Below are 56170 nucleotides of genomic sequence, written 5' to 3'. Positions count from 1 at the left end.
CATCGGCGCTGCGACCGTGACGTTCGCCCGGTGGGGCGGCTTCGCGGCGGTGCTGCTCACCGACTTCGACCAGGCCGGCGGCCCCGTCGGCGGCCACTACGTTCTCATGCCGGCCTGCTACGGCCCGTTGCCGGCCCGGGGCCCGCTGCTGGCGGCGGTGACCGTGCCGTACGGCCGCCGCTGTCAGCGGGTCACTTCGACGGCCCGGACTCCTCGGGACCGGGGCCGTCCTCGCGCCGCTTGAGCTCCTCCTCGCGGCGGCGCAGGTCCGCTTCCCAGTCCTTCATCATCGACTCGTCCTCGGCGCTCTCGTCCTTGAGGGACTTCAGGAAGTCGGGGTTGTCGTCGGGGGCGACCCAGGTGTTCCTGGGGCCGCGGTGCCCTGCGGAGGGCGTGCCGCCGGAGCCGTCGCGGGCTCCCTTGCGGACCTTGCCGACCGCGAGCCAGGCGACGGGGCCGATCAGCACCTCGCCGAAGAGCAGCACGATGATCACCCAGACCACCTTGGGAAGGTGGCGGACCTCTTCCTCGGGGGTGTTCAGGCAGTCGATGAAGGCATAGATCCACAGCGCCAGAACGATGAGGAACGGCAGGTACCTGAGCATGAGGGCAAGCTCCCAGAGCGCGGACCGCGGGGCGCGGTGGATGGCCCCGGTGACGGGCCAAGCGTAGTGCGTACCGGATACTGGACCGCATGGCTTACGACGATCTTCGCTCCCTGCTCCGGGCGCTGGAGCGCGAGGGCGACCTCAAGCGCATCAAGGCCGAAGTCGATCCGTACCTGGAGGTCGGGGAGATCGTCGACCGGGTGAACAAGGCGGGTGGTCCGGCGCTCCTCTTCGAGAACGTCAAGGGCTCGTCGATGCCCCTGGCGATGAACGTCTTCGGGACCGACCGCCGGCTGCTCAAGGCGCTCGGCCTGAAGTCGTACGACGACATCCGGGACAAGATCGGCGGGTTGCTGAAGCCCGAGCTCCCGCAGGGTTTCGTGGGGGTGCGGGAGGCGTTCGGCAAGCTCGGTTCGATGGCGCACGTGCCGCCGAAGAAGGTCAAGTCCGATGCGGCGCCGGTGCAGGAGGTCGTGCTGACGGGCGACGACGTCGATCTGGACGCGCTGCCCGCCCTGTTCACCTGGCCCGAGGACGGCGGGTCCTTCTTCAATCTGGGGCTCACGCACACCAAGGACCCGGAGTCGGGCATCAGGAACCTGGGGCTGTACCGGCTCCAGCGCCATGACAAGCGCACGATCGGGATGCACTGGCAGATCCACAAGGACAGCCGGAACCACTACCAGGTGGCGGCCCGGCGCGGTGAGCGGCTGCCGGTCGCGATCGCCTTCGGTGCGCCGCCGGCCGTGACGTACGCCTCGACGGCTCCGCTGCCGGGCGACATCGACGAGTACCTCTTCGCGGGCTTCCTGTCGGGGAAGCGGGTGGAGATGGTCGACTGCAAGACGGTTCCGCTCCAGGTCCCGGCCCAGGCCGAGGTCGTGCTGGAGGGGTGGCTGGAGCCCGGGAAGATGCTGCCGGAGGGGCCCTTCGGCGATCACACCGGGTTCTACACGCCGCAGGAGGACTTCCCGGCGCTGACGATCGACACGATCACGATGCGGCGGCGTCCGCTGCTCCAGTCGATCGTGGTGGGGCGGCCGCCCACGGAGGACGGGCCGCTGGGGCGGGCCACGGAGAGCTTCTTCCTGCCGCTGCTCAAGATCATCGTTCCGGACATCGTGGACTACCACCTGCCGGAGGCGGGCGGTTTCCACAACTGCGTCATCGTGGCCATCGACAAGAAGTACCCGAAGCACGCGCAGAAGGTCATGCACGCCATCTGGGGCGCGCACATGCTCTCGCTGGAGAAGCTGATCATCGTGGTCGACAAGGACTGCGACGTGCACAACTACCACGAGGTGGCCTGGCGGGCGCTGGGGAACGTCGACTACTCCCGCGACCTCACGGTGGTCGAGGGCCCGGTGGACCATCTGGATCACGCGTCGTACCAGCAGTTCTGGGGCGGCAAGGCGGGCATCGACGCGACGAAGAAGCTGCCCGAGGAGGGCTACACCCGGGACGGGGGCTGGCCGAACATGGTCGAGTCCGACCCCGGGACCTCCGAACGGGTGTCGAGGCGCTGGAAGGAGTACGGACTGTGAGCAGCGCGGCGGCCGCGGTTCCGCAGGTCGGCAGGGTCAGGGCGTTCCTGCGGCTCGTGATGATCGAGCACTCGGTCTTCGCGCTGCCCTTCGCCTACATCGCCGCGCTCACCGCGATGTTCCAGCTGGACCGGAACATCCACTGGGGCAAGCTGCTGCTCGTCACCCTTGCCATGGTCGGGCTGCGCACGTTCGCGATGGCGTGCAACCGGATCATCGACCGGGAGCTGGACGCCCGTAACCCGCGCACCGCGGGCCGCGAGCTGGTGACGGGCGCGGTCTCGGTCAGGTCCGCCTGGACCGGCGCGCTCGTCGCTGTCGCGGTCTTTCTCGGCGCCGCGGCCGCGCTGAACCCGCTGTGCCTGGCGCTGGCGCCGATCGCGGTCGTCCCGATGGTGGTCTATCCGTACGGGAAGCGCTTCACGGACTTCCCGCACGCCATCCTGGGCCTCGCCCAGGCCATGGGCCCCGTCGGAGCCTGGCTGGCGATCACGGGGGAGTGGTCCTGGGACGCGGTGGTCCTGGGCCTCGCGGTCGGCATCTGGATCGGCGGCTTCGACCTGATCTTCGCCACCCAGGACGTCCAGGCGGACCGCGCGCACGGAGTGAAGTCCGTGCCGGCCCGTTTCGGTGTCCCGGCCGCGCTGTACGGGGCGCGGGCCTGCCACGCGGTGACGACCGTCCTGCTGGTCTGGTACGCGCTGGCCACCGACGCGGGGGCGTTCTTCTGGGCCGGCCTGGCGACAGTGACCGTGGCCTTCCTCTACGAGCACACGATCGTCAAGCCGCACGACCTGTCCCGCCTCGACCGGGCGTTCTTCTCGACGAACGGCTTCATCGGGATCGCCCTGTTCGGGTGCGCGCTGCTCGATCTGCTGGTGCGCGGCCTCACGGTGTGAGGCGCGCGGGGCCCGTGGGGGACGTCCGCCGCCGGAACAGGAACGCGGCGAGCACGCCGCCGGCCAGGCCGAAGAGGTGGCCCTGCCAGCTGACGTCGGCCTGGGCCGGGAGGACACCCCACAGGATCGAGCCGTAGACCGCGGCCACCACCAGGCCGGTCACGACGTCCAGCGCGCTGCGGTCGACGAAGCCGCGGACCAGCAGGTAGCCGAAGAGGCCGAAGACGACGCCCGACGCGCCCGCCGTGTTGGAGTGGTCGGGGGCGGTGAGCCAGACCCCCAGGCCGCTGACGAGCACGACGACCAGGACGACGCCCACGAAGCGGCGTATGCCGCTCAGGGCGGCGAGGAAGCCGAGGACCAGCAGCGGGACGGTGTTCGAGGCGACATGGTCGAAGCCGTGGTGCAGGAACGACATCGGGAGTACGTCGCGCAGCTCGCCGACGTCGCGCGGGCTCAGCCCGTACGGGTTCAGCGCGCCCGTCGCGGCGTCCAGCGCCTCCAGGACCCACAGCAGCGCGACCCAGCCGAGCATCAGCGCGGCGGCGGCCTTCACCCGGTGCCCCCGGCTCCGGTTCCGGCTCTGTTCGGCGGTGGTCGGTGGCATGGCGTCCCCCTGCGGTACGTGTGGCCCTGTCGGTGGAACGTCCCGGGCACCTGACTCGGTTCCGTCCGGGGGAGCCCGGATAAGGTCGGGCACGTGGAGTCAGGACATACACGCAGTCAGCAGCCGCGCCGGCCATGGGTCGTAGGGGTGTCCGGGGCGTCGGGCACGCCGTACGCCGCCGCCGTGCTGCGCGGCCTGCTGGACGCGGGCGAGAGCGTGGACCTGGTGGTCAGCCGGGCCTCGCGCCTGACACTGCTCGACGAGACGGGCATCGCGTTCCGGGACGCCCACTGGCAGGAGGACCTGCGGACGTGGCTGGCGCGCGGCGCGGACGGCAGGCCGGACACGTTCGCCGCCGATGTGGGCGACGTGCGGTACTGGGCGGCCGGGGACCTCGCCGCCGGACCCTCGTCGGGTTCGTACCCGGCCAAGGGGATGCTCGTGGTGCCGGCCTCGACGGCGAGCGTGGCCGGGGTGGCGCTGGGGCTGTCGAAGGACCTGCTGCAACGGGTGGCGAGCGTGACGCTCAAGGAGCGGCGCAGGCTCGTGGTCGCGGTGCGGGAGACGCCGCTGAGCGGCCAGACCCTCAAGCACATGGTGGCGCTGGACGAGGCGGGAGCCGTGGTGATGCCCGCCTCCCCGGCGTTCTACGCGGGAGCGACGCACATCCAGGATCTGGTGGACTTCGTCGCGGGGCGGGTGCTGGACGCGGCCGGGGTGCCGCACGGGTTGTACCGCCGCTGGGAGGGGGAGCTCGGGGGCTCCCGGAAAGATGATGGGCGTTGAGCACTGCACGCCTTAGATTGCATACATAAACTCGCGGTATTGCTGAACAATGGAAGGCTTCAGGCATATGGACGCCGTGGACAGGCAGCTCATCCAGGCTCTCAGAGAGAACGGCAGGGCCTCGTACGCCGAACTCGGCCGGCTCGTCGGGCTCTCGGGGCCCAGCGTCACCGACCGCATCAACCGTCTGGAGGCGGCCGGTGTCATCACCGGCTACCGCGCGACGGTCGACGCGAAGTCGCTCGGCCTCGGCGTCACCGCGCTGATCGGCATCTCGCTCTCGGACGCGGCGGACCACGAGGACGTGGCGCGCAGGCTGCGCGATCTCGAGGAGATCGAGGACTGCTGGTTCATCGCGGGCGACGACTCGTACATGCTCAAGATCCGGGCGGGGGACGTGGACGGCCTGGAGAAGACGATCCGGCGGCTGTCCGGCACGCGGGGCGTCTCGCGCACCCGTACGACGATCGTGCTCTCCACGAAGTGGGAGAACCGGGTCGGGGAGCTGCCGGAGGAAGCCTGACGCGGAGCGTCCATGGGGGTCGCCCCGCCCGAAGGGCGGGGGAGTACCGTGTTCTGAGCCTGATTCGTACACACATGGGAGGCGGCCGGAAATGGACGCGGGACTCAAGCGCGAGCTGGAGCAGAAGGTCCGGGCGGGTGAGCGGCTGACCCGCGAGGACGGCATCGCTCTCTACGAGTCCGACGACCTGGCCTGGCTGGGCGGCCTCGCCCACGAGGTGCGCACGCGCAAGAACGGCGACGTCGTCCACTTCAACGTCAACCGTCACCTCAACATGACGAACGTGTGCACCGCGTCGTGCGCGTACTGCTCGTTCCAGCGCAAGCCGGGCGAGAAGGACGCGTACACGATGCGCATCGAGGAAGCCGTCAAGCTCGCCAAGGCGATGGAGAACGAGAACCTCACCGAGCTGCACATCGTCAACGGCCTCCACCCCAGCCTCCCGTGGCGCTACTACCCGCGCTCCCTGAGCGAGCTGAAGAAGGCCCTGCCGAACGTCTCGCTGAAGGCCTTCACGGCGACCGAGATCCACCACTTCGAGACCGTGTCGGGCATGACGGCCTCGGAGATCCTGGACGAGCTCATCGAGGCCGGCCTGGAGTCGCTGACCGGCGGCGGGGCCGAGATCTTCGACTGGGAGGTCCGCCAGCACATCGTCGACCACCGCACCCACTGGGAGGACTGGTCGCGCATCCACCGCCTCGCGCACGAGAAGGGGCTCAAGACCCCGGCGACGATGCTGTACGGGCACATCGAGGAGCCGCGCCACCGCGTGGACCACGTGCTGCGGCTGCGCGAGCTCCAGGACGAGACCGGCGGTTTCCAGGTCTTCATCCCGCTGCGCTACCAGCACGACTTCGAGGACATGAAGGACGGCAAGATCCGCAACCGTCTTCAGGCCCGTACGACGATGGCGAGCGGCGCCGACGTACTGAAGACCTTCGCGGTCTCGCGGCTGCTCTTCGACAACGTCCCGCACGTCAAGGTCTTCTGGGTCATGCACGGCGTGCAGACCTCGCAGCTCGCGCTCCAGCACGGCGCGGACGACATGGACGGCTCGGTCGTCGAGTACAAGATCACGCACGACGCGGACAACTACGGCACGCCGAACAAGCTCGGCCGCGAGGACCTGCTGGAGCTGATCCGGGACGCGGGCTTCCGCCCGGTGGAGCGGAACACGCGGTACGAGATCATCCGCGAGTACCCGGGACCGGACGCGGACCGCCGCGAGTCGCCGCAGGCGATGCGGGTCTGAAACACCGCGCGAGGGGCCGGTGTCCGGCTCGCGGACGGCCCGTCCGGGCGCCGGGCCTGGCCGTTTATCGTCGAGGGCATGCCGCTGACCTTCGAACTCGATCCGCGGATCGGCCCCCGCCTGCGCGACGGTGTCCTGTCCCTGTGGACGGACGTCTCCAACGCGGGCGGCGCCGTCGGATTCGTACCGCCCGTCACCGTCGACGACATCCGGCCCGAGTGGGTCAAGCACCTCGCCGCCGTGAGCGAGGGCCGTACCCGGCTGCTCGTCGGGTACGACGAGGAGGGCGCCGTCGCCGCCACTGCGTTCCTCACGTACAACACGCACCGGCTGATGACCCACTGGATCTGGCTCTACACGGTGATGGTCCACCCGCGCCACCAGGGCAAGGGGTACGGCCGCGAGCTGATGGCGGCGGCCGCCGGGGCGGCGCGGTCCTTCGAGGGGATCGAGGCGATACGGCTGACCTGCCGCGGCGGCACCGGAGCCGACCGGTTCTACGCCTCCTGCGGCTACAAGGAGGTCGGGCGGGTGCCCGGCGCGATCCGGGTCGCACCGGGCGACGACCGCGACGACATCGTCATGCTGCTGCCGCTGGAATGACAGGAATGCCGGAGGAACGCCGGGAAGGGCAGGGGCCCGGCAGGAGCCTCGGACCTCTGTGCTTGACTGGTGGGGACCCTTTAGGTTGCCGCTGAGAAGAAGGTCCCCGTGAACACCAGGCACGCAACGATTCGCTACACCGCGATGCGCCTTGGCGTCTTCGTGGGCTGCTTCTTCGTCATCTGGGGCCTGGTCCACTTCGGCGTGCTCCCGGCCGGCCTGGGCGACTCCAACCTGCTGTGGGTGCTCATGCTCGCCATCGTCGTCTCCGCGCCGCTCAGCTTCGTGCTGCTGCGCAAGCAGCGCGACGCGATGTCCGAGCGGATCGTCGAGCGGGTGGACAGCGTGAAGGCCAAGCTGGAGTCGAACCGCAGCCAGGAGGACGGCCTGACCCGGTAAGGGCCGCGTAAGGTACGTCACACTTCCCGCCACCCCGGCCCCGGACATCTGTCCGGGGCCGGGGTGGCGGCGTTTTCCGGGCCGGGTCCGGGGCGCGCGTGCCCAAAGAACAGCTTTGATGTTCTCAAAGTACAAGTGTTAACGTGTTCGGCATGAAGACATCAGCCGCGCACTCCCCTGCCACGGGCGTTCCGCTCGTGCTGGTGGCGCGTCTGCATGTCGATCTCTGCCGCTGCATGTCCGCGGCCTGTCGCCGCCACGTCTGACATCAGAAGCGACTTCACGCAGCGGCGACGCCCACAGCTCCGGTTCCACGTACAGCTCACGGCCGCCGCACCACCGTCCCCGTATCCCCATACGTAAGCAACGGAGTGTGTCCGTGTCCGCGAACTCCGCGATCAAGCCCGAGGGCCGGAAGCCCCGCTTCCGAATATCCGACAAGTTCCCCTTCTGGGCCCAGATCATCACCGGTCTGGTCCTCGGTGTCCTGCTCGGCTGGCTCGCGCGCAGCCAGGACATCGGCTGGCTCAAGACGACGCTGGAGCAGGTCGGCGGCATCTTCATCCAGCTGCTGAAGCTGGCCGTCGCGCCGCTGGTCTTCTTCGCGATCCTGGTGTCGATCACCAACCTGCGCAAGGTCAACAACGCCGCCAGGCTGGCCTCGCGCACGCTGCTCTGGTTCATGATCACGTCACTGATCGCGGTCGCCATCGGCCTCGCGATCGGCCTGCTCACCAACCCGGGCGCCGGTACGGGCCTGACGCCGAAGGACGGCAAGAAGCCCGAGGGCTCCGGCTCCTGGATCGACTTCCTGACCGGCATCGTGCCGACCGACGTCATCACGCCGTTCACCGAGCTGAACGTGCTCCAGATCGTCTTCATGGCCGCCGTCGCCGGTATCGCGGCCCTCCAGCTCGGCGAGAAGGCCGAGCCGATCCTCAAGCTCAGCGCTTCGGTCCTGGAACTGCTCCAGAAGGCCCTGTGGTGGGTCATCCGCCTCGCGCCCCTCGGCACCGTCGGCCTCATCGGCTTCGCCATCGCCGACTACGGCTGGGACCTGATCAGCAAGTACGCGACCTTCACCGCCGACGTCTACATCGGCTGCGCCCTCGTGCTGTTCGGCGTCTACCCGCTGCTCCTCGTCACGGTCGCCAAGGTCAACCCGCTCCAGTTCTTCAAGGGCGCCTGGCCGGCCATCCAGCTGGCCTTCGTCTCCCGCTCCTCGGTCGGCACCATGCCGGTCACCCAGCGGGTCACCGAGCGCCTCGGCGTTCCGAAGGAGTACGCGTCCTTCGCCGTGCCGTTCGGCGCGACGACCAAGATGGACGGCTGCGCCGCGATCTACCCGGCGCTGGCCGCGATCTTCATCGCGCAGATCTTCGACGTACAGCTCGGCATCCAGGACTACCTGCTGATCGCCTTCGTCTCGGTCATCGGCTCGGCGGCCACCGCCGGTCTGACGGGCGCGACGGTCATGCTGACCCTCACCCTGTCGACGCTGGGCCTCCCGCTGGAGGGCGTGGGCCTGCTGATGGCGATCGACCCGATCCTGGACATGATGCGGACCGCGACGAACGTCGCGGGCCAGGCCCTGGTGCCGGTCGTCGTCGCGGCCCGGGAGAAGATCCTCGACCACGACGCGTACAACTCGGCCTCGTCCTCGCCGGTCGACGAGTACGACGTGCGCGAGACCGAGCAGAAGGCCGCCGTGCCGGTCACCGCGTAACCGCGCTGCCGGAACCTGACCGCCGAAGTGCCCCCGACGCGCCCCGCGCCGGGGGCACTTCGGCGTGGGGCGGGGTGCGCCGTGTGCTCGCCCGGGAGCCGTTGAATCCGGCCGGGCGGGGCATACGGAAACCAGAGCGATCTTGAAGAGGTCGTACGGAGGACGGAGCCGACGCAGATGCCGATACCCACCCGCCGGAGCCGCACCGCACGGCGCGGTCCCGCTTTCCGGCTCCGCGAGATCGCGTTCGGCCTCGGTCTGGTCGTCATCGTCGTGTGTGGTGTCGGACTCACCTTCAAGGCGGCGCTGGGGGAGGGCGACAACCTGCCGGCGGCCGTCCTGGCGACGGTGGCTCTCGGCGTCGTGGCCGCGGCGGTGGTCCGGGGCGGCCGTCGCCGCCGACGGGGCCCCGGCCCCGCCGCCGTCGCGGGCGTCGACGCCGTGGAGGCGGCCCGGGGCAGGGCCGAAGTCCAGTACGCCGAAGTCCAGTACACCGAAGCGCAACCCGTCGAAACCGAACCCGCCGAACCCGCGCCCGCCGAAGCCGCGTCCGTGGACTACGCGGCCATGGACCCGGACACCTTCGAGCGGTCGATCGCCGAACTGTGCGAGCGGGACGGCTGCGTGGAGGTCCAGGTCGTCGGCGGCGCCGGGGACCTCGGCGCCGACGTCATCGCGACGACTCCGGACGGGCGGTGCGTCGTCATCCAGTGCAAGCGCTACGGACCGGCGAACAAGGTCGGCTCGCAGGACGTCCAACGTTTCGGCGGCACGTGCTACGCCGTCCACGGCGCCCAGGTCGCCGCTGTCGTGACCACGGGAGAGTTCACCGAACCGGCGGCGGAGTACGCGGACCAGTGCGGGATACTCTGCGTCGACCACCAGGCACTCACCGCGTGGGCCGACGGAACCGGCCCGGCGCCCTGGGACCACGTACCGGCCGTGTAGCCGGCCTCGCGCTCCCAGCGGGCGTCGCGAGATCAGACCTGGGACTCCATGCGGTCGACCGCGTTCTTGGCCGTCAGCAGGTCGCTGCCCGTGGTTTCGCGGTAGAGCTTGATCGCCTGGATCTTCTTCCCCTCCCGCACGAGCGCGGCGACCCGATCCATCGCCGGGTCGGGTTCGTGGATGCCCAACTGCTCCATGACGAGGTCGATCTTCTGCTCCAGCCGGGCAACCCTGTGGTGGGTGCGCCTGAGTTCGTGCTCGTTGACCGAGACCAGCAGCGCGACGAGAGCGACGACGAGGAGGGCCATCACGATATCGATATCCATGATCCACGACCCTATGCCCGTAGCGGCGAGTGAGCCGCACGCAGGCAGGAGCCCCGTTCCTCGCGGAACGGGGCTCCTTGGGTACTGCTCCTTCGACCGCGATCCGGTCGGCCCGGGCAACTAGACCGGGGTGACGTTCTCCGCCTGCGGGCCCTTCGGGCCCTGCGTGACGTCGAAGTTCACGACCTGGTTCTCCTCGAGGGAACGGAAACCAGACGCGTTGATCGCGGAGTAGTGGACAAAGACATCCGGGCCGCCGCCGTCCTGGGCGATGAAGCCGAAGCCCTTTTCAGCGTTGAACCACTTGACGGTTCCGGTAGCCATGAGCCCTCCTATGGGCCAAAGGGTTGCCCTGCTCCAGAACCTGCAAAGAAGTCTGAAAACTACAAAAGCCTGCGGGTTACATGCTCCGCAGGCTCTGTACTGCAAGGGAAACCAAACTGCAACTTGCGGCGAGCGTAGCATGCACCCCGAGGCGAGTGGAAGAGGGAAAGATCACGCCCTCCGGAAGTTTGGACGAGCCGGTCGGGGCCCGTTCGGTGGCGCCTTTCCGGGGCCCGGCCGGAGACCTTCCGCGGCTTCTCCCGGAATTCCCCGGAGCCCCCCCAGGATCTTCCGGAGCCCTTCCGAAGGGGCCCGGACCCCGGCGTCGGCCGGTGCGGCAGACAGGTCTAGCCTCGCGATGTGGACAATTCAACTGCTGCCGACCACCGTCGCAGCCGGCCACGTGTCGGCCACATCCAGTTCCTGAACTGCCTGCCCCTGTACTGGGGGCTGGCCCGTACCGGAGCGCTTCTCGACTTCCAGCTGTCGAAGGACACCCCTGAGCGGCTCAGCGAGCAACTGGTGCGCGGCGATCTCGACATCGCGCCCGTCACCCTGGTGGAGTTCCTCCGCAACGCCGACGATCTCGTCGCCTTCCCCGACCTCGCGGTCGGCTGCGACGGCCCCGTCATGTCGTGCGTGATCGTTTCCCAGGTGCCGCTGGCCCGGCTCGACAAGGCCCGGGTCGCGCTCGGTTCGACCTCGCGCACGTCGGTGCGCCTGGCGCAGCTGCTGCTGGCCGAGCAGTACGGCGTACAGCCCGACTACTACACGTGTCCGCCCGACCTCGGCGTCATGATGCAGGAGGCGGACGCGGCCGTGCTGATCGGCGACGCGGCGCTGCGCGCCTCGCTGCACGATGCGCCCCGGCTCGGGCTCCAGGTCCACGACCTGGGCCAGATGTGGAAGGAGTGGACGGGGCTGCCGTTCGTCTTCGCGGTGTGGGCGGCGCGCAAGGACTACCTCGCGCGTGAGCCGGACGTCGTGAAGAAGGTCCACGAGGCGTTCCTGACCTCCCGCGACCTGTCCCTGGACGAGGTGAGCGAGGTCGCCGAGCAGGCCGCCCGCTGGGAGGTCTTCGACGCGGAACTGCTGGAGCGCTACTTCACGACGCTGGACTTCCGCTTCGGTCCCGACCAGCTGGCGGGCGTACGGGAGTTCGCGCGCCGGACCGGACCGGACACCGGGTACCCGGCCGACGTCACGGTCGAACTGCTCGGCTGACCGCCGCCGCCCCCGGGCCGCCGGCGCGGCACGCAGCCGGCCGTGCGGTACGGGGGGAGGGGCCGCCCGACGCGGGCGCCCGCTGCGCGTCCGTACGGCTGGCGTAGGCTGGGCCGGTCCGTCCACACCCTGCCGAAAGGGACACTCCGGTGACTGAGAAGGCCGACCTCACAGCCGTCCTCGACCGCGCTGCCGAGGGTGGGCGGATCACCCCGGAAGAGGCCCTCGACCTCTACCGCTCCGCGCCGCTGCACGCCCTGGGCCAGGCCGCGGACGCCGTGCGCCGCCGTCGCTACGCCGGTACGGAGCACATCGCGACGTACATCATCGAGCGCAACATCAACTACACGAACTCGTGCGTCACCGCGTGCAAGTTCTGTGCCTTCTACGCCGCCCCCAAGAGCGACAAGGTGTGGACCCGCGACCTCGACGACATCCTGCGGCGCTGCGCGGAGACCGTCGAGCTCGGCGGTACGCAGATCATGTTCCAGGGCGGTCACCACCCGGACTACGGCGTCGAGTACTACGAGGAGCACTTCGCCGCGATCAAGGCGGCGTTCCCGCAGCTCGTCATCCACTCCCTCGGCGCCTCCGAGGTCGAGCACATGGCCCGCATCTCGGGCGTGAGCGCCGAGGAGGCCGTCCGCCGCATCCACGCCGCCGGACTCGACTCCTTCGCCGGCGCCGGCGCCGAGCTGCTGCCCGAGCGGCCGCGCAAGGCCATCGCGCCGCTCAAGGAGTCCGGCGAGCGCTGGCTGGAGATCATGGAGCTCGCGCACCGCCTCGGCGTCGAGTCGACGTCGACGATGCTCATGGGCACGGGCGAGACCAACGCCGAGCGCATCGAGCACCTGAGCATGATCCGTGACGTACAGGACCGGACGGGCGGCTTCCGCGCCTTCATCCCGTACACCTACCAGCCGCAGAACAACGCGCTGAAGGGCCGTACGCAGGCCACGCTCTTCGAGTACCTGCGCCTGATCGCCGTCGCCCGCCTCTTCCTCGACAACGTCGCGCACATCCAGGGCTCCTGGCTGACGGTCGGCAAGGAGGTCGGCCAGCTGTCGCTGCACTACGGCGCGGACGACCTCGGTTCGATCATGCTGGAGGAGAACGTCGTCTCGTCCGCCGGGGCCAGGCACCGGTCCAACCGGATGGAGATCATCGACCTCATCCGCAGGTCCGGCCGCGTGCCCGCGCAGCGCACGACGACGTACGAGCACATCGTGGTGCACGACGCCCCGGCGAACGACCCGGTCGACGACCACGTCGTCTCGCACCTCTCGTCGACGGCCATCGAGGGCGGCACCGCGCACCCCGAGCTGAAGATCCTCAGCGCGAGCTGACGGGGTCGAGTTGCTGACGATCCACGCCGCCGACCTGGTCGTCCCGGTCGGCGCGGAGCCGATCGCCCGGGGCGCGGTCGCCGTCGACGGTACGACGGTCGTCGCACTCGGCCCGTACGAGGACGTGGCCGCCGCCCGGCCGGCGGCCCGGGTCCGCCGCTGGCCCGGAGTCCTCACTCCGGGGCTGCGCAACGACCGCGGCGGCTTCCTGCTGGAGCACGCCTATTTCCCCGAAGACCCGGGCGAGTCCGACGCGCTCGGCCCGGGCCCCCTCACCGGTGACGCCCTCGCCGCGCTGCGCATGACCGAGGCCCGCCGGGGCAACAGCGCCCGCCGCTGCACCCAGAAACTCCTGGCCCACGGGGTGGTCGCCGTCACCGGTCCGCTCGGGATCGCGGCCGTCCGCCAGGCGGTGCGGCGGGCCGGCCTCGCGGTCGGGGGCGGGGTGGCGGACGACGCCCCGGCGACGGCCTCCGGTGCGGGGCTGGACCCGCTGGCCGGGGGCGCACCGCTGGCTTCCGTGGTCGCGCACCCGCTCGCCGTCGGCTCCCGCGCCGACCTCGCCGTCTTCGACGTGCCGGACGAGGCGGCGCTGCGCGCGCGGGGGACCGGGACGTGCGTCGCGACGGTCCTGGGCGGACGGCTGGTGCACCGGCGGCGGTGAGGACCGCACCCGTGCCGGCGATGACCACACCCGTGCCACCGGTGACCGCATCCGCCGCCGAGGAACACGCCCGCGCCGCCGATGACCGGGCCCGCTCCGCCCGCGCCGGGCGGGCCCGGCACAATGGGCGGCGTGACCCGCGCATCCCTGAACAAGAAGCCCGCCGAAGTCGCCTCGATGTTCGACGAAGTGGCGGAACGCTACGACCTCACCAATGACGTCCTGTCCCTCGGACAGGACCGGATCTGGCGCAAGGAGGTCGCCAGGGCGGTGGACGCCCGTCCGGCCCAGAAGATCCTGGACCTGGCCGCCGGAACCGCCACCTCCTCGCAGCCCTTCGCGCGGGCCGGTGCGTACGTCGTGCCCTGCGACTTCTCGATCGGCATGCTGCGGGTCGGCAAGCGGCGTCACCCGTGGATGCCCTTCACCGCGGGCGACGGGACGGAACTGCCGTTCCGGGACGACACCTTCGACACGGTCACCATCTCCTTCGGCCTGCGCAACATCCAGGACACCGACGCCGCGCTGCGCGAGCTGTACCGCGTGACCAAGCCCGGCGGGCAGGTCGTGATCTGCGAGTTCTCGCACCCGGCCTGGGCGCCCTTCCGGACCGTGTACATGGAGTACCTGATGCGGGCGCTGCCGCCGGTCGCGACCGCCGTCTCGTCGAACCCCGACGCGTACGTCTACCTCGCCGAGTCCATCCGCGAGTGGCCCGACCAGCCGGCGCTGGCGTCCCGGCTCCAGCGGGCGGGCTGGTCGAAGGTCGCGTGGCGCAACCTGACGGGCGGAGTCGTCGCCCTGCACCGCGGTACGAAGCCCCGGTAGACCTCCCGTGGACTACCAGGCGGTCCTGGAGCGGATCGCGGAGGACATCGCACCGCAGGTCGGCGGCGGCAGGACCGCCGAGTACATCCCGGCGCTCGCCGCCGTCGACCCGCGCCGCTTCGGCATGGCCGTCGCGGACGTCGACGGGAAGGTGTACGGGGTCGGGGACTGGCAGCGCCCCTTCTCCACCCAGTCGATCACCAAGGTCTTCACGCTCGCGCTGGTCCTGGCCACGGGCGGCGACGACCTGTGGGAGCACGTCGGCCGCGAGCCGTCCGGCAACCCCTTCAACTCCCTGGTCCAGCTGGAGTACGAGAACGGCATCCCGCGCAACCCGTTCATCAACGCCGGCGCGCTCGTCGTCACCGACCGCCTCCAGACCCTGACCGGCGACGCGAGCAGCGAACTCCTGGAGTTCCTGCGCGAGGAGAGCGGAAACCCCGGCCTGGCCTTCGACCCGGAGGTCGCCGGGTCGGAGTCCGCGCACGGCGACCGCAATGCGGCCCTGGCCCACTTCATGGCCTCGTACGGCAACATCACCAACCCCGTCCCCACCCTCCTCGACCACTACTTCTGGCAGTGCGCGATCGAGATGAGCTGCGCCGACCTGGCGCTGGCGGCCCGCTTCCTGGCCCGCCACGGGCTGCGCGCCGACGGCTCGCGCCTGCTGACGCGCAGCGAGGCCAAGCAGATCAACGCCGTGATGCTCACCTGCGGTACGTACGACGCGGCCGGCGAGTTCGCCCACCGGGTCGGGCTGCCGGGCAAGAGCGGGGTGGGCGGCGGGATCGTCGCGGTCGTTCCGGGGCGGTGCACGCTGTGCGTCTGGAGCCCGGGTCTGGACGAGCGCGGCAACTCGGTGGCGGGCGTCGCGGCGCTGGACCGGTTCACGACACTGACGGGACTGTCGGTCTTCTAGAACACGGTCCCGGGGGCGACCGGCTCGGGCGACCGGCCCTTGCCGGGAACCCCCTTGCCGGGAACCGCCCGGCGGGGAAGATGAGTCAGTTCACACGGGAACCGCTCTTCCTCCGTTCCTCCCCGCTTCCCGCTCACCCCGCCCTCCCCGCATCCGGAGTCCCCATGCCGCTGCACTGCCCGAACTGCGGAACCCCGGGCCCCGACGAAGCCCGCTACTGCATGAGCTGCGGGCACGAACGCCCGCCCGTCGGAGGCGAGTCGCCCCCGCCCCCGCCCCCGCCGCCCGCGTACGCACCGGGTCCCGCGACGCCCTCGCCCCTCGGGCAGTTCCTCGGCCGCGCCTTCCGGGGCGACTGGGCGTCCGCGGCGAAGGCCGCCGCCTGGCCGCTCGGGCTGCTGCTCGCCCTGGCGGTCGCGCTGGCCGTCCCGTCGTACGGACAGGACGACAGCGGCGGCGGTGACAGCGGCGGCAGTGGCAGTGGCGGAGACGTCGCGGTCGGCTGGAGCGACCGGTTGCGCATCGCGCTCGCCCTGCTGCTCCAGGCGTTCGGCGGCGGCTTCGAGGTGCGCAGCGCCGGACCCTCGCAGTTCGGTGCCGGGGGCGGGGACTTCGGCTCTCCGGACTCCCCGTTCGCCCCGGCGGGCGGCGCGGAGATCTCCCTCGTACCGCTGACCGTCACCGCCCTGTGGATCGGCGCGCACCTCATCGGCGCACGGAAGCTGCGCGCAGGCGTGGCAGCGCACGAGCAGGGGCGTACGGCAGGTCTCGAAGCGGCCGTCCGCACCACCCTCCTCGCCACCGCCGGTGTGCTGGTCCTCGGCCTGTTCGCCCGGCCGTCGATCGCGGGCGTCGAGGTCGCGTCGTCGCCGCTGCTCGCCGCCCTCGGTGCGCTGGTGCTCTCGCTCGCCGTCACCGCCGGTGTGTTCCGGCGCGACGGCCTCGCGCGGTGGCCGGCGCGGTGGCCCGCTGCGGAGGCGGCCGTACGCGCGCTCGGGACGGCACTGCGGGCGCTCGGCTCCGCGCTCGTGCTCTGCACGGTCGTCGGCTTCGTCGTGTACGCGAGTACCGAGGGCGTCGACGGCGAGGCGTTGCTGTTCGCACTGCCGGTACTGCCGAACATGGGACTGCTGGTGCTCGGGGCGAGCTGGGGCGTACCGGTGGAGTACGACCTCCAGGGCCAGGTCGGTTACTTCGGCGGCGGCCTCCAGCACGGCAGTTTCGGCCTGTCCGAGCTGGGCGAGGCGCACAACGGCTGGGCGGTGACGGGCGCGCTGGCACTGGGGCTGGTGTGCGCGCTCGTACTGGCGCTGTGGACGGCCCGCCGCTCGGCCGAGCGGCGCGAACACGTGCTGGCCGGGGCCTTCTTCCTCGGCCTGTACCTGCTGTGCACCGGATTCACCGGGGTGTCCGCCGACATCGCGGGCGGGATCGGCGGCCTCGGCGGTGCGCGGGGCGCGGTGGAGGTCGCGCCGAACCTGGCGTACGCGCTGCTCTTCGGGCTGCTGTGGGTGGGCGGGGCGGTGCTGGCCGCGCCGTACCTGCCACGGGTGCGGGGCGGACGGACGGACACGGCGCCGGGGGTCCCGCCCGTCCCGCCGGTCTCACCGGCCCAGCCGGTTCAGCAGGCCGCACCGGCCCCGCCGGCCCCGCCCGGATACGTTCCGCCCGAGGCCCTGGCCGCGATGACGACGGCGACGGCGGCCACCGCCCCGAAGCCGCACCCGGTGTACCCCCCTCCCCCTCCCGCGCCCACCCCCGCCTCCACTCCCACCCTCGTCCCCGCACCCGCGCCCGCCCCGAAGCCCCGGAGCCGCGCGCTCCTCTGGGCCGGAACGCTCACCGCCGCCTTCGTCGTCGGCGGCGGTGCCACCGCCGGTGTGCTGCTGTTCAACGACGGCGGCAGGAACACCACCGAGCGGCAGTCGCAGGACGACAAGTCCGTGGTGGTGGCGAGCGACGGCCCCACCGGACCGGCGACCGGAACCCCCAGCGCCCCCACGTCCCCCACCGCGTCCCCGTCCCCCTCGGCGCCGGAGGCCGCAACCACGCCGAGCCCGTCCGCGACCTCCGCCCCGCCGGCCCCCTCCGGAGTGCCCGCCGGTTACCGGAGGGTGGCGGACCCGGCCGGTTTCTCCCTCGCCGTACCGGAGGTCTGGTCCCGCCAGAGCGCCGACCGCGGCCAGATCACCTACGCCGGCTCCACCGGAATGGAGCACCTGCTCATCGGCGTCGTCTCCGACCCCCCGTACGCCTCCTCGTACCAGAACTTCCTGACCATCGAGGAGAAGGCCAAGGCGAACCAGAAGGACTTCCGGCGCCTGCGCCTGGAGCGGAACACCTTCCAGGGCCGGCCGGGCGCGATCTGGGAGTACACGTTCACGGACCAGCAGACGGGCGAGACCCTGCACGCGATCGACCAGGGCTACATCGCGGAGAACGGCACCGACTACTCGATCTACACCAAGGCACGGGACCGCGACTGGCGGTACGCCCGCGAGACCTTCGACACCGCGCTGGCCACCTGGACCCTCGACTGACCCGCCGACCCTTCGGAAGGGCGCTCGGTACGCCCCAATAGACTGCCTTCGACCTGTGCCCCCGGGCACGCGACGTCGAGTCTTACGGGAGATCCCGCCGTGACCGAGCCCCTCTCCGAGCACACCGCAGATGTGATCGTCGTCGGGGCCGGACCCGCCGGCTCCACGACCGCCTACTACCTGGCGAAGGCCGGACTCGACGTCCTGCTCCTCGAGAAGACCGCGTTCCCGCGCGAGAAGGTCTGCGGCGACGGCCTGACCCCGCGCGCCACCAAGCAGCTGGTCTCGATGGGCATCGACATCTCCGAAGAGGCGGGCTGGCTGCGCAACAAGGGCCTGCGCATCATCGGCGGCGGCGTACGCCTCCAGCTCGACTGGCCGGACCTGGCCTCGTACCCGGACTACGGACTCGTCCGCAAGCGCGACGACTTCGACGAGCAGCTCGCCCGCCAGGCCCAGAAGGCGGGCGCCCGCCTGCACGAGCGCTGCAACGTCGGCGAGCCGGTCCTCGACCCCCGCACGGGCCGGATCACCGGCGTCAACGCCAAGCTCGGCGAGGAGAAGACCCCGGTCACCTTCCACGCCCCGCTGGTCGTCGCCGCCGACGGCAATTCCACCCGCCTGTCCCTCGCCATGGGCCTGCACCGCCGCGAGGACCGCCCGATGGGCGTGGCGGTCCGTACGTACTTCACCTCCCCGCGCCACGACGACGACTACCTGGAGTCCTGGCTGGAGCTGTGGGACCGCCGGGGCCCGCAGGACCGCCTGCTGCCCGGCTACGGCTGGATCTTCGGCATGGGCGACGGCACGTCCAACGTCGGTCTCGGCATCCTCAACTCCTCCAAGGCGTTCAAGGAGCTGGACTGGCGCGAGGTCCTCAAGGCGTGGTGCGCGTCGATGCCGGAGGAGTGGGGCTACACCCCGGACAACATGACGATGCCGATCCGCGGCGCCGCGCTCCCGATGGCGTTCAACCGGCAGCCGCACTACACCAAGGGCCTGCTCCTCGTCGGTGACGCGGGCGGCATGGTCAACCCGTTCAACGGCGAGGGCATCGCGTACGCCATGGAGTCGGGCCAGATCGCCGCCGACGTCATCGTCCAGGCCCACGCCCGCGCGACCCCCGCCCAGCGCGAACTCGCCCTCCACGCCTACCCGAAGATCCTCAAGGAGACGTACGGCGGCTACTACACGATGGGCCGCGCCTTCGTGAAGCTCATCGGCAACCCGAAGATCATGAAGCTCGCGACCCAGCGCGGTCTGACGCACCCGGTGCTGATGAAGTTCACGCTGAAGATGCTGGCCAACCTGACCGACCCGACGGGCGGCGACGCGATGGACCGCATCATCAACGGCCTGGCCAAGGTCGCGCCGAACTCGTGACCCCAGCTCCGGTGGCGCGGGGCAGCCGGTCGTCCTTCACGGCGGAGACGAAGGACGACCAGGCGGTCACGTCGAAGAGGAGCGCGGGGCCGCTGGGGGTCTTGCTGTCCCGTACGGGCATGACGCCGGGGTAGCCGTCGGCCACTTCGACGCAGCTACCGCCTTCGGCATTGCTGTAGGACGACTTGCGCCACGTGGCGACGCTCAGGTCATGCGCAGTGCTCATGGTGCGAAGTCCTCCGCCGCCGATTCGATCAGGGCCAGGGACGCCTCCGGCGACAGCGCGGCGGCCCGGATCGGATCGTAAGACCGCTGGTACTTGGCTACCAGCGTTGGGGTGTCCAGCAGTTGGCCCGAGTGTTGCCCTTCCGAGTAAGCGACGGGCGGCGCGTCGTCGAACGTCATGACTGCGAACATGCCGCTGCTTGCGGCATGGGCCCCGGCGGCGAAGGGCAGCACCTGGACGAGGATGCGCCCGCGCCGAACCAATTCGGCGATGTGCGCGAGCTCGCGAGCCATCACCTCTGGGCCGCCCACTGGAATGCGCAACACGGTCTCATGGAGGACCACCCACAACACGGGCCTTGTTGGGCCATCGAGCAGGGCGGCCCGCGCCGCACGGGCTCGGGCCCACATGTCCATGTCGTGGTCGAGGACGAGCGCGGCAGCCGGTGCCATCAACGCCCGTACGTACTCCTCGGTCTGGAGCAGCCCTGGAACCAGCATCGGCGCGTACTCGCTGATGGTGAGGGCTTCCGACTCCAGGGCGGCAGCGTCGGCGAAGTAGGCGGGGTGCGGGCTGCTGTCGATCAGCTCCTTGCACATGCGTGCAAAGAGCCCGTCCGTCCCCAGCTCGCTGTCGATGCGCTGCGCGAGGTCGAGCTGGGGCTTGCGGATGGCGGCCTCGATCTGGCCGATGTACGTCCCCGAGACGTAGACCCGTTCCCCGAGCTGCTGCTGGGTGAGCCCTGCCGCTTCTCGCTGCCGCTTGAGTTCGGAGCCGAAGAACGGCCACCCGACCTTGCCCTGAGTGAAGCCCAGGCCCTTGTTCGGCTTGCTCCCCACTGAACTCCCCTGCGTTTCAACACCGTTGTTGTCCGCTGCCCCCTGTCCATCGTATGCACGCAGCGCAACGATCGGACACGGAAAGCGACGTATCGAGCGAGGCAAGGGGCGGAACAGGGATGAACGCACCACGGAGGAGCGAGGCGCGGGCGCAGCTCGCGGAGCTGATGTCGGACTACGGAACGGACGGCGTACTCCGGCTCGACGCGGCCGGGGAACCGGCGGAGGGGGCGGAGCTGCCGCCCGGGTCGATGGAGTACCCGCCGTGCCGGTGCCCCCGATGCCGACCGGACGGCTCCGGCGGCGCTTGAGCTTCGGGAGGCGAGGTGCGAGCGCCTTTTGCCGGGAATGGTGGGTGGGGATTCCTCCCACCCACCCTCCCTGTAGTGCGCCAACCGTCCGGCGCGCCAGGGTGGATGGCTTTTTGTGATCAGGTCGCCACGCAGAGCTGTTGCCGTGTGGCGTGCGCCACAGCAAACGACCCCCGTGCGGTGGTGGAACACCGCACAGGGGGCTGACCAACAAGATCGTGGAACCGATCTCATGGCTGTTCAGCAGCTTAGTCGCGTCGCCCTGCACGCGCCCGCCCATCCGATGGCCAAGCCCGGATTCGGGAAGCGGTCCGCACCCGACCAGGAGCCGCGTCGCGGGCGCGACTTCGCACACCTGCCCAAGCGTGAAGCGGCGATCGCCGGGTGCATCGCGCCTGCCGCAGTCCGTCCCACCCGAGGGCGGCGTACCCCCGACACCCCGTCGACGTACGCCGCCCCACTCATGCACCGCACACCCTGACCAGGACGCGGTGACGGTGCCGACACCGACACCGACACCGGCGCAGGCTTCGGTGCCGGGCTCAGGCTTCGGTGGCCGCCGCCAGCGTGGCCGGATCCACTCCGGTCAGTTCCACGATGCGGTGCTGCGGGACCCCGGCCGCCAGGGCCTTGCCGAGCAACGCGTCCCGTCCGTCGGCGCAGTCGCGGAAAGCCAGGAGCTCAGCTTCGAGGTGAGCCCTCGATTCCGGAAGACCGGCCTGCCGGACGCGCTCGAGCTCCTCCTCGCTGAGCGGGACCGGCAGCCGTTCGGCTCCCTCGGGAATGAAGCCGTTCTCCTCGGGCGGCAGTACCCGTACGTCCTCCTGGTGCGCCGTGACGCCCTGGGCGTCGAACCACGCCTGCACGGCGGAGGTCTCCAGGCATTCGAGATCGCCGACGGCGGACAACGCGACCCCCAGGTGCCTGGCCGAGGCGTCCGCGAGAAACAAGTAGGCGTCGTCCGTCATCTTCGATTCCTTCGTGAGGGTGCTGGATCGGTCGGTTCCGTTCCTTTACCCCGGCACACGCAAGTCACCGCTCGGCCGCACGGCACAGGACCCGGCCGGGGGTCTGTCAGCGCAGCTGTTCGGGGGTGACCAGGGACCGGAGCGGGGGCAGGGAGCCGGGCGCCGACTGGCGGAGGGACGTCGAGGGCTTGCCCGGCACGCCGCTGAGCGCTCCGTCGACGTACGAGAACAGCGCCGCCCCTATCGGGTCCGGCTTCGGCTTGTTCTGCTCGTCGAACCGCTCGTACTTCATGAGGTTGTAACCGACGGCGACCTGCCTGCGGCCGTTCCCGGTGGAGAGCGCCCAGGTCCCGGCCCCGAAGACGGCGCCGTCGTGGCCCCAGTACCAGCCGCCGCTGGGCATGCGCAGGGTGTAGATGCCCAGCCCGTAGCGCAGCGCGGCCTCCTCGCCCGGCTCGGGCTCGTAGACCGGGACGGTGGTCTTCATGGCGCGCAGTTCGTCGGGACCGAGCAGCTTGCCGCCCAGCAGCCGGCGGTAGAAGTCGTTGAGGTCCCGCATCGTCGAGACCATCGCCCCGGCCGTGCCCGCCCAGGACATGTCGTAGACGCTGTAGTCGCGGGCCGGTTCGATGTAGCCGTACATCGATTCGTACATCTTGGCGTGCGGCCCGGATATGCGGGGCGAGCGCGGGAAGTAGGTGTGCCGCAGCCCGGCCTTACGGACGACGTTGCGGGTGATGTACGTTTCCGGGTCCTCGCCCGTGACCTTCCGCAGCAGCAGCCCGGCGATGACGTAGTTGGTGTTCGCGTAGGAGTACGTGCCGCGCTCGACGACCGGCGGCGCCGCGAGTCCGAGGCGGACGAGCTGCTCCGGGCGCAGACGGCGGAAGCGGTTCTCGTCGAGCTCCTTGCCCGGGTCCACGGCCAGGCCGGGGAAGGCGGGAAGCACGTAATCGGGGATGCCGCTGGTGTGGTTGAGCAGCATGCGCACCGTCACCTCGCGTCCCCGCTCGCCGGGTATCAGCTCGGGCAGGTAGCGCCCGGCCGGCGCGTCGAGTTCGATGCGGCCCTGGTGGACCTGCTGAAGGACGGCCACCGCGGTGAAGGTCTTGGTGATGCTGCCGATCCGGTGCTCGAAGTCGGGCCGCATCCGTCGCTCGGTGTCCACGTCGGCCAGCCCGGCGGCTCCCCGCCACTGCTCGGACCCGTCGCGAACCGCGGAATAGGCCCCGTACATACCGGCTTCGTGGAAAGCCGCGAGCGAACTCCGGAGGGCTGCCCGGTCAAGTCCGCGCTCGGACCCGGCGAACGGCGCGGCGGACGAACCGGACCCGGTGGCGGCGGGGGCGGTCGCCGCGGGCGCGGCTGCCTGCGCCGGCACGGCCGCGAGCGACAGGACGGCGGCCGTGGCCACCGCGGCCAGGCGAAGTCTCCGACGCTCCGGGCGAGGGGTGTTGGCGCGGGCGAGGGGCATGGTCACTCCTGTTTCGTCACGCGTGCACGATGGGTGTTCGATTTCCCCATCCTCATCGCGCCGCTGCGGCTCGCCCTCCGCCCGCAGCACGATTTTCTGCACAGGAACACATGACAAACGTCAGGCTTCAGCTGTGCTTCGGGTACGACGGCGCCCACTGGGCCGGCCTGACCACCGACAGCCGCACCGTCGGCGCGGCCGACATCACACCGGTCGACAGCCTCAGGCCCCACGCGTAGTCCGCCCCGCGTGGTCCCGCGGTCCGGCGAAACCGCGCCGGCAGTCGCTGGGAGGGACCCCGGCCTGGAGCGCGAAGTGCCGGCGCGGACCGGCCGCCGTGCCGAGGCCGCTCTCCGCACCGATGCGGGCGATCGAGAGGCCGGTCGATTCCAGGAGCGGCTGGGCTCGGGCCAGGCGGCGGGCCGGCCGGCCCGCGACCCGGGCACCGAAGTCGCGCTCTACGACCTGGCGCTGCTCGACCCGATGCGGGCGACGCCGAGCGGCTGGCTGCACGCCACGGCCCTGGCGGGCGCCGACGGCGTGGCCGCGACGGCGTTCACCCCGGTCGCGATCCGCCGGCCGAGCGCGGTGACGGGCTTCACGGGGACGTACACCGGGCAGGTGGACGCCGGTCACTACCCGGGCGACGACGCCACTCCCGACGTACAGCGCGTGGCGATCGGGCACCTGGTCCACATGGGGAGGGACCGGGGCATCGACGGGCGGCTGCCCGAGCTGTCGCAGGCGCTGATCGAGCGGGCCGTCGAGGAGGGGAACGGCGGGGACGGTTACGCGCGCCTTGCCGAGGTGTTCCGCAGGGGCCGAGAGGCATCGGGCGAGTGGTGGTGGCGGGTGCACGTACGACGGAGGGCCGTCGTTCCCGGGCCGGGGAACGACGGCCCTCCGTCGCAGGAAGAAGAGATCGGTCAGAGCACGCGGACCGCGCCGGTCGGCATGTCGTACGCCAGGGGACGCTCGACCACGCCGGTACCGGAGTTCTGCGCGCCGACGAAGTTGCCGCCGCCGACGTAGATGCCCACGTGGTACGCGCTGCCCGCGCCGCCCCAGTAGAGGATGTCGCCCGGCTGGAGGTTGTCCAGGCCGACCTGGGTGCCCGCGGTCGACTGGGCCTGCGAGACGCGCGGCAGGTCGACGCCGATCGAGCGGAACGCGGCCTGGGTGAGGCCGGAGCAGTCCCACGAGTTGGGGCCGGTGCCGCCGGAGACGTACGCGTCACCGACCTGGGCGCGCGCGAAGGCGACCACGGCCGCCGCACTGCCCGTGGCGGTGGAGGACGAGGAGGAGGACGAGGCCGACGACGAGGACGACGACGAGCTGGAGGAACCGACGGAGACACCGGAGCCACTGGCGGAGGCGCTGAGCGTCGTGCGCTCCGCGGCGCGCGAGGCCCGCTCCTGCTCGGCCTTCTCGGCGGCCGCTTCCTTGGCGGCTGCCTCCTCGGCGGCCTTCTTCTTGGCCGCCTCTTCGGCCTTCCGCTCGGCCTCGGCCTTGCGTTCGGCGTCCGCCTTGGCCTTCTTGGCGGTCTTCGCGGCCTTCTCTGCGGCGGCGTCCTGCTGGGCCTGGAGGTCGTAGGCGTGCGCGACCTGCTGGGTGGCCTCGGCGGAGGCGGCGACGGTGGTCGCCAGGTCCGCGGTGATCGTGGGCATCTCGAGGGTCGCGGTCACCGGCTCGGCATTCGCCGGCCCGGCAGCACCGGCCACCGCGATGGTGCTGAGGACGCCACCGGCAACTCCGGCACGGAGCGCGACCTTGGAGGCGCTGCGGCGGGGTTTCCGGTGGCTGGGTATGTGAGCGGTGAGGGACATGGGACAACCGCTATCAGGGGTTCGCGGTTCCCTTCAAGAAAGGTGGGCTGCGCCACAGTTGCGCCGCGACGGCCCGAATCGGGCGCCGCTCGGGCTTTATTGACGCCGTAACGGGCAATACGGGCATGCGCGATCAAGCCTGTGATCATGGGCTTTCCGCAATACGTCCCAATTGCCGGGCGCTTACCATCCGTTCACACTGTTGGCCAAGCCCGCTTGTGTGGAGGCCGGTCAGGCGTGACACAGGTCACAGATCGAGCGCCCTTCGGGGCTCGTCGGCGCTCGTGAACGCGTGCACGCGTCCACATTCGTACGCGAAGCTCCCCCGCCGGGGTGAGCACGTCCTCTATCACCCGATGCGTGTCCATCGCGAATTTGCCTGCACGGATCTCCCTTGATAGCGCAATACGCCTCCGACCAGCGGTAACACCCTCACTTGTCACGTCTCGTGACCACTCGTGTGCTTCGTGTATAAAGATCACCGCTCATCCGACTTCATGATCCTTCGTCGGGTGTTGGAGATCACAAAGACGTTGTCGTACCCCGTGTCGCAGATCACAGACCGGCAGGCATAGGATGCGAAGCAGCCGGGTTTGTGAACTGCCTCACATGTACGTGATCTTCGCGTGGCGAAGATCGCGGAGGCGGCGGAAAACGCAAGCTCCGGTGCGGTCCAACGGTCAAGGACGACTGGAAGGAGCGAGGAGCGTGAATGCCTACGCGCCCATCCTCGTGCTCGGCGCCCTCGGGGCAGGGTTTGCGATCTTTTCCGTGGTCATGGCCACGCTTATCGGCCCAAAGCGCTACAACCGGGCAAAGCTTGAAGCGTACGAGTGCGGCATCGAGCCGACACCCACACCCGCCGGAGGCGGCCGCTTCCCGATCAAGTACTACCTGACGGCGATGCTCTTCATCGTCTTCGACATCGAGATCGTCTTCCTCTACCCCTGGGCCGTCTCCTTCGACGCCCTGGGGCTTTTCGGGCTCGTCGAGATGCTGCTCTTCGTGCTCACCGTCTTCGTTGCCTACGCGTACGTATGGCGGCGCGGCGGCCTGGAATGGGACTGAGGGGCTGAGGGGTCACCAATGGGACTCGAAGAGAAGCTGCCCAGCGGCTTTCTGCTGACCACCGTCGAACAGGCCGCGGGCTGGGTGCGGAAATCCTCCGTCTTCCCCGCGACCTTCGGCCTCGCCTGCTGCGCCATCGAGATGATGACGACGGGCGCGGGCCGTTACGACCTGGCCCGCTTCGGCATGGAGGTGTTCCGCGGTTCGCCGCGCCAGGCCGACCTGATGATCGTGGCGGGCCGGGTCAGCCAGAAGATGGCGCCGGTGCTGCGGCAGGTCTACGACCAGATGCCGAACCCCAAGTGGGTTATTTCCATGGGGGTTTGCGCCTCTTCGGGCGGGATGTTCAATAACTACGCAATTGTGCAGGGTGTTGATCATATTGTTCCTGTCGACATCTATCTGCCCGGTTGCCCGCCCCGCCCCGAGATGCTGATCGACTCGATTCTGAAGCTGCACCAGAAGATTCAGAACTCCAAGCTCGGGGTGAACCAGGAAGAAGCGGCCCGCGAGGCGGAGGAAGCGGCTCTCAAGGCGCTCCCCACCATGGAGATGAAGGGGCTGCTGCGGTGAGCGGGCAGAACAACGGCGTCCCCGGAGACAACGGGGTCCCCCCGAGCGACAGCCTCCCCGCCCAGCGCGAGGACACCGCCGAGGTGATCGGCGTACGCAAGGGCATGTTCGGCGCCAAGAACGGCGGCGACACGAGCGGCTACGGCGGCCTCGTGCGCGTCGTCACACTGCCCGGCGCCACCCCGCGGCCGTACGGCGGGTGGTTCGACCAGGTCGCGGACGAGCTCGAAGGCGCCCTGGAGGAGCAGGGTCTCCTCCCGGACAACGCCATCGAGAAGACCGTCGTCGACCGCGGCGAGCTCACCTTCCACATCGCCCGCGAACACCTGGTCCAGGTGGCGCAGACGCTGCGCGACGACCCGGCCCTGCGCTTCGAGCTCTGCACGGGCGTCAGCGGCGTCCACTACCTGGAGGACAAGGGCCGCGAGCTGCACGCCGTCTACCACCTGCGCTCGCTCACCCACGGCCGGCTGATCCGCCTCGAAGTGAGCGCGCCGGACAGCGACCCGCACGTCCCCTCGCTGGTCCCGGTCTACCCGACCAACGACTGGCACGAGCGCGAGACGTACGACTTCTTCGGCCTCGTCTTCGACGGGCACCCCGCCCTCACCCGGATCATGATGCCGGACGACTGGCAGGGCTTCCCGCAGCGCAAGGACTACTCGCTCGGCGGCATCCCCGTCGAGTACAAGGGCGCCCAGATCCCGGCTCCGGACCAGCGGAGGTCGTACTCGTGACTACCCCACCCGCATCAGCGCGCGAGACCACCGAAGGTCCCGTCTACACGGTCACCGGCGGTGACTGGGACGAGGTCGTCCAGGCCGCCACCAAGGCCGACGACGAGCGCATCGTCGTCAACATGGGCCCGCAGCACCCGTCGACGCACGGCGTGCTCCGGCTCATCCTCGAAATCGACGGCGAGACGGTCACCGAGGCCCGCTGCGGCATCGGCTACCTGCACACCGGCATCGAGAAGAGCGCCGAGTACCGCAACTGGACGCAGGGCACGACCCTCGTCACGCGCATGGACTACCTGACGCCGTTCTTCAACGAGGCGGCGTACTGCCTGGGCGTCGAGAAGCTGCTCGGCATCGAGGAGCAGATCCCGGACCGGGCGAGCGTCATCCGCGTGATGCTGATGGAGCTCAACCGGCTCTCCTCGCACCTGGTGTGCATCGCCACCGGCGGCATGGAGCTGGGCGCGACCACGATCATGATCTACGGATTCCGTGATCGTGAACTGATTCTCGATGCCTTCGAGCTGATCACCGGCCTGCGCATGAACCACGCGTTCATCCGCCCCGGCGGCCTCGCCCAGGACCTGCCCCCGGGCGCGATGGACCAGCTGCGCGAGCTCGTGAAGACCATGAAGAAGAACCTGCCGGAGTACGACAAGCTCGCCACCGGCAACCCGATCTTCAAGGCCCGCATGCAGGACGTCGGGTACCTCGACCTCACCGGCTGCATGGCGCTCGGCGTGACCGGACCGGTCCTGCGCTCGGCCGGCCTGCCGCACGACGTGCGCAAGACCGACCCCTACTGCGGTTACGAGACGTACGAGTTCGAGGTGCCGACCGCCGACACCTGCGACTCCTACGGCCGCTTCCTGATCCGGCTCGAAGAGATGCGGCAGTCGCTGCGGATCGTCGAGCAGTGCCTGGACCGGCTCCGGGAGCCGGGCGACGTGATGGTCACCGACAAGAAGATCGCCTGGCCCGCACAGCTCGCGCTCGGGCCGGACGGCCTCGGCAACTCGCTCGACCACATCAAGAAGATCATGGGCACCTCCATGGAGGCCCTGATCCACCACTTCAAGCTGGTGACCGAGGGCTTCCGGGTCCCGCCCGGGCAGGCGTACGTCACCGTCGAGTCGCCCAGGGGCGAGCTGGGCGTCCACGTCGTCTCCGACGGCGGCACCCGCCCCTACCGGGTCCACTTCCGCGACCCGTCCTTCACCAACCTCCAGGCCATGGCGGCGATGTGCGAGGGCGGCCAGGTCGCCGACGTCATCGTCGCCGTCGCGTCCATCGACCCCGTGATGGGAGGCGTCGACCGGTGACCGCCACACCAGCCAATCAAGAGGTGAGCCTGGGGATGCCGCAGCTCCCCGCTCCCGACTACCCGGCCGACGTACGCGCCCGGCTCGACGCGGACGCCAGGGAGGTGATCGCCCGCTACCCCGACAGCCGGTCCGCCCTGCTGCCGCTGCTGCACCTCGTGCAGTCCCAGGAGGGCCACGTCACCCGCACCGGCGTCCGCTTCTGCGCCGAGACACTGGGCCTGACCACCGCCGAGGTCACCGCCGTCTCCACCTTCTACTCGATGTACCGGCGCAAGCCGGGCGGCGACTACCAGGTGGGCGTCTGCACCAACACGCTGTGCGCGGTGATGGGCGGCGACGCCATCTTCGACGAGCTCAAGCAGCACCTCGGCGTCGGCAACAACGAGACGACCGAGGACGGCAAGGTCACCCTCGAACACATCGAGTGCAACGCGGCCTGCGACTTCGCGCCCGTGGTGATGGTCAACTGGGAGTTCTTCGACGACCAGACGCCCGAATCCGCCAAGCGCCTCGTCGACGACCTGCGGGCCGGGCGGCCCGTCCGGCCCACCCGCGGCGCGCCCCTGTGCACGTACAAGGAGACCGCCCGCATCCTGGCCGGCTTCCCCGACGGGCGCCCCGGCGCCGTCGAGGCCACGGGCGGCGCCGGGCCCGCCTCGCTCATCGGCCTCAGGCTCGCCAAGGGCGAGGCGCCGCAGCACCGCGTGGTCCACCCGCGCGGGGAGGCCCAGCAGCAGGACGGGCCGCCGCACGATCCTTCGCCGTCCGAGCACCTCAGCTCGCACGACGCTCCGCAGCAGACCTCGGCGTCCGACCCCGCTCACCCGGCCGGACCGGAAGCCGAGGAGGGGGAGTGATGACCTTGTCCACCCAATACGGCGACACCTCCCGGCCGGAGGCCGGGGGAGAGACCAGCCCGGAGAAGCTGCTCTCGCCCGTCCTGTCGGCGTTCTGGGACGAGCCCGAGTCCTGGACCCTGGACACCTACCGGCGGCACGAGGGGTACGAGGGCCTGCGCAAGGCCCTCGCCATGTCGCCGGACGACCTCATCGCGTACGTCAAGGACTCCGGCCTGCGCGGCCGAGGCGGCGCCGGCTTCCCCACCGGCATGAAGTGGCAGTTCATCCCGCAGGGCGACGGCAAGCCGCACTACCTCGTCGTCAACGCCGACGAGTCGGAGCCGGGGACCTGCAAGGACATCCCGCTCCTCTTCGCGAACCCGCACTCCCTCATCGAGGGCATCGTGATCGCCTGTTACGCGATCCGGTCGAACCACGCGTTCGTCTACCTGCGCGGTGAGGTCGTCCCCGTACTGCGCAGGCTGCACGAGGCCGTACGCGAGGCATACGCGGCGGGCTACCTCGGCGAGAACATCCTCGGCAGCGGTCTCGACCTCGAACTCACCGTGCACGCGGGTGCGGGCGCGTACATCTGCGGTGAGGAGACCGCACTGCTCGACTCGCTCGAAGGCCGGCGCGGCCAGCCCCGGCTCCGTCCCCCCTTCCCTGCCGTCGCGGGTCTTTACGCGTGTCCGACTGTGGTGAACAACGTCGAGTCCATCGCGTCCGTTCCCGCGATCCTCAACAAGGGCAAGGAATGGTTCCGTTCGATGGGCAGCGAGAAGTCCCCGGGCTTCACGCTGTACTCGCTGAGCGGCCACGTCACCAGCCCCGGCCAGTACGAGGCCCCGCTCGGCATCACGCTGCGCCAGTTGCTCGACATGAGCGGCGGCATCCGCGCCGGCCACCGGCTGAAGTTCTGGACGCCCGGCGGCTCCTCGACCCCGATGTTCACCGACGAGCACCTCGACGTACCGCTCGACTACGAGGGCGTCGGCGCGGCGGGCTCGATGCTCGGCACCAAGGCGCTCCAGTGCTTCGACGAGACGACCTGCGTCGTGCGGGCCGTGACCCGCTGGACCGAGTTCTACGCCCACGAGTCCTGCGGCAAGTGCACGCCCTGCCGCGAGGGGACGTACTGGCTGGTGCAGCTGCTGCGCGACATCGAGGCCGGCAAGGGCCGCATGAGCGACCTCGACAAGCTGAACGACATCGCCGACAACATCAACGGCAAGTCCTTCTGCGCCCTCGGTGACGGCGCCGCGTCCCCGATCTTCTCCTCGCTCAAGTACTTCCGCGAGGAGTACGAGCAGCACATCACCGGCGAGGGCTGCCCCTTCGACCCCGCCAAGTCGACCGTCTGGGCCGACAAGCCCGCCCACCCCACGGAGGTGAACGCATGACCGTCACGACAAGTGCTCCCTCCGGAGGCGGCGAGGCGGCGGGGCCGCCCCAAGCCCCCGAGAACACAGTCTCGCTGACCATCGACGGCATCCCGATCTCCGTCCCCAAGGGGACGCTGGTCATCCGCGCCGCCGAGCTGCTCGGCATCGAGATCCCGCGCTTCTGCGACCACCCGGCGCTCGACCCGGCCGGCGCCTGCCGCCAGTGCATCGTCGAGGTCGAGGGCCAGCGCAAGCCCATGGCGTCGTGCACGATCACCTGCACCGACGGCATGGTCGTCAGGTCCCAGCTCACCTCGCCGGTCGCCGACAAGGCGCAGCGCGGTGTGATGGAACTGCTGCTGATCAACCACCCGCTGGACTGCCCGGTCTGCGACAAGGGCGGCGAGTGCCCGCTCCAGAACCAGGCCATGTCCCACGGCGACCCGGACTCCCGCTTCGACAAGAAGAAGCGGACGTACGAGAAGCCGATCCCGCTCTCCCCCCAGGTGCTGCTCGACCGCGAGCGGTGCGTGCTGTGCGCGCGCTGCACCCGCTTCTCCAACCAGATCGCGGGCGACCCGATGATCGAGCTGATCGAGCGCGGCGCGCTCCAGCAGGTCGGCATCGGAAAGGGCGACCCCTTCGAGTCGTACTTCTCCGGGAACACCATCCAGATCTGCCCGGTGGGCGCGCTGACCTCGGCGGCGTACCGCTTCCGCTCGCGCCCCTTCGACCTCGTGTCGTCGCCGTCCGTCTGCGAGCACTGCGCGGGCGGCTGCGCGACCCGCACCGACCACCGGCGCGGCAAGGTCATGCGGCGCCTGGCGGCCGACGACCCCGAGGTCAACGAGGAGTGGCTCTGCGACAAGGGGCGCTTCGGCTTCCGTTACGCCCAGCGCCCCGACCGGCTCACCACTCCGCTCGTACGGAGCGAGGCGGGCGTACTGGAGCCGGCGAGCTGGCCCGAGGCGCTCGAAGCGGCGGCCCGGGGGCTCTCGGCGGCGCGCGGTCGGGCCGGTGTCCTGACCGGCGGCCGGCTGACCGTCGAGGACGCGTACGCGTACGCCAAGTTCGCCCGTATCGCCCTCGACACCAACGACATCGACTTCCGCGCGCGCGTGCACAGCAGCGAGGAGGCCGACTTCCTGGCGTCCCGGGTCGCCGGGCGCGGACGTGATCTCGACAGTACGGGGACGACGTACACCGCGCTGGAGAAGGCGCCCGCCGTCCTGCTCGTCGGCATCGAGTCCGAGGAGGAGGCGCCCGGCGTCTTCCTGCGGCTGCGCAAGGCCCACCGCAAGCACGGCCAGCGCACCTTCGCCGTCGCCACACACGCCACGCGCGGCCTGACGAAGGCGGGCGGCACGCTGCTCCCCGCCGCCCCCGGCACCGAACCCGAGTGGCTCGACGCGATCACCGACCGCACCGAACTCGGCACCGACGGGAACGCCGCCGCCGAAGCGCTGCGCGGCGAAGGCACCGTGATCGTCGTCGGCGAGCGGCTGGCCGCCGTGCCCGGCGCGTACACCGCCGCCGTACGGGCCGCCACCGCGACCGGCGCGTCCCTGGTGTGGATCCCGCGCCGGGCGGGCGAGCGCGGCGCCGTCGAGGCGGGCGCGCTGCCTTCGCTGCTGCCCGGCGGCCGCCCGGCCACCGACCCGCGCGCCCGGGACGAGGTGGCGTCCCTCTGGGGCGTGGCCGAACTGCCGAGCCGTTACGGGCGCGACACCGGCCAGATCATCGAGGCCGTGGCCACCGGTGAACTGGCCGCCCTGCTCGTCGGCGGCGTCGAGGTCGCGGACCTCCCCGACCCGGTACGCGCGCGTGAAGCGCTCGACCAGGCCGGTTTCATCGTCTCCCTGGAGCTGCGGCCCAGCGAGGTGACGGACCGGGCGGACGTCGTCCTTCCGGTGGCCGCCGTGGCCGAGAAGCCCGGCACCTTCCTCAACTGGGAGGGCAGGGCCCGGATGTTCGAGGCCGCGCTCAAGCCCGACCAGATGACGCGCACGCTCGCCCCCGCCGACGCCCGCGTCCTGCACATGCTGGCCGACGCGCTCGACGTACACCTGGCGCTGCCGGACGTACGTGCCGTACGCGGCGAGCTGCACCGCCTCGGCGCCTGGGACGGAGCCCACGCCGCCGACCCGGCCGAGCCCGCCGCCCCGCTGCCGTACCCCGGCGCCGGCGAGGCCGTGCTCGCGGGCCACCGGCTGCTGCTCGACCAGGGCCGTCTCCAGGACGGCGACGAAGCCCTCGCGGGCACCCGTCACGCGGCCGTCGCCCGGCTCTCCGCGGCGACCGCGGCCGGCACGGGCGTCGAGGACGGCGACCTGCTCGCCGTCACGGGCCCTGCCGGAACGGTCCGCCTGCCGCTCCAGGTCACGCCGATGCCGGACCGCGTGGTGTGGCTGCCGCTGAACTCGGTGGGTGGAGGAGTCGCCTCCGACACCGGCGCGGTGCCCGGGCAGGTCGTCCGCATCGGCCCGGCCGCCGTCACCGCCGCCACCGACGCACCGGAGGTGATCGCGTGAATCCGATGTTCCTCGCGGCCGAGGACCTGTCCATGTTCGGCCGCGACCCGTGGTGGCTCGTCGCCGTCAAGGCGGTCTTCTGCTTCGCCTTCCTGATGATCACCGTGCTCTTCTCCATCGTGTGGGAGCGCAAGGTCGTCGCCTGGATGCAGCTGCGCATCGGCCCCAACCGGCACGGCCCCTGGGGCCTCCTCCAGTCCCTGGCGGACGGCGTCAAGCTGATGCTCAAGGAGGACGTGGTCGTCAAGCGCGCGGACAAGGTGGTCTACGTCCTCGCTCCGGTCGTCGCGGCGATCCCGGCCTTCATGGCCATCGCGGTCATCCCGTTCGGCCCGGCCGGCAACGAGGTCTCGATCTTCGGGCAGCGCACCACGATGCAGCTGACCGACCTGCCGATCGCGATGCTCTACATCCTCGCGGTCGCCTCCGTCGGCATCTACGGCATCGTGCTCGCGGGCTGGTCGTCCGGATCGACGTACCCGCTCCTCGGCGGCCTGCGCTCCTGCGCGCAGATGATCTCGTACGAGATCGCGATGGGCGCGGCCTTCGCCTCGGTGTTCCTCTACTCGGGGTCGATGTCGACCTCGGCGATCGTCGAGGCGCAGCAGGACCGCTGGTTCGTCATCCTGCTGCCGGTGTCCTTCATCATCTACGTCGTCACGATGGTGGGCGAGACGAACCGTGCCCCCTTCGACATGCCGGAGTCCGAGGGCGACCTGGTCGGCGGCTTCAACACCGAGTACTCGTCGATCAAGTTCGCGCTGTTCATGCTGGCCGAGTACGTCAACATGGTCACCGTCTCGGCGGTCTCGGTCACCCTCTTCCTGGGCGGCTGGCGGGCCCCGTACCCCGTCTCCACCTTCTGGGAGGGCGCGAACCACGGCTGGTGGCCGATGCTCTGGTTCGTCGTCAAGGTCCAGCTGCTGCTGTTCTTCTTCATCTGGCTGCGCGGCACGCTCCCACGCGTGCGCTACGACCAGCTGATGAAGCTGGGCTGGAAGGTCCTGATCCCGGTCTCGGTGGTCTGGCTGATGCTGGTCGCCACGGTGCGCGCGATGCGCAACGAGAACATGGAATTCCAGAACATCGTGCTCTATGTCGCCGGAGCGATCGTCGCGGTCCTGCTCCTCTCCTTCGTCGCCGACATCTTCCGCGACAAGAAGGAGAAGGAGAAGGCGGCGCAGGACGCGGCACAGCCGGCCGCCTTCGACCCGATGGCGGGCGGCTTCCCGGTGCCTCCGCTGCCGGGACAGGAGCTGCCGCCGGTGCCCCGCAGGCGGCCGCGCCACGAGCGCGAGCTGATTGTCAGTGGTGGGCCGGACACTACAAGTGACGGAAAGGAGGCCGACGGTGTCTGACTTCCAGAATCCTGTGGCCGGCTTCGGCGTGACCTTCAAGGCCATGTTCAAGAAGCGGCTGACCGAGCAGTACCCGGAGCAGCAGAAGACGACAGCGCCGCGCTTCCACGGACGGCACCAGCTCAACCGCCATCCGGACGGCCTGGAGAAGTGCGTCGGGTGCGAGCTGTGCGCCTGGGCCTGCCCGGCCGACGCGATCTATGTCGAGGGCGCGGACAACACGGACGAGGAGCGCTACTCCCCGGGCGAGCGTTACGGCCGCGTCTACCAGATCAACTACGCCCGCTGCATCCTGTGCGGCCTGTGCATCGAGGCGTGCCCCACCCGCGCGCTGACGATGACCAACGAGTTCGAGCTGGCCGACAGCAGCCGCGAGTCGCTGATCTACACCAAGGAGCAGCTGCTCGCCGGCCTGGACGAGGGCATGGTCGAGGCGCCGCACTCGGTCTTCCCCGGCATGGACGAGCAGGACTACTACCGGGGCCTGGTCACCGAGGCCGCGCCGGGCACGGAGCGGCAGGTGGCCCTGAGCAAGGGCGAGCGGCCGCAGGAGGCCGCGTCCACCTTCGGTGAGGACGAGCCGATGTCGAAGAAGGTGATCGGAGGATGAACGCTCTTGCCGCCTCGGTCACTTCGACCGGCGAGGCCGTGCAGTTCTGGGTGCTGGGCACGGTCGCCGTCATCGGGGCCCTGTGCACCATCCTGATGAGGAAGGCGGTGCACAGCGCGCTGTGCCTGGCCGGGACCATGATCGTCCTGGCGGTCTTCTACCTCGCCAACGGCGCGTACTTCCTCGGCGTCGTCCAGATCGTCGTCTACACCGGCGCGATCATGATGCTGTTCCTCTTCGTGGTCATGCTGGTCGGCGTCACCGCCGCGGACTCCCTGAAGGAGACGATCAAGGGCCAGCGCTGGCTGGCCGCGGGGTGCGGCCTGGGCTTCGGCGTCCTGCTGATCGCCGGCATCGGGCAGGCCTCGCTCTCCACCTTCAACGGGCTCGGCAGGGCCAACGCCGCCGCCGGCGGCAACGTCGAGGGCCTCGCGGAGCTCATCTTCACCAAGTACGTCTTCGCCTTCGAGCTCACCGGCGCCCTGCTCATCACGGCGACCGTCGGCGCGATGGTGCTCACGCACCGCGAGCGCACCGAGCGCGCGAAGACGCAGCGGGAGATGTCCGAGGAGCGCGTACGCGGCAAGCACCTGCCGCCGCTGCCCGCCCCCGGGGTGTACGCCCGGCACAACGCGGTCGACATCGCCGGTCTGCTGCCGGACGGCACGCCGTCCGAGCTCACGGTCAACAAGACGCTGCGCGGGCGCGGCCAGATCCGCGACGTGTCGAGTGAGGCGATGGCCGACCTGAAGGCGCTGGAGCAGCGCTCCGCGGAGCGGCTCGGCCGTGGGTCCGGGCACGAGTCCGGCCAGGGGACCGGGCGTGACCAGGACGAATCGGAGGTCGCGAAGTGAACCCGGTCAACTATCTCTACCTCGCGGCGCTGTTGTTCACCATCGGCGCGGCGGGTGTGCTGATCCGGCGGAACGCGATCGTCGTCTTCATGTGCATCGAGCTGATGCTCAACGCCTGCAACCTCGCGTTCGTCGCCTTCTCCCGGATGCACGGCAATCTCGACGGCCAGATCGTCGCGTTCTTCACGATGGTCGTCGCCGCCGCCGAGGTCGTGGTGGGTCTCGCGATCATCGTGTCGCTGTTCCGGTCCCGCCACTCGGCCTCGGTCGACGACGCCGGCCTGATGAAGCTGTAAGGGGTCGCAAGAATCGTGGAGAACTTGATTGCGCTGCTCGTCGCAGCGCCTTTGCTCGGAGCGGCGGTCCTGCTGTGCGGCGGCCGGCGGCTCGACCGCGCGGGCCACTGGATCGGCACGCTGCTCGCGGCGGCCTCGTTCGTGGTCGGCGTGGTGCTGTTCGGCGCGATGCTGGGGCACGACGCCGAGGCGCGGACGATGCGCCAGCACCTGTTCAGCTGGATTCCCGTCGAGGGCTTCCAGGCTGACGTCGCCTTCCAGCTCGACCAGCTGTCGATGACGTTCGTACTGCTGATCACCGGTGTGGGCACGCTGATCCACATCTACTCGATCGGCTACATGGAGCACGACGAGCGGCGGCGCCGCTTCTTCGGCTACCTGAACCTCTTCCTCGCGGCGATGCTCCTGCTGGTCGTCGCCGACAACTACCTGCTGCTGTACGTCGGGTGGGAGGGCGTCGGTCTGGCGTCGTTCCTGCTCATCGGCTTCTGGCAGCACAAGCCCAGCGCGGCGACGGCGGCCAAGAAGGCGTTCATCGTCAACCGCGTCGGCGACATGGGCCTGTCCATCGCGATCATGCTGATGTTCACCACCTTCGGGACCTTCACCTTCGGGCCGGTCCTGGAGGCGTCCGCGAACGGGGACACCGGCGAGGGCAAGCTCACGGCCATCGGGCTCATGCTGCTGCTGGCCGCGTGCGGCAAGTCGGCGCAGGTGCCCCTCCAGTCGTGGCTCGGTGACGCGATGGAGGGCCCGACCCCGGTCTCGGCCCTCATCCACGCCGCCACCATGGTGACCGCCGGCGTCTACCTCATCACCCGCTCCGGCGCGATCTTCAACGCCGCCCCCGACGCGCAGCTGGCCGTCGTGACGGTCGGCGCGGTCACGCTCCTCTTCGGTGCGGTCGTCGGTTGCGCGAAGGACGACATCAAGAAGGCACTGGCCGGTTCGACGATGTCGCAGATCGGCTACATGATCCTGGCGGCGGGCCTCGGTCCGATCGGTTACGCCTTCGCGATCATGCACCTGGTGACGCACGGCTTCTTCAAGGCGGGCCTCTTCCTCGGCGCCGGATCGGTCATGCACGGCATGAACGACGAGGTCGACATGAGGAAGTACGGCGGCCTGCGGAAGTACATGCCGGTGACGTTCGTGACGTTCGGCCTCGGCTACCTCGCGATCATCGGTTTCCCGGGGCTGTCCGGCTTCTTCTCCAAGGACAAGATCATCGAGGCGGCGTTCGCCTCCGGCGGCGCGCAGGGCTGGATCCTCGGCACCGTGACCCTGCTGGGCGCGGGCATCACGGCGTACTACATGACGCGCGTGATGCTGATGACGTTCTTCGGCGAGGAGCGGTGGCGCGACACGGCGACCGCCTCCCCGGCGGAGCCGGACGTCGAGCCCGCCGCCGAGACGCACGGCGCCCACGGAGAGCCGCACCCGCACGAGTCGCCCCGGTCGATGACGGTCCCGATGATCGTGCTCGCCTTCGGGTCGGTGTTCGCGGGCGGGTTCTTCAGCATCGGCGACCGGTTCGCGAACTGGCTGGAGCCGGTGACACAGTTCGAGCACCCGCACCCGCCGATCAGCGTCCCGCTGATCACCGCGATGACGGTCGCCGTCCTGCTGATCGGTGTCGCGGCCGCGTACGCCCAGTACGGCCGGAAGCCCGTCCCGGTCGTCGCCCCGCGCGGCTCGCTGCTGACCCGCGCCGCCCGGCGCGATCTCCTCCAGGACGACTTCAACCACGTCGTCCTGGTCCGCGGCGGCGAGCACCTCACCCGCTCCCTGGTCTACGTCGACCACACCCTGGTCGACGGGGTCGTCAACGGGACGGCGGCCTCGGTCGGCGGGCTCTCCGGCCGGCTGCGCAAGCTGCAGAACGGCTACGCCCGCTCGTACGCGGTCTCGATGTTCGGCGGTACGGCGATCCTCATCGCCGCGACCCTGCTGATGAGGGCGGTCTGATCACGATGTCTTTTCCCCTTCTGACGGTCACGGCGGCGCTCCCGGCGGTCGGTGCGGTCCTGACCGCCGCCGTGCCGGCCGCCCGCCGTACCGCCGCCAAGTGGCTGGCGCTGCTCTTCTCGCTCGCGACGCTCGTCCTGGCGGCCCTGGTGGTCGTCCGCTTCGAGCCCGCCGGCGACCGCTACCAGCTCACCGAGTCCCACGCCTGGATCCCGGACTTCGGGGTCAGGTACGAGCTGGGCGTGGACGGCATCGGTGTCGCGCTGATCGCGCTGACCGCCCTGCTGATCCCGTTCGTGATCCTGGCCGGCTGGAACGACGCCGATCCCCTGGAGACGAAGTCCTCGCGGTGGCGTCCGACCCAGGGCTTCTTCGCCCTGATCCTGCTGGTCGAGGCGATGGTGATCATCTCCTTCGAGGCCACCGACGTCTTCCTCTTCTACATCTTCTTCGAAGCCATGCTCATCCCGATGTACTTCCTCATCGGCGGCTTCGGGGACCGGGCGCACGCGGGCACCGACGGGGCGGCGGCGGCCCAGCGCTCGTACGCCGCCGTCAAGTTCCTCCTCTACAACCTGGCCGGCGGGCTCATCATGCTGGCCGCCGTCATCGGGCTGTACGTGGTCGCCGGGTCCTTCTCGCTCGCGGAGATCGCCGAGGCGCGCGCGAGCGGCGAGCTGGAGATGGCGGCCACCACGGAGCGGCTGCTCTTCCTCGGTTTCTTCTTCGCGTTCGCGGTGAAGGCACCGCTGTGGCCGCTGCACACCTGGCTGCCCAACGCCATGGGAGAGGCGACCGCCCCGGTCGCCGTGCTGATCACCGCGGTCGTCGACAAGGTCGGCACCTTCGCGATGCTGCGCTTCTGCCTCCAGCTCTTCCCCAACGCCAGCGAGTGGGCGACGCCCGCCATCATCGTGCTGGCACTGATCAGCATCGTCTACGGCGCGCTGGTCGCCGTCGGCCAGCGCGACATCAAGCGCCTGATCGCGTACGCGTCGATCTCGCACTTCGGCTTCATCATCCTGGGCATCTTCGTGATGACGTCCCAGGGCCAGTCGGGCGCGACGCTCTACATGGTCAACCACGGAATCTCGACCGCCGCGCTGATGCTGGTGGCCGGGTTCCTGATCTCGCGGCGCGGCTCGCGGCTCATCGCCGACTACGGCGGGGTGCAGAAGGTGGCCCCGGTGCTCGCGGGCACCTTCCTGATCGGCGGTCTCGCGACGCTGTCCATGCCGGGGCTCGCCCCCTTCGTCAGCGAATTCCTGGTGCTGGTCGGCGCGTTCGCGGCGTACCCGGTGGCCGGTGTCATCGCGACCCTGGGCATCGTCCTCGCCGCTCTCTACACCCTCGTCCTCTACCAGCGGACGATGACGGGCCCGGTCAGGGCCGAGGTGCGGGCCATGCCCGACCTCAAGGCCCGTGAGCTCGTGGTCGTCGCCCCGCTGATCGCGCTGCTGCTGCTCCTCGGCGTCTTTCCCAAGCCGCTGACGGACATCGTCAACCCGGCCGTGCAGCACACCATGAACGACGTCCGTAAGACGGACCCCACCCCCGAGATTGAAGCGGAGGCGGCCAAGTGAGCGCATCAGCTGTCCACGGTCTGTGGACGACGGTCGCGGCGCCCGCCGCCGAGGGCGGTTTCACGGCCCCGCACATCGAGTACGCGCAGCTGTCGCCGGCGCTCATCGTCGTCGGCGCGGCGGTGCTCGGGGTACTCGCCGAGGCCTTCGTACCGCGCAAGGCCCGGTACTACGCGCAGTTGTTCCTGTCGGTCGTCGCCCTCGCCGCCGCCTTCGCGGCGGTCGTGGCGCTCGCGGCCGGCGGATACGGCACCACGAAGGCGCAGATCGCGGCGGAGGGCGCCATCGCGGTCGACGGCCCGGCGCTCTTCCTCCAGGGCACGATCCTGCTGGCCTCGATGGTCGCCGTGTTCACCTTCGCCGAGCGCAGGCTCGACCCGGACGCGCACGGCAACCGCGTCGACTCGTTCGCGGCCCAGGCCGCCTCCGTACCCGGAAGCGACAGTGAGAAGGCCGCGGTCAGGGCCGGGTTCACCACGACCGAGGTCTTTCCGCTCGCGCTCTTCGCGATCGCCGGGATGCTCGTCTTCCCGGCGGCCAACGACCTGCTGACGCTGTTCGTGGCGCTGGAGGTCTTCTCGCTCCCGCTGTACCTGCTGTGCGCCGTCGCCCGCCGCAAGCGGCTGCTGTCGCAGGAGGCCGCAGTGAAGTACTTCCTCCTCGGCTCCTTCTCGTCGGCGTTCCTGCTCTTCGGCATCGCGCTGATGTACGGGTACGCGGGCTCGCTCTCGTACGCGAGGATCGCGAGCGTCGTCGACGGCACGGTCAAGCAGATCGACCCGGCGCTCGCCGACACCATGGGCAACGACGTGCTGCTGCTCATCGGCGCCGCGATGATCCTGATGGGTCTGCTCTTCAAGGTCGGCGCGGTGCCGTTCCACATGTGGACCCCGGACGTCTACCAGGGCGCTCCGACCCCGGTCACCGGTTTCATGGCGGCGGCGACCAAGGTGGCGGCCTTCGGCGCGCTGCTGCGGCTGCTGTACGTCGTACTGCCGGGCCTGCGCTGGGACTGGCGCCCCGTGATGTGGGGCATCGCGATCGTCACCATGCTGGGCGGCGCGATCGTCGCGATCACCCAGACCGACATCAAGCGGCTCCTGGCGTACTCCTCGATCGCGCACGCCGGATTCATCCTGGCCGGTGTGATCGCGACCACGGGCGAGGGCGTCTCGGCCGTCCTCTTCTACCTGCTCGCGTATTCCTTCACGACGATCGGCGCCTTCGCCGTCGTCACGCTGGTGCGCGACGCGGGCGGCGAGGCGACGCACTTGTCGAAGTGGGCGGGGCTGGGGCGGCGCTCGCCCCTGGTGGCCGCCGTCTTCGCGGTGTTCCTGCTGGCCTTCGCCGGTATCCCGCTGACGTCTGGCTTCTCGGGGAAGTTCGCGGTCTTCAAGGCGGCGGCCGAGGGCGGCGCCGGGGTGCTGGTCGTGGTCGGTGTGGTCTCGTCGGCGATCGCCGCGTTCTTCTACATCCGGGTGATCGTCCTGATGTTCTTCAGCGAGCCGAAGGCGGACGGCCCGACGGTCGCCGTGCCGTCGCCGCTGACGATGGTGGCGATCGGCACGGGCGTCGTGGTGACGCTGGTGCTCGGTCTCGCGCCCCAGTACTTCCTGGACCTGGCCGGCCAGGCGGGAGTCTTCGTCCGCTGACCGTCCGCCGTCCGCCGTCCGGCGTGTTCCGTACGGGCACGACCGCCGCCCGGTGTCCCTCCTCGGAGGGGTGCCGGGCGGCTGCTTTCGGGTGGGGGTGTCAGTGGATGCCCCTATCGTGGGGAGCCGGGCACGGTACGTACGGGGGACAGAGCGATGAACGGGACGGGTGGCATGGTCGAGGCCGGCGAGGTGACGCGCAGCGACGCGCTGGAGACGCTGCACCGCGTCTTCGGGTACGAGGCGTTCCGCGGTGAGCAGGCCGCGGTCATCGAGCATGTGGTGGCCGGCGGGGACGCGGTCGTGCTGATGCCGACCGGCGGCGGAAAGTCGCTGTGCTACCAGATCCCCGCGCTGGTCAGGCCCGGTACGGGCATCGTGATCTCCCCCCTCATCGCACTCATGCAGGACCAGGTCGATGCGTTGCGGGCGCTCGGTGTGCGGGCCGGGTTCATCAACTCCACGCAGGACTTCGACGAGCGGCGCGCGATGGAGGCGGAGTTCCTCGCCGGGGAGCTGGACCTCCTCTACCTGGCACCGGAGCGGCTGCGCCTGGACTCCACCCTGGACCTGATCGGCCGGGCCAAGATCTCGGTGTTCGCGATCGACGAGGCGCACTGCGTGGCCCAGTGGGGCCACGACTTCCGGCCGGACTACCTGAACCTGTCGGTGCTGGGCCGGCGGTGGCCGGATGTGCCGCGGATCGCGCTCACGGCGACCGCGACGGACGCCACCCACCGCGAGATCACCCAGCGGCTCGGAATGCCGCAGGCCCGGCACTTCGTGGCGAGCTTCGACCGCCCCAACATCCAGTACCGGATCGTGGGGAAGTCCGACCCGAAGAAGCAGCTGCTGTCCTTCCTGCGGGAGGAGCACCCGGGGGACGCGGGCATCGTCTACTGCCTCTCGCGCAATTCGGTCGACAAGACGGCGGAGTTCCTCTGCCGCAACGGCATCGAGGCCGTGCCGTACCACGCGGGGCTCGACGGGGGGACGCGCGCCGCACACCAGTCCCGGTTCCTGCGGGAGGAGGGCCTGGTGGTCGTGGCGACCATCGCCTTCGGCATGGGCATCGACAAGCCGGACGTGCGGTTCGTCGCCCACCTCGACCTGCCGAAGTCGGTCGAGGGCTACTACCAGGAGACGGGCCGCGCCGGGCGTGACGGGATGCCGTCGACGGCCTGGATGGCGTACGGCCTCCAGGACGTGGTGCAGCAGCGCAAGATGATCCAGAGCGGCGAGGGCGACGAGGCGTTCCGCCGGCGGGCCGCCTCCCATCTGGACGCGATGCTCGCGCTCTGCGAGACCGCGCAGTGCCGGCGGGCCCAGCTGCTGGCGTACTTCGGGCAGGACCCCGAGGCGGCCGCCTGCGGCAACTGCGACACGTGCCTGGCCCCGCCCGAGACGTGGGACGGGACGGTGCCGGCGCAGAAGGTCCTGTCCACGATCGTGCGGTTGCAGCGGGAGCGCAGGCAGAAGTTCGGCGCGGGCCAGATCATCGACATCCTGCTGGGCCGCAAGACCGCCAAGGTGATCCAGTTCGACCACGACCAGCTGTCGGTCTTCGGCATCGGCGAGGAGCTGGCGGAGGCGGAGTGGCGGGGCGTGGTGCGGCAGATGCTGGCACAGGGCCTGCTGGCGGTCGAGGGCGAGTACGGCACGCTGGTCATGACGGACGAGAGCGCGTCGGTGCTGAGCCGGGAGCGTGAGGTGCGCCTGCGCAAGGAGGCGAAGCCGGTCCCGGCCGCGCGGTCCGGGTCCGCGAAGGGCGAGCGCAGGGCGAAGGCGGCGGCCGCCAAGGCGGACCTGCCGGCGGAGGCGGTGCCGGTCTTCGAAGCGCTGCGGGCGTGGCGCGCGGAGCAGGCGCGGGAGCAGGGCGTACCGGCGTATGTGATCTTCCACGACGCGACCCTGCGCGAGATCGCGACGGTGCGGCCGGGGTCGGTGGCGGAGCTGGGCGGGATCGCCGGGCTCGGCGAGAAGAAGCTGGCCACGTACGGGGAAGGGGTGCTGGGGGTGCTGGCCTCGCTGGGGGGTGCGGCGGCGGAGGCCCCCGAGCCGTCGCCTGCGGGCGGTGCGGCCGCCCGGGAGGCTCCGGCGGACGCCGCGGCTGGGGCTGCGGCGGCCCAGGCGGCCCCGGCGGCCTCTGCGGTCCCGGGGGGCCGGGCCGGGGCGGCGGGGCCGGTTGCCGGCGCGGGCGCGGAGGAGTGGGACTGGGACGAGGAGCCGGACTGGGACGAGCCGGAGTTCTCCGGCCCGGCGTAGCGGGCGGGCTCGGGCCGCCGCGCGGGGTCTTTCCCCACCCCGNAACCGGGGCCCCCCCCCGCCCCCCGCTCCTCAATCGCCGGAGGGGCTCGATGTGTGCCTGCTGGGGGTCCCCCCGGACGAAGTCGGGGGGAGACTGAGGACACGCCCGGAGGGCATCGGGGGGCCGGGGGCCCGCCCCGGGTCCGGGAAGGGGTGGGGCGGGGTGGGGACAGCCCCGCGCAGGGGCGCCCCGGTGCCCCGAAGGCGTCCCGTCGGGGGTGGTGTCAGCGGGCCGGGGTGATACGGCCCGTCACCTCGCCCAGTCCCACCCTCGTGCCGTGCGGACCCGGTGCCCACGCCGTCATCGTGACCTCGTCGCCGTCCTCCAGGAACGTCCGCTTGCCGGTGGGGAGTTCGAGCGGGTCGCGGCCGTTCCAGGTGAGCTCCAGGAGGGAACCGCGTTCGCCGGCCTCGGGGCCGCTGACCGTGCCGGAGCCGAAGAGGTCGCCCGTGCGCAGCGACGCGCCGTTCACCGTCATCTGGGCCAGCTGCTGCGCCGCCGTCCAGTACATGGTGGAGAAGGGCGGAGTGGAGACCACCTCGCCGTTGATCCTCACCTCGATGCGGATGTCGTAGCCGCCGGGCTCCTCCTCCTCGGAGTCGTCGAGGTAGGGGAGAAGGGGGAAGTCGCGGGCCGGGGGCGCCACCTGGGCCGTGTCCAGTGCTTCCAGGGGAGTCACCCACGCCGACACCGACGTGGCGAAGGACTTGCCGAGGAAGGGGCCGAGGGGGACGTACTCCCAGGCCTGGATGTCCCGCGCCGACCAGTCGTTGAGGAGGAACAGCCCGAAGACGTGGTCCCGGAAGTCCGCGAGCGGAACCGGCGTGCCCTGCGGGGAAGGGGTGCCGACCACGAAGCCGACCTCCGCCTCGATGTCGAGCTTGACCGAGGGACCGAAGACGGGGGCCGGGTCGGCCGGCGTCTTGCGCTGGCCGTGGGGGCGCACCACGTCCGTGCCGGAGACCACGACCGTGCCGGACCGGCCGTGGTAACCGATCGGCAGGTGCTTCCAGTTGGGGGTCAGCGCGTCGCCGTCGGGGCGGAAGATCCTGCCCACGTTGGTGGCGTGGTGCTCGCTCGCGTAGAAGTCGACGTAGTCCGCGACGTCGTACGGCAGATGCAGCGCGACCGCGCTGAGGGGGTGCAGCAGGGGCTCGATGTCGGCGCGGTGCGCGGGACTCGTCACCCAGGCGGTGAGCGCGCGGCGAACGTCGCGCCACGCGGTACGCCCCGCCGCGAGCAGCGGGTTGAGCGAGGGCTGGGCGAGCAGCGCGGCGTACGGAGAGCCCAGGGCGAGCGCGGCCGCCCCCGCGTCCAGCACATGGCCGCCGATACGGACACCGACCCGGCGGCGCTCGGGCTCGTCCGCGGTGGAGAAGACGCCGTAAGGGAGGTTGTGCGGGCCGAAGAGGTCGCCTTCGGCAAGGTCGAGCGGGCTCTGCTCGGGCATCGGTGCTGCCTCGCTTTCCAGGTCGTGGGGGGAACACGTTACGTGGGAGCCGCCTGTGACGGCAGTGCCTAAAGAGTCCGCAATGCCCGAAAAGACCTTGCTGGAGGCGGGAATTCCGGCTTAGCGTCCTTCGGGGACACGGACAGGGGTGTCGGGGCGGGCCGTGTCGTAGGGGGACGGGTGGCGAGCCGCAGTGCGCGTTTCACGAGTGCGCGCTCCACGAGTGCGCGATGCGGGAGCGCTCCCTTCGCGCCTGACCGGGACGTGCCCGGGCCGATCGTGAGGATCGGGAGCTACCCGCTGCACCACGGCGGGGTGGGAGCGATCCGCAGCCTGGGCAGGCTCGGCGTCCCCATGTACGCCGTCACCGAGGACCGGTGGACCCCGGCCGCGCTCTCCCGCTATCTGGAACGCGCCTTCGTCCGGCCGACCACGGGGACGGAAGAGCCCGAACGGTTCGTGGAGGGGCTGCTGCGGATCGGGCGCCGGATGCAGCGCGAGCTGTCCGCCGACCATGTGATGGCCGCGACCGGCTACCGGACGGTCGTGGCCGCGCTGGGGTTCCTCGGGCCCGGGGTGCGGACGGCGCTGGCGGTGACGCGGGGGGCGCCGCGGCTGGACGCGGGGTACGGGTCCTCGGTGCCGGGTCTTTACTTCACGGGGCTGCCGGCCGCGGCGTCGTTCGGGCCGGTCGTGCGGTTCGTGTGCGGTACGGAGTACGTGTCGCCGCGGCTGGCGCGGGCGGTGTCGCTCCGCTGACGCGGCTCGTCGGGCTCGCCGGAATCGGGCTCGTCGGGCTGGGTGCCGGACACGGTGCGGAACGAAATGCTTACTCCCGGTCTTATCGAGTGAGCAAGAACATACCGGGGTCTACCGGGCTGCGCGCGGGTGACGGGAAGGCGCTCACTGTGATCGAAAGCTGACCGGATACGCTGACTTGAGTGAAGACAGCGACACATCGACAATCCGTGTGATCGTCAGCAGACAGGAGTAACCCTCGTGACCGTCGTCGGGCCGTTCGGACTGAGCGTGCGGGACCAGGCTCTTGAGACCGATGTCCAGACCGGTTTGGCAGCCGTCGAGGAAGGGCTTCTCGACGCCACCAAGAGCGAGGTTCCGTTCATCACGGAGGCCGCACAGCATCTGATCCGGGCAGGGGGCAAGCGGTTCCGGCCACTACTGGTCATGCTGGCCGCGCAGTTCGGTGACCCCCACGCGCCGGGCATCGTGCCCTCCGCGGTGGTCGTCGAGCTGACCCACCTGGCGACGCTGTACCACGACGACGTGATGGACGAGGCGGACGTACGCCGCGGAGTCCCCAGCGCCAACACCCGCTGGGGCAACTCGGTCGCGGTCCTCACCGGTGACTTCCTCTTCGCGCGCGCTTCGCACATCCTGGCGGACCTCGGGCCCGAAGCCGTACGCGTCCAGGCGGAGGCGTTCGAGCGCCTCGTCACCGGCCAGATCCTGGAGACGGCCGGACCGCGCGAGGGCCAGGAGCCGGTCGGGCACTACCTGGACGTCATCGCGGGCAAGACCGGCTCGCTGATCGCGGTCTCGGGGCGCTTCGGCGCGATGATGTCGGGCGCCGACGAGAGCGTCGTCGACATCCTCACCCAGTACGGCGAGCGCCTGGGCACCGCCTTCCAGTTGGCGGACGACGTACTCGACATCGCGAGCGACAGCCACGAGTCCGGGAAGACGCCGGGCACGGACCTGCGCGAGGGCATTCCCACGCTGCCGGTGCTGCTGCTGCGCGCGCAGGCAGCCGAGCACGGGCGTCCGGACGACGTCGAGCTGTGCGAGCTGCTCGACGGGGACCTCACCGACGACGCCCTGCTCGCCGAGGTGCTGCGGCGCCTGCGCGTGCACCCGGCCCTGGAGCAGGCGCGCCGCGACACCATCCGGTACGCCGAGGGGGCGCGGGCGTCGCTGGCGCCGCTGCCCGAGTGCTACGCGAAGTCGGCTCTGGAGGAGCTGTGCGACGCGGTGGTGCACCGCGCCGGCTAGGCAGCCGGCCACCGATGGACGCAAGGGCCGACCGGCGCCTCCCCTGACTGACGGGGGAGGCGCCGGCGTCTTGTGTCATCCCGGAGCAGGAGACGGAGTTGATCCTGCGGGCTGACGCTTCCTGCCCGCCGTTTTGGTCGGATGAGAACCACCACTCCCCACCGATTCGGGTGAGAATGGCGGCGCGGGGTGGACGAGTGCAGTGGACGACGGCCGCCAACCACGGAGGTAGAGCACACATGGCACCCAACGACAGCGCACAGACCACCGACGGCGGGAACTTCGCCGCCGGCCGCCGGAAGGCCGCGCGTTACATCGTCCCGGTCGCGGTGGCGGGGGTGGCGGCGGCGACCATCGGGCTCGTCCCGGCGCTCGCCGATTCCGGCGACCCCGACCTGCCGAAGATCACCGCTCAGCAACTGGTCGAGAAGATGGCGGCCTCGGACACGCAGCACCTCTCCGGCACCGTGAAGATCAGCACCGACCTGGGCATCCCCTCCCTGGACGGCATCGCGGGCAGCCTGGCCCCCCGGGGCGGGGGCGAGGGCTCGTCGGCCGATCCGCAGGCCAAGCTGATGGAACTCGCTTCCGGCACGCACACGCTGCGCGTCGCGGCCGACGGCCCGGACAAGCAGCGGGTGTCGGTCCTGGACGACGCCGCGGAGTACAGCCTGATTCACAACGCGGGTGAGGTCTGGGCGTACGACAGCGCCTCGAACGAGGCCTTCCACACCAAGGCGCCCGCGGACGCCAGGGACTCGGCCGAGGACTCCGGCCAGCAGGAGAAGCTTCCCGAGGGGGTCCCGACGACGCCGAAGGGGCTGGCCGAGGAGGCGCTGAAGGCCGCGGACGACACCACCGCGGTGACGGTCGACGGTACGACGCAGGTCGCCGGCCGGGACGCGTACCAGTTGCTCATCAAGCCCGAGCAGTCCGGTTCGACGATCGGGTCCGTCCGGGTCGCGGTCGACGCGGAGAACGGCGTACCGCTCAAGTTCACCCTCACACCGAGCAGCGGCGGCAAGGCCGCGATCGACGTGGGCTTCACGAAGGTCGACTTCGGGAAGCCGGCCGCGGACACCTTCACGTTCACCCCGCCCAAGGGCACGAAGGTGACCGAGGGCGACGACGGGCCGAACGCCCAGGAGAAGGACTTCGGGAAGGGCTTCAAGGGCGAGGAGGACCTGAAGGACTTCGAGGGGCTGAACGTCATCGGCGAGGGCTGGACCTCGGTCGCCGAGATCTCGTCCCCCGGCGGCGGTGCGGCGGGCGACGACGCCGGCTTCAAGGCACCGGAGAAGGGCGACGTACCGCCGGAGGCCGAGCAGTTCATGGACGCGCTGGGCGACAAGGTGTCCGGTGAGTTCGGCTCGGGCACGGTCTTCGAGACCCGTCTCGTCAACGCCCTGATGACGGACGACGGCAAGGTGTACGTCGGCGCGGTCACCAAGGACGCGCTGGTCCGGGCCGCCGACGCGGCCAAGTGAGCAAGTGAGCAAGTAGAAGAAGGCAAGCAGAAGAAGCAAGGCAGACAAGGCAGAGCCGGGATGGAGGAGCTGTCCGCCGTGAACAGTGAGGCCGTGATCGACACACGTGGGCTCACCAAGCGTTTCCGCGGCGGGCAGCTCGCCGTCGACGGTCTCGATCTCACTGTCCCCGCCGGCAGTGTCTTCGGCTTCCTCGGGCCCAACGGCTCGGGGAAGACGACCACCATCCGGATGCTGATGGGCCTGATCGAGCCGACGTCCGGTACGGCGACCCTGCTCGGCAGACCCGTGCCGCGCGCCGCCCGCAGCGTGCTGCCCGAGGTGGGCGCGCTCATCGAGGGGCCCGCGCTGTACGGGTTCCTGTCGGGCCGCGACAACCTGATCCGCTACGACTCCGCCGACCCGGCGGCCGATCCGCGCACCCGCCGGGCGCGGGTCGCGGCGGCACTCGACCGGGTGGGCCTGACGGCCGCGGGGAGCAAGAAGGCCAAGGCGTACTCGCTGGGGATGAAGCAGCGGCTCGGGCTCGCGTCCGCGCTGCTCCGGCCGCGCCGGCTGCTCGTACTCGACGAGCCGACGAACGGCCTCGACCCGCAGGGCATGCGCGAGATCCGTTCGCTGGTGCGGGAGCTGGCGGCGGACGGCACGACGGTCTTCCTCTCCTCGCACCTGCTCGACGAGATCGAGCAGGTGTGCACGCACGCGGCGGTGATGGCCCGGGGGCGGCTGATCGTGCAGGGCCCGGTCGCCGGGCTGGCGGCCGGTGCGCACGGGCGGCTCGCCGTCACCACACCGGACGCGGCGGACGCGGCGCGGGTGCTCAAGGAGCTGGGCGTCACCGGTCTGACGGTCACGGAGGACCGGGTGACCGGAGAGCTGCCGCCGGGGGACGTGGACCTGGCGGACCTCAACACCGCACTCGTGCGGGCCGGTGTGCGGGTGAGGTCCTTCGGCGTCGAACGGGCCTCGCTGGAGGACGCGTTCGTGGCACTGACGGGGGAGGGTTTCGATGTCGCGGGCTGAGACGACGGTCCGGCAGGAGAGCCCGCGGGCCCGCAGCCCGCTGTGGACGCTCGGGCTCCTGCGGTCCGAGCTGACCACCACCTTCCGGCGCTGGCGCACGCTCGCGCTGCTGGCGGTGCTGGCCGCCGTACCCGTACTGATCGGCATCGCCGTGAAGATCGAGACGGGCGACGGCTCGTCGGCCGGCGGCGGAGGGGGCGGCGCGGGACCGGCCTTCCTCACGCAGATCACCAACAACGGTCTCTTCCTCGTCTTCGCCGCGCTCGCCGCGACCCTGCCGGTCTTCCTGCCGATGGCCGTCGGCGTCGTCGCGGGCGACGCGGTGGCGGGCGAGGCGAACGCGGGCACGCTGCGCTATCTGCTGGTCGCCCCGGCCGGACGTACCCGGCTGCTGCTCGCCAAGTTCGCGTCCACGATGGTCTTCTGCCTGGTCGCGACCCTGGTCGTGGCCGTGTCCGCGCTGGTCACCGGGGCCCTGCTCTTCCCGCTGGGCGAAGTCACCACCATCTCGGGCACGCGGACCGGCTTCGGGGACGGGCTGGTACGGGCCGTGCTGATCGCGGCGGTCGTGGCGGCCTCGCTGGTCGGGCTCGCGGCGATCGGCCTGTTCGTCTCGACCCTCACCAACAGCGGCGTCGCGGCGATGGCGACGACGGTCGGACTGCTGATCACGGTGCAGATCCTGGACACGGTCCCGCAGCTGGCCGTGGTCCATCCGTATCTCTTCACGCACCACTGGCTGTCCTTCACGGACCTGCTGCGCGAGCCGCTCTACTGGGACGGGGTGCTGGACAATCTCGGACTCCAGGCGCTGTACGCGGCGGTGTTCGGCTCCGCGGCCTGGGCGCGCTTCACGACGAAGGACATCACGGCCTGAGCCGCCCCCTGGGGCACGAGGGCGGCGCCGGCCGTTTCGTCAGGTCCGTTGCGCGGGCGGTGGCGCTGATCCGTGCATCCGGCACCTGTCATCTGCCGGGTGCCGGATGCGAGGTGCCGGCGGCCGGCTGTCAGAAGGTGAGCTTCCAGCTGTCGATGTAGCCGGTGTCCTGCGCGGCGATGTCCTGAGCCCTGAGCTTCCAGGTGCCGTTGGCCGGCTCCCCCGACGCGTCCACCGTGTAGGTGGTGATCACGTTGTCGGCCGAGTCGCTGCTGCTGGAGTTCTTCAGCCGGTACGCCGTCCCGTCGGGCGCGACGAGGTCGACCACCAGGTCACCGCGCCAGGTGTGCTTGATGTCCACTCCCACCCGGAGGGTGGCCGGGGCATTGCCCGTGCGGCCCGGGACGGTGACGGACGAGGTGACGGCCGTGCCGTTGTCCGGGACGGCGACGTCGGCGGTGTTCTCGTACACGTCGCCGGGCGGGGTGGTGGGTCCGGTGCCCAGCGTCCAGACGGCGTGGGCGATCGCGTCGCTGTTGCGGTCCAGGGCGGTGTCGTTGATGTTCGCCGTGGTGTCGCAGGAGGAGTGGTAGCAGCGGTCGAAGGCCGTCCCGGCGGTGCCGCCCCACTTCTGGGCCTGGGCGCTCGTCTTCGTACGGCTCGCGCCGGTGAAGAGGCCGCCGACCGGTATGCCCACGTTCTTGAAGTTCGCGTGGTCGGAGCGGCCGTCGCCCTCGGTCTCGATCTCCGTCGGGACGCCGAGGCCCGCGTAGTAGTCCTTGAAGGTCTTCTCGATGACCGGGTCGTCGTCGTAGACGAAGTAGCCGGGGTTCGGCGAGCCGATCATGTCGAAGTTGAGGTAGCCGGAGAACTTCGAACGCTCGGTGGCGGGAAGGCTGTTGACGTACGCCTTGGATCCGACGAGCCCCAGCTCCTCCGCGCCCCACCAGCCGAACCGCAGATGCTTTGCGGGCTTGAGCTGGGCGCGGGAGACGGCGAGGGCGGTCTCCAGGACGGCGGCGGAACCGGACCCGTTGTCGTTGATGCCGGGGCCCGAGGCGACCGAGTCGAGGTGCGCGCCGGCCATCAGGACCTGGTTGGGGTCGCCGCCCGGCCAGTCGGCGACGAGGTTGTAGCCGGTCGCGCCGCCGGAGGTGAACGTCGTGACGGAGGTGGTGAATCCGGCGGCGTCCAGCTTGGCCTTCAGGTAGTCGACGGATGCCTTGTAGCCGGGGCGGCCGTGTGCGCGGTTGCCTCCGTTGGAGGTGGCTATCGACTGGAGCTGGGTGAGGTGCGCCTTGACGTTGGCGAGGGGTATGTCGGGGGCGGCGAGCGCCGCGGACGGGGCGGCGGTGGTGGCGGACGCGGCGGGCGTGGTGGCGGCGACCAGGCCGGTGAGGGCGAGGGCGACGGTTGCGGCGGTGCGGCCGGCGGTGCTGGAGAGGTTCATGTGGGGGCTCCGGATTCCGTACGGGGACAGACGGAACGTGCGAGACGCCCCGCGACGCGTGCGGCGGCGCGGGGCGTTGGAGCTGATGGTGCGACGGTTCTGCGTGGGCCGTGCGTGGCTGCGCGTGCTGAATGTTCAGCGAGGGACCGACCCACCGTCAAGAGCGGAAACCGGTCACCGGTGTTCGAATGCCGGACGGTGCGGGCGGCGCGGAAGCCGCCTCACTGCACGCAGTACTCGTTTCCCTCGGGATCCGTCATGACCACCCATTCGCCCCCGGGCTCCTTCACGCGGTCGGCGACGGCCGCGCCGAGCGCCTCCAGGCGGGCGACTTCGGTCTCCCGCGTGCCCGGTTCGGCGTGCACGTCGATGTGCAGCCGGTTCTTGACCGTCTTCGTCTCCGGTACGCGCTGGAAGAGGATCCGGCGGCCGAGCCCCGTCCCCGTGTCCTTGTCGTACGGGTCGTCCGGATGCCGGACGGCGACCAGATCGCGAAAGGCGCGGCGGCCGTGGAATTCCACCGTCGCGTCGGGCACTACGGCGCCGAAACCGATGAGGCGCTCGATCAGGGCGTCGTTGTCCTCCACCTCGTAGCCGAGGGCCGCGGCCCAGAAGTCGGCCTGGGCGTGCGGGTCGTTGGCGTCGACGACGAGCTTCCAGTGCAGTGTCATGGTAACTGGTTATAGTGGTTACGTGATGGAGCGCGCAACGGAAACGCCCGGCCTGATCCTGCGTACGCCGCAGGGCCGTCCGTATCCCTTCGACGCGGGCGCCCTCTGCCTCGAACTGCTGCCGACCGGCGGCCCCGGGCCGCTCGCCCGGTACGAAGTGCTGCACACCCCCGCCGATCTGGTGCGGTGGGCGGAGCGGAGCCGGCTGCCGCCGGGGCTCGACCTGGCCGTGAGCGAAGACGAGCTGGCGGACGCGCGCACCCTGCGCGGCGCGCTCCACCGGCTGGCCGCCGACCGTGCCCACGGCCGCGCCCTGGCCGCCGCCGACCTCGACGTGGTCAACGAGCGGGCGGCGCGGGAGCCGCTGGCCGCCCGTATCGACGTGGTCGCGGGAGCGGGCGCCGTGCGCGCGTGGGTGCCGGGCGCGACCGGGGACCGGCTGCTGTCGACGGTGGCGCGCGACGCGGTCGACCTGTTCACCGGACCGTACGCCCACCGCATCCGCGCGTGCGGCTCGCACGACTGCTGTCTGCTGTTCGTCGACACCTCGCGCCCCGGGCGCCGCCGCTGGTGCGCGATGGAGCACTGCGGAAACCGCAACAAGGTGCGCGCCCACCGCGCCCGCCGCAGCGAGGGGGCTGCCCCGGCGGACGGCTGAGGGGCGCCTCGTGCGGCGCCGCGGCGCCGTGGCCGGGAGCCGCTCCGGTACCGGGAGTCGAGCCCGAGTCAGCGTCCGGAAGCCGCGGCGGCAGGAGCCTTCTCCGCCGCGTCCGCCGCCGCCGCGTCCGCCGCCTCCGTCGTTGCCTCCTCGGCCGCCGTACGGGCGTCGTAGTCGGCGCGGGCCGCCGCGATCTCGTTCTGGTGCTTCTCGGTCCAGGTGACCAGGGAACGGATCGTGGTGTGCAACGTCGCGCCGAGCGGCGTCAGTTCGTACTCCACGCGCGGCGGCACCACCGGGTGCACCGTCCGCTCGACGAGCCCGTCGCGCTCCAGCTGGCGCAGCGTCACCGTCAGCATGCGCTGGCTGATGCCGTCGATCCTGCGCCGCAGTTCGGTGAAGCGCAGTACGTGGTTGTCGAGCAGCGCGATGACCAGCAGCGACCACTTGTCGGCGACCCGGTCGAGGATCTGGCGGACCTCGCAGTCCTCGCGGGTGTCCCACTGGAAGGGGTCGGTGTCGCCGTACGCCCCCTGGGAGTCGGTGACTTGGCAGTTGCTCGGTGACTTCGAAGTGCCTTCTTCCATACGCCGTGATGCTGCCGCAGGATGCCAGTGGTTACAAGAGGGAACCGACCTGCGTCCCGACAACTGGCCTGATACGAAAGGCCCTTACCCATGGCCCGACGCGCCTGGGCACTGTTGCTCGTACTCTGCGGCACCATCTTCCTCGAAGGCATCGACGTCGCCATGCTGTCGCGGTGCCGGCGGTGATGGTCGTCGCGGGCACGGTGATCACGGCGTTCGGCCTGCGGGGCGGAAACGCCGGGCGTGGTGGGCGGGCGCCGCTGGAGACGTCCCGGCCGGCCGACGCACAGCCGGGAGCTGTACCGGCGGGGTAGGCACCCGGAGGGGCTCCTTCGGAGCCCCTCCGGCGATTGAGGAGCGGGGTCTGGGGCGGAGCCCCGGCTTCGGGAAGGGGCGAGGAGGGAGAGGGGAGGGGAACAGCCCCGTGGGGGCGCTCCCCTACGGCACGGGCTTGGTGGGCGCCGGCGTCGGCGCCGGCTCGGCCGCGGAGCCCAACGCGCCACCCGTGCCCGCAGTCGCCGCAGCGGTCGGCACCGCAGCGGCAGTCGCCGCCATCGCGGCCAGCCGCACCGCCTCCGCCCGCCCCCGCCGCGCTGTACGCAGCGCGTCCCACGTCAGCAGCGCCAGCGCCGCCCACACCAGCGAGAAGCCGGCCCAGCGCTCCGGCGGCATCGCCTCATGGAAGTACACGACACCGAGCCCGAACTGGAAGACCGGCGCGAGGTACTGCAACAGCCCCAGCGTCGACAACGGCACCCGGATCGCCGCCGCACCGAAGCAGACCAGCGGCACGGCGGTCACGATGCCGGTGGCGGCGAGCAACCCCGCGTGCCCCAGCCCCTCCGTGCCGAAGGTCGCGTCCCCGTGCGACCCGATCCAGAGCAGGTAGCCCAGCGCGGGGAGGAACTGGACGGCGGTCTCGGCGGCCAGCGACTCCACACCACCGAGGTTGACCTTCTTCTTGACCAGGCCGTACGTCGCGAACGAGAAGGCCAGGACCAGGGAGATCCAGGGCGGCCGCCCGTACCCGACAGCCAGTACCAGCACCGCCGCGAAACCCACCCCGACCGCCGTCCACTGCACGGGCCGCAGGCGTTCCTTCAGCAGCAGGACGCCCATGGCGATGGTGACCAGCGGATTGATGAAGTATCCGAGCGACGCCTCGACGACCTGGCCGTTGTTGACGGACCAGATGTAGAGACCCCAGTTGACGGTGATGACGGTCGCGGCGACGGCTATCAGCCCCAGCTTCCGGGGCTGACGGACGAGCTCCCCGACCCATGCCCACCGGCGTACCACCACCAGCACCACGCCGACGACGGCGAGGGACCAGACCATGCGGTGGGCCAGGATCTCCATCGCGCCGGCGGGCTTGAGGAGCGGCCAGAAGAGGGGGACGAGCCCCCACATCCCGTAGGCGCCGATGCCGTACAGCAACCCCGACCGCTGTTCGTTGACCGACTTCACTCGCCCTCCCGACCCGCGCACATCATCCTGCTGAAGGTAGCGCCGACCCGGCCCGGATGTCATGCCCGTATCCCCATACGGTCATGACATCCGGCGCGCGGCGGCACGGAAAGAAGAGGCGCGCGAGCACGAAAAGAGGGGCGCCCGGTCCCTCAGGACCGGGCGCCCCTTTCACCCGCCGGCGCGGTGACGTCAGCCGACGACGGTCCAGGTGTCGTTGCCGGCCAGCAGCGCCGCAAGGTCGCCTTTGCCGTTTTGTTCGATGGCGGTGTCGAGTTGGTCGGCCATGAGGGTGTCGTAGACGGGT

The 56170-nt window shown here is 70.6% G+C and carries 55 protein-coding genes and 2 pseudogenes (1 of these 57 cut by a window edge); 42 read left to right on the top strand and 15 right to left on the bottom strand.

From position 1 onward, the window contains the following. A protein-coding gene (locus tag ABD374_RS17600; RefSeq protein WP_344496248.1) for a hypothetical protein crosses the window boundary here: on the top strand, positions 1–244 show its final stretch. The gene continues 314 nt to the left of window position 1, outside the view; 244 of the gene's 558 nt are visible here — the last part of the coding sequence; its start codon lies beyond the left edge, outside the window; it ends in the stop codon at positions 242–244. On the opposite strand, the gene ABD374_RS17595 is transcribed toward ABD374_RS17600, so the two are convergent. After that, complete coding sequence (locus tag ABD374_RS17595) at positions 192–605, bottom strand: PLD nuclease N-terminal domain-containing protein (RefSeq protein WP_344496246.1); 414 nt, start codon at positions 603–605, stop codon at positions 192–194. The two genes, ABD374_RS17600 and ABD374_RS17595, sit on opposite strands and share 53 nt — an antisense overlap. An 89-nt stretch (positions 606–694) precedes the next feature. On the opposite strand from ABD374_RS17595, the gene ABD374_RS17590 reads away from it, so the two are divergent. Both ABD374_RS17590 and mqnP read left to right on the top strand, forming a co-directional pair. Continuing rightward, positions 695–2152: a menaquinone biosynthesis decarboxylase gene (locus ABD374_RS17590; protein ID WP_344496244.1), complete on the top strand. Its 1458-nt coding sequence runs from the start codon at positions 695–697 to the stop codon at positions 2150–2152. Beyond that, positions 2149–3051: a menaquinone biosynthesis prenyltransferase MqnP gene (mqnP, locus tag ABD374_RS17585; protein ID WP_344496242.1), complete on the top strand. Its 903-nt coding sequence runs from the start codon at positions 2149–2151 to the stop codon at positions 3049–3051. Before ABD374_RS17590 ends, mqnP begins: the two co-directional genes overlap by 4 nt. Here the strand turns inward: mqnP and ABD374_RS17580 are convergent. Continuing rightward, positions 3041–3658: a rhomboid family intramembrane serine protease gene (locus ABD374_RS17580; RefSeq protein ID WP_425577259.1), complete on the bottom strand. Its 618-nt coding sequence runs from the start codon at positions 3656–3658 to the stop codon at positions 3041–3043. The two genes, mqnP and ABD374_RS17580, sit on opposite strands and share 11 nt — an antisense overlap. A 93-nt stretch (positions 3659–3751) precedes the next feature. Between ABD374_RS17580 and ABD374_RS17575 the strand changes: the two genes are divergently transcribed. The 7 genes from ABD374_RS17575 to ABD374_RS17545 all read left to right on the top strand — a co-directional run bounded on the left by ABD374_RS17575 (position 3752) and on the right by ABD374_RS17545 (position 9898). After that, complete coding sequence (locus ABD374_RS17575) at positions 3752–4444, top strand: UbiX family flavin prenyltransferase (RefSeq protein WP_344496240.1); 693 nt, start codon at positions 3752–3754, stop codon at positions 4442–4444. A gap of 67 nt (positions 4445–4511) precedes the next feature. Continuing rightward, on the top strand, positions 4512–4967 hold the full coding sequence (locus ABD374_RS17570; RefSeq protein WP_344496238.1) for an Lrp/AsnC family transcriptional regulator: 456 nt from the start codon (positions 4512–4514) through the stop codon (positions 4965–4967). A 91-nt stretch (positions 4968–5058) separates the two neighbouring features. Further along, a complete protein-coding gene (mqnE, locus tag ABD374_RS17565) occupies positions 5059–6222 on the top strand; it encodes an aminofutalosine synthase MqnE (RefSeq protein WP_344496236.1) in 1164 nt (387 codons plus the stop codon). Positions 6223–6300: 78 nt separating this feature from the next. Beyond that, the gene (locus ABD374_RS17560) at positions 6301–6825 is read left to right on the top strand and encodes a GNAT family N-acetyltransferase (protein ID WP_344496234.1); all 525 of its coding nucleotides are present in this window, start codon (positions 6301–6303) and stop codon (positions 6823–6825) included. A gap of 144 nt (positions 6826–6969) precedes the next feature. Continuing rightward, entirely contained in the window at positions 6970–7224 is a 255-nt protein-coding gene (locus ABD374_RS17555) for a DUF4229 domain-containing protein (protein WP_425577261.1), read from the top strand. A 379-nt stretch (positions 7225–7603) separates the two neighbouring features. Continuing rightward, positions 7604–8950, top strand: a complete 1347-nt coding sequence (locus tag ABD374_RS17550) for a dicarboxylate/amino acid:cation symporter (protein ID WP_344496230.1) — start codon at positions 7604–7606, stop codon at positions 8948–8950. 177 nt (positions 8951–9127) lie between these two features. Next, positions 9128–9898 carry a restriction endonuclease gene (locus ABD374_RS17545; RefSeq protein WP_344496228.1) on the top strand — a complete coding sequence of 257 codons (771 nt, stop codon included), beginning with the start codon at positions 9128–9130 and terminating at the stop codon, positions 9896–9898. Between the two features lie 32 nt (positions 9899–9930). Here ABD374_RS17545 and ABD374_RS17540 read toward each other — a convergent pair whose 3' ends face one another. Next, positions 9931–10224, bottom strand: coding sequence for a hypothetical protein (locus tag ABD374_RS17540; protein ID WP_344496226.1), 294 nt, complete (start codon positions 10222–10224; stop codon positions 9931–9933). A 120-nt stretch (positions 10225–10344) separates the two neighbouring features. Next, entirely contained in the window at positions 10345–10548 is a 204-nt protein-coding gene (locus ABD374_RS17535; protein ID WP_327176284.1) for a cold-shock protein, read from the bottom strand. Between the two features lie 360 nt (positions 10549–10908). On the opposite strand from ABD374_RS17535, the gene ABD374_RS17530 reads away from it, so the two are divergent. From ABD374_RS17530 to ABD374_RS17500, 7 genes are all read left to right on the top strand, one after another. Further along, positions 10909–11772, top strand: a complete 864-nt coding sequence (locus ABD374_RS17530; RefSeq protein ID WP_344496222.1) for a menaquinone biosynthetic enzyme MqnA/MqnD family protein — start codon at positions 10909–10911, stop codon at positions 11770–11772. A gap of 149 nt (positions 11773–11921) precedes the next feature. Continuing rightward, positions 11922–13118 (top strand): cyclic dehypoxanthinyl futalosine synthase, encoded by a 1197-nt coding sequence (gene mqnC / locus ABD374_RS17525; RefSeq protein ID WP_344496220.1) that lies wholly within the window; start codon positions 11922–11924, stop codon positions 13116–13118. A 10-nt stretch (positions 13119–13128) separates the two neighbouring features. Continuing rightward, a complete protein-coding gene (locus tag ABD374_RS17520) occupies positions 13129–13782 on the top strand; it encodes a hypothetical protein (RefSeq protein WP_344496218.1) in 654 nt (217 codons plus the stop codon). 132 nt (positions 13783–13914) lie between these two features. Then, positions 13915–14610: a demethylmenaquinone methyltransferase gene (locus tag ABD374_RS17515; RefSeq protein ID WP_344496216.1), complete on the top strand. Its 696-nt coding sequence runs from the start codon at positions 13915–13917 to the stop codon at positions 14608–14610. Between the two features lie 7 nt (positions 14611–14617). Continuing rightward, the gene (locus ABD374_RS17510) at positions 14618–15529 is read left to right on the top strand and encodes a glutaminase (protein ID WP_344496214.1); all 912 of its coding nucleotides are present in this window, start codon (positions 14618–14620) and stop codon (positions 15527–15529) included. 164 nt (positions 15530–15693) lie between these two features. After that, entirely contained in the window at positions 15694–18069 is a 2376-nt protein-coding gene (locus ABD374_RS17505; RefSeq protein ID WP_344496212.1) for a zinc-ribbon domain-containing protein, read from the top strand. A 99-nt stretch (positions 18070–18168) separates the two neighbouring features. Next, positions 18169–19452, top strand: a complete 1284-nt coding sequence (locus ABD374_RS17500) for a geranylgeranyl reductase family protein (RefSeq protein ID WP_344496210.1) — start codon at positions 18169–18171, stop codon at positions 19450–19452. Here ABD374_RS17500 and ABD374_RS17495 read toward each other — a convergent pair. Then, positions 19418–19678 carry a DUF397 domain-containing protein gene (locus ABD374_RS17495; RefSeq protein ID WP_344496208.1) on the bottom strand — a complete coding sequence of 87 codons (261 nt, stop codon included), beginning with the start codon at positions 19676–19678 and terminating at the stop codon, positions 19418–19420. The two genes, ABD374_RS17500 and ABD374_RS17495, sit on opposite strands and share 35 nt — an antisense overlap. After that, positions 19675–20517, bottom strand: coding sequence for a helix-turn-helix domain-containing protein (locus ABD374_RS17490; RefSeq protein WP_344496206.1), 843 nt, complete (start codon positions 20515–20517; stop codon positions 19675–19677). The genes ABD374_RS17495 and ABD374_RS17490 overlap by 4 nt, the downstream gene beginning before the upstream one ends. Before the next feature lie 119 nt (positions 20518–20636). Between ABD374_RS17490 and ABD374_RS17485 the strand changes: the two genes are divergently transcribed. Beyond that, positions 20637–20828, top strand: a complete 192-nt coding sequence (locus tag ABD374_RS17485; RefSeq protein ID WP_344496203.1) for a hypothetical protein — start codon at positions 20637–20639, stop codon at positions 20826–20828. A 232-nt stretch (positions 20829–21060) separates the two neighbouring features. Further along, positions 21061–21309, top strand: coding sequence for a hypothetical protein (locus ABD374_RS17480; protein WP_344496332.1), 249 nt, complete (start codon positions 21061–21063; stop codon positions 21307–21309). Positions 21310–21370: 61 nt separating this feature from the next. On the opposite strand, the gene ABD374_RS17475 is transcribed toward ABD374_RS17480, so the two are convergent. Together ABD374_RS17475 and ABD374_RS17470 are read right to left on the bottom strand one after the other, a co-directional pair. Next, complete coding sequence (locus tag ABD374_RS17475) at positions 21371–21796, bottom strand: DUF6003 family protein (RefSeq protein ID WP_344496201.1); 426 nt, start codon at positions 21794–21796, stop codon at positions 21371–21373. A 106-nt stretch (positions 21797–21902) separates the two neighbouring features. After that, positions 21903–23270: a serine hydrolase domain-containing protein gene (locus tag ABD374_RS17470; protein WP_344496199.1), complete on the bottom strand. Its 1368-nt coding sequence runs from the start codon at positions 23268–23270 to the stop codon at positions 21903–21905. 110 nt (positions 23271–23380) lie between these two features. Between ABD374_RS17470 and ABD374_RS17465 the strand changes: the two genes are divergently transcribed. Continuing rightward, the gene (locus ABD374_RS17465) at positions 23381–23509 is read left to right on the top strand and encodes a hypothetical protein (protein WP_344496197.1); all 129 of its coding nucleotides are present in this window, start codon (positions 23381–23383) and stop codon (positions 23507–23509) included. A gap of 76 nt (positions 23510–23585) precedes the next feature. Then, the gene (locus tag ABD374_RS17460) at positions 23586–24302 is read left to right on the top strand and encodes an imine reductase family protein (RefSeq protein WP_344496195.1); all 717 of its coding nucleotides are present in this window, start codon (positions 23586–23588) and stop codon (positions 24300–24302) included. Here the strand turns inward: ABD374_RS17460 and ABD374_RS17455 are convergent. Continuing rightward, positions 24197–25096 carry a C40 family peptidase gene (locus ABD374_RS17455; protein ID WP_344496193.1) on the bottom strand — a complete coding sequence of 300 codons (900 nt, stop codon included), beginning with the start codon at positions 25094–25096 and terminating at the stop codon, positions 24197–24199. The two genes, ABD374_RS17460 and ABD374_RS17455, sit on opposite strands and share 106 nt — an antisense overlap. Before the next feature lie 708 nt (positions 25097–25804). Between ABD374_RS17455 and ABD374_RS17450 the strand changes: the two genes are divergently transcribed. From ABD374_RS17450 to recQ, 15 genes are all read left to right on the top strand, one after another. Continuing rightward, a complete protein-coding gene (locus ABD374_RS17450; protein ID WP_003956195.1) occupies positions 25805–26164 on the top strand; it encodes an NADH-quinone oxidoreductase subunit A in 360 nt (119 codons plus the stop codon). Between the two features lie 18 nt (positions 26165–26182). Continuing rightward, a complete protein-coding gene (locus tag ABD374_RS17445) occupies positions 26183–26737 on the top strand; it encodes a NuoB/complex I 20 kDa subunit family protein (RefSeq protein WP_344496191.1) in 555 nt (184 codons plus the stop codon). Continuing rightward, positions 26734–27474 carry an NADH-quinone oxidoreductase subunit C gene (locus ABD374_RS17440; RefSeq protein ID WP_344496189.1) on the top strand — a complete coding sequence of 247 codons (741 nt, stop codon included), beginning with the start codon at positions 26734–26736 and terminating at the stop codon, positions 27472–27474. Before ABD374_RS17445 ends, ABD374_RS17440 begins: the two co-directional genes overlap by 4 nt. Beyond that, on the top strand, positions 27471–28796 hold the full coding sequence (locus ABD374_RS17435) for an NADH-quinone oxidoreductase subunit D (protein ID WP_344496187.1): 1326 nt from the start codon (positions 27471–27473) through the stop codon (positions 28794–28796). The genes ABD374_RS17440 and ABD374_RS17435 overlap by 4 nt, the downstream gene beginning before the upstream one ends. Positions 28797–28831: 35 nt before the next feature. Continuing rightward, positions 28832–29656, top strand: a complete 825-nt coding sequence (gene nuoE / locus ABD374_RS17430) for an NADH-quinone oxidoreductase subunit NuoE (RefSeq protein WP_425577260.1) — start codon at positions 28832–28834, stop codon at positions 29654–29656. Then, a complete protein-coding gene (gene nuoF, locus ABD374_RS17425; RefSeq protein WP_344496183.1) occupies positions 29656–31041 on the top strand; it encodes an NADH-quinone oxidoreductase subunit NuoF in 1386 nt (461 codons plus the stop codon). The genes nuoE and nuoF overlap by 1 nt, the downstream gene beginning before the upstream one ends. Next, entirely contained in the window at positions 31038–33554 is a 2517-nt protein-coding gene (locus ABD374_RS17420) for an NADH-quinone oxidoreductase subunit G (RefSeq protein WP_344496181.1), read from the top strand. Before nuoF ends, ABD374_RS17420 begins: the two co-directional genes overlap by 4 nt. Positions 33555–33559: 5 nt before the next feature. Then, the gene (gene nuoH, locus ABD374_RS17415; RefSeq protein WP_344496326.1) at positions 33560–34912 is read left to right on the top strand and encodes an NADH-quinone oxidoreductase subunit NuoH; all 1353 of its coding nucleotides are present in this window, start codon (positions 33560–33562) and stop codon (positions 34910–34912) included. Next, positions 34905–35522, top strand: a complete 618-nt coding sequence (gene nuoI / locus ABD374_RS17410; protein ID WP_425577258.1) for an NADH-quinone oxidoreductase subunit NuoI — start codon at positions 34905–34907, stop codon at positions 35520–35522. Before nuoH ends, nuoI begins: the two co-directional genes overlap by 8 nt. Further along, positions 35519–36376 (top strand): NADH-quinone oxidoreductase subunit J, encoded by an 858-nt coding sequence (locus ABD374_RS17405; RefSeq protein WP_344496177.1) that lies wholly within the window; start codon positions 35519–35521, stop codon positions 36374–36376. Before nuoI ends, ABD374_RS17405 begins: the two co-directional genes overlap by 4 nt. Then, positions 36373–36672 carry an NADH-quinone oxidoreductase subunit NuoK gene (gene nuoK, locus ABD374_RS17400; protein ID WP_093799614.1) on the top strand — a complete coding sequence of 100 codons (300 nt, stop codon included), beginning with the start codon at positions 36373–36375 and terminating at the stop codon, positions 36670–36672. Before ABD374_RS17405 ends, nuoK begins: the two co-directional genes overlap by 4 nt. Positions 36673–36687: 15 nt before the next feature. Continuing rightward, on the top strand, positions 36688–38640 hold the full coding sequence (gene nuoL, locus ABD374_RS17395; protein WP_344496174.1) for an NADH-quinone oxidoreductase subunit L: 1953 nt from the start codon (positions 36688–36690) through the stop codon (positions 38638–38640). A gap of 5 nt (positions 38641–38645) precedes the next feature. Then, entirely contained in the window at positions 38646–40223 is a 1578-nt protein-coding gene (locus ABD374_RS17390; protein ID WP_344496172.1) for an NADH-quinone oxidoreductase subunit M, read from the top strand. Next, on the top strand, positions 40220–41875 hold the full coding sequence (gene nuoN, locus ABD374_RS17385; protein ID WP_344496170.1) for an NADH-quinone oxidoreductase subunit NuoN: 1656 nt from the start codon (positions 40220–40222) through the stop codon (positions 41873–41875). The genes ABD374_RS17390 and nuoN overlap by 4 nt, the downstream gene beginning before the upstream one ends. 156 nt (positions 41876–42031) lie before the next feature. Continuing rightward, positions 42032–44140 carry a DNA helicase RecQ gene (recQ, locus tag ABD374_RS17380; protein ID WP_344496168.1) on the top strand — a complete coding sequence of 703 codons (2109 nt, stop codon included), beginning with the start codon at positions 42032–42034 and terminating at the stop codon, positions 44138–44140. A gap of 266 nt (positions 44141–44406) precedes the next feature. Here the strand turns inward: recQ and fahA are convergent, their stop codons facing one another. Beyond that, positions 44407–45633 (bottom strand): fumarylacetoacetase, encoded by a 1227-nt coding sequence (gene fahA, locus ABD374_RS17375; protein WP_344496166.1) that lies wholly within the window; start codon positions 45631–45633, stop codon positions 44407–44409. A 264-nt stretch (positions 45634–45897) separates the two neighbouring features. On the opposite strand from fahA, the pseudogene ABD374_RS17370 reads away from it, so the two are divergent. From ABD374_RS17370 to ABD374_RS17345, 5 genes and pseudogenes are all read left to right on the top strand, one after another. Next, positions 45898–46131 (top strand): annotated as a pseudogene (locus ABD374_RS17370) (ATP-grasp domain-containing protein); the annotation flags it as partial. Positions 46132–46632: 501 nt separating this feature from the next. Then, on the top strand, positions 46633–47643 hold the full coding sequence (locus tag ABD374_RS17360; RefSeq protein WP_344496164.1) for a polyprenyl synthetase family protein: 1011 nt from the start codon (positions 46633–46635) through the stop codon (positions 47641–47643). Between the two features lie 239 nt (positions 47644–47882). Beyond that, positions 47883–49130, top strand: a complete 1248-nt coding sequence (locus tag ABD374_RS17355; protein WP_344496162.1) for a LolA family protein — start codon at positions 47883–47885, stop codon at positions 49128–49130. A gap of 60 nt (positions 49131–49190) precedes the next feature. Next, positions 49191–50153 carry an ABC transporter ATP-binding protein gene (locus ABD374_RS17350; RefSeq protein ID WP_344496160.1) on the top strand — a complete coding sequence of 321 codons (963 nt, stop codon included), beginning with the start codon at positions 49191–49193 and terminating at the stop codon, positions 50151–50153. After that, the gene (locus ABD374_RS17345; protein WP_344496158.1) at positions 50140–51030 is read left to right on the top strand and encodes an ABC transporter permease; all 891 of its coding nucleotides are present in this window, start codon (positions 50140–50142) and stop codon (positions 51028–51030) included. The genes ABD374_RS17350 and ABD374_RS17345 overlap by 14 nt, the downstream gene beginning before the upstream one ends. 130 nt (positions 51031–51160) lie before the next feature. On the opposite strand, the gene ABD374_RS17340 is transcribed toward ABD374_RS17345, so the two are convergent. Together ABD374_RS17340 and ABD374_RS17335 are read right to left on the bottom strand one after the other, a co-directional pair. After that, positions 51161–52480 carry a M28 family metallopeptidase gene (locus tag ABD374_RS17340; protein WP_344496156.1) on the bottom strand — a complete coding sequence of 440 codons (1320 nt, stop codon included), beginning with the start codon at positions 52478–52480 and terminating at the stop codon, positions 51161–51163. A gap of 221 nt (positions 52481–52701) precedes the next feature. Further along, positions 52702–53151, bottom strand: a complete 450-nt coding sequence (locus ABD374_RS17335) for a VOC family protein (protein WP_344496154.1) — start codon at positions 53149–53151, stop codon at positions 52702–52704. Positions 53152–53176: 25 nt separating this feature from the next. Between ABD374_RS17335 and ABD374_RS17330 the strand changes: the two genes are divergently transcribed. Next, positions 53177–53809 (top strand): CGNR zinc finger domain-containing protein, encoded by a 633-nt coding sequence (locus tag ABD374_RS17330; protein WP_344496324.1) that lies wholly within the window; start codon positions 53177–53179, stop codon positions 53807–53809. Positions 53810–53877: 68 nt separating this feature from the next. On the opposite strand, the gene ABD374_RS17325 is transcribed toward ABD374_RS17330, so the two are convergent. From ABD374_RS17325 to ABD374_RS17315, 3 genes and pseudogenes are all read right to left on the bottom strand, one after another. After that, on the bottom strand, positions 53878–54396 hold the full coding sequence (locus ABD374_RS17325) for a winged helix-turn-helix transcriptional regulator (protein ID WP_344496152.1): 519 nt from the start codon (positions 54394–54396) through the stop codon (positions 53878–53880). A gap of 438 nt (positions 54397–54834) precedes the next feature. Next, a complete protein-coding gene (gene rarD / locus ABD374_RS17320; RefSeq protein WP_344496150.1) occupies positions 54835–55863 on the bottom strand; it encodes an EamA family transporter RarD in 1029 nt (342 codons plus the stop codon). Between the two features lie 192 nt (positions 55864–56055). Beyond that, positions 56056–56170, bottom strand: a pseudogene (locus ABD374_RS17315) (2-oxoacid:ferredoxin oxidoreductase subunit beta); the annotation flags it as partial.

The organism is Streptomyces enissocaesilis (assembly GCF_039533765.1).
GTDB classification, from domain to species: Bacteria; Actinomycetota; Actinomycetes; order Streptomycetales; family Streptomycetaceae; genus Streptomyces; species Streptomyces enissocaesilis.
Note: the sequence above shows the minus strand (reverse complement) of the source record. Positions and strands in the feature narration are given on the sequence as shown.

Bases quoted from the DNA above. Each gene is read 5' to 3' on its own strand.
- ABD374_RS17470 (WP_344496199.1), bottom strand. From the start codon at position 23,270: ATGCCCCTCGCCCGCGCCAACACCCCTCGCCCGGAGCGTCGGAGACTT.
- ABD374_RS17465 (WP_344496197.1), top strand. From the start codon at position 23,381: ATGACAAACGTCAGGCTTCAGCTGTGCTTCGGGTACGACGGCGCCCAC.
- ABD374_RS17485 (WP_344496203.1), top strand. From the start codon at position 20,637: ATGAACGCACCACGGAGGAGCGAGGCGCGGGCGCAGCTCGCGGAGCTG.
- ABD374_RS17335 (WP_344496154.1), bottom strand. From the start codon at position 53,151: ATGACACTGCACTGGAAGCTCGTCGTCGACGCCAACGACCCGCACGCC.
- ABD374_RS17445 (WP_344496191.1), top strand. From the start codon at position 26,183: ATGGGACTCGAAGAGAAGCTGCCCAGCGGCTTTCTGCTGACCACCGTC.
- ABD374_RS17595 (WP_344496246.1), bottom strand. From the start codon at position 605: ATGCTCAGGTACCTGCCGTTCCTCATCGTTCTGGCGCTGTGGATCTAT.
- ABD374_RS17420 (WP_344496181.1), top strand. From the start codon at position 31,038: ATGACCGTCACGACAAGTGCTCCCTCCGGAGGCGGCGAGGCGGCGGGG.
- ABD374_RS17455 (WP_344496193.1), bottom strand. From the start codon at position 25,096: ATGTCCCTCACCGCTCACATACCCAGCCACCGGAAACCCCGCCGCAGC.
- mqnE (WP_344496236.1), top strand. From the start codon at position 5,059: ATGGACGCGGGACTCAAGCGCGAGCTGGAGCAGAAGGTCCGGGCGGGT.
- ABD374_RS17390 (WP_344496172.1), top strand. From the start codon at position 38,646: ATGTCTTTTCCCCTTCTGACGGTCACGGCGGCGCTCCCGGCGGTCGGT.
- ABD374_RS17355 (WP_344496162.1), top strand. From the start codon at position 47,883: ATGGCACCCAACGACAGCGCACAGACCACCGACGGCGGGAACTTCGCC.
- recQ (WP_344496168.1), top strand. From the start codon at position 42,032: ATGAACGGGACGGGTGGCATGGTCGAGGCCGGCGAGGTGACGCGCAGC.
- nuoH (WP_344496326.1), top strand. From the start codon at position 33,560: ATGTTCCTCGCGGCCGAGGACCTGTCCATGTTCGGCCGCGACCCGTGG.
- ABD374_RS17340 (WP_344496156.1), bottom strand. From the start codon at position 52,480: ATGAACCTCTCCAGCACCGCCGGCCGCACCGCCGCAACCGTCGCCCTC.
- ABD374_RS17580 (WP_425577259.1), bottom strand. From the start codon at position 3,658: ATGCCACCGACCACCGCCGAACAGAGCCGGAACCGGAGCCGGGGGCAC.
- ABD374_RS17555 (WP_425577261.1), top strand. From the start codon at position 6,970: ATGCGCCTTGGCGTCTTCGTGGGCTGCTTCTTCGTCATCTGGGGCCTG.
- ABD374_RS17505 (WP_344496212.1), top strand. From the start codon at position 15,694: ATGCCGCTGCACTGCCCGAACTGCGGAACCCCGGGCCCCGACGAAGCC.
- fahA (WP_344496166.1), bottom strand. From the start codon at position 45,633: ATGCCCGAGCAGAGCCCGCTCGACCTTGCCGAAGGCGACCTCTTCGGC.
- nuoF (WP_344496183.1), top strand. From the start codon at position 29,656: ATGACCTTGTCCACCCAATACGGCGACACCTCCCGGCCGGAGGCCGGG.
- ABD374_RS17475 (WP_344496201.1), bottom strand. From the start codon at position 21,796: ATGACGGACGACGCCTACTTGTTTCTCGCGGACGCCTCGGCCAGGCAC.
- ABD374_RS17325 (WP_344496152.1), bottom strand. From the start codon at position 54,396: ATGGAAGAAGGCACTTCGAAGTCACCGAGCAACTGCCAAGTCACCGAC.
- ABD374_RS17345 (WP_344496158.1), top strand. From the start codon at position 50,140: ATGTCGCGGGCTGAGACGACGGTCCGGCAGGAGAGCCCGCGGGCCCGC.
- nuoE (WP_425577260.1), top strand. From the start codon at position 28,832: ATGCCGCAGCTCCCCGCTCCCGACTACCCGGCCGACGTACGCGCCCGG.
- ABD374_RS17480 (WP_344496332.1), top strand. From the start codon at position 21,061: ATGGCTGTTCAGCAGCTTAGTCGCGTCGCCCTGCACGCGCCCGCCCAT.
- ABD374_RS17570 (WP_344496238.1), top strand. From the start codon at position 4,512: ATGGACGCCGTGGACAGGCAGCTCATCCAGGCTCTCAGAGAGAACGGC.
- ABD374_RS17545 (WP_344496228.1), top strand. From the start codon at position 9,128: ATGCCGATACCCACCCGCCGGAGCCGCACCGCACGGCGCGGTCCCGCT.
- ABD374_RS17495 (WP_344496208.1), bottom strand. From the start codon at position 19,678: ATGAGCACTGCGCATGACCTGAGCGTCGCCACGTGGCGCAAGTCGTCC.
- ABD374_RS17535 (WP_327176284.1), bottom strand. From the start codon at position 10,548: ATGGCTACCGGAACCGTCAAGTGGTTCAACGCTGAAAAGGGCTTCGGC.
- ABD374_RS17350 (WP_344496160.1), top strand. From the start codon at position 49,191: ATGGAGGAGCTGTCCGCCGTGAACAGTGAGGCCGTGATCGACACACGT.
- ABD374_RS17405 (WP_344496177.1), top strand. From the start codon at position 35,519: ATGAACGCTCTTGCCGCCTCGGTCACTTCGACCGGCGAGGCCGTGCAG.
- ABD374_RS17330 (WP_344496324.1), top strand. From the start codon at position 53,177: ATGGAGCGCGCAACGGAAACGCCCGGCCTGATCCTGCGTACGCCGCAG.
- ABD374_RS17560 (WP_344496234.1), top strand. From the start codon at position 6,301: ATGCCGCTGACCTTCGAACTCGATCCGCGGATCGGCCCCCGCCTGCGC.
- ABD374_RS17540 (WP_344496226.1), bottom strand. From the start codon at position 10,224: ATGGATATCGATATCGTGATGGCCCTCCTCGTCGTCGCTCTCGTCGCG.
- ABD374_RS17590 (WP_344496244.1), top strand. From the start codon at position 695: ATGGCTTACGACGATCTTCGCTCCCTGCTCCGGGCGCTGGAGCGCGAG.